This is a genomic window from Sphingomonas sp. MJ1 (PH-R8) (assembly GCF_048058635.1).
In the GTDB taxonomy this organism is placed as follows: domain Bacteria; phylum Pseudomonadota; class Alphaproteobacteria; order Sphingomonadales; family Sphingomonadaceae; genus Sphingomonas.
In genome coordinates, this window is the sequence record NZ_JBBEFX010000010.1 from 57,672 (window position 1) to 115,342 (window position 57,671).

At 66.9% G+C, this 57,671-nt stretch carries 46 protein-coding genes (2 of these 46 cut by a window edge); 15 read left to right on the forward strand and 31 right to left on the reverse strand.

Annotated features, from left to right (window positions below; genetic code table 11):
- From VPH46_RS10145 to VPH46_RS10170, 6 genes are all read right to left on the reverse strand, one after another.
- Positions 1–2,377: the 5' portion of a TonB-dependent receptor gene (locus VPH46_RS10145; RefSeq protein ID WP_416610931.1), read on the reverse strand. 254 nt of this gene lie to the left of the window's left edge; only the first 2,377 of its 2,631 coding nucleotides appear in the window; it begins with the start codon at positions 2,375–2,377; the stop codon falls past the left edge of the window.
- A gap of 236 nt (positions 2,378–2,613) precedes the next feature.
- Positions 2,614–4,050, reverse strand: a complete 1,437-nt coding sequence (locus VPH46_RS10150; RefSeq protein WP_416610933.1) for a CHAD domain-containing protein — start codon at positions 4,048–4,050, stop codon at positions 2,614–2,616.
- 239 nt (positions 4,051–4,289) lie between these two features.
- The gene (gene phoA, locus VPH46_RS10155) at positions 4,290–5,696 is read right to left on the reverse strand and encodes an alkaline phosphatase (RefSeq protein ID WP_416610935.1); all 1,407 of its coding nucleotides are present in this window, start codon (positions 5,694–5,696) and stop codon (positions 4,290–4,292) included.
- 77 nt (positions 5,697–5,773) lie between these two features.
- Positions 5,774–8,455: a TonB-dependent receptor gene (locus VPH46_RS10160; RefSeq protein WP_416610937.1), complete on the reverse strand. Its 2,682-nt coding sequence runs from the start codon at positions 8,453–8,455 to the stop codon at positions 5,774–5,776.
- A 402-nt stretch (positions 8,456–8,857) separates the two neighbouring features.
- Positions 8,858–10,036, reverse strand: coding sequence for an MFS transporter (locus VPH46_RS10165; protein WP_416610939.1), 1,179 nt, complete (start codon positions 10,034–10,036; stop codon positions 8,858–8,860).
- A gap of 11 nt (positions 10,037–10,047) precedes the next feature.
- Positions 10,048–11,082, reverse strand: coding sequence for an aldo/keto reductase (locus tag VPH46_RS10170; protein ID WP_416610941.1), 1,035 nt, complete (start codon positions 11,080–11,082; stop codon positions 10,048–10,050).
- 87 nt (positions 11,083–11,169) lie between these two features.
- Here VPH46_RS10170 and VPH46_RS10175 point away from each other — a divergent pair, with 87 nt between their 5' ends.
- Positions 11,170–12,081 (forward strand): LysR family transcriptional regulator, encoded by a 912-nt coding sequence (locus VPH46_RS10175; RefSeq protein WP_416610943.1) that lies wholly within the window; start codon positions 11,170–11,172, stop codon positions 12,079–12,081.
- Here VPH46_RS10175 and cobA read toward each other — a convergent pair.
- The 12 genes from cobA to VPH46_RS10235 form a co-directional block, all read right to left on the reverse strand.
- Complete coding sequence (gene cobA, locus VPH46_RS10180) at positions 12,078–12,935, reverse strand: uroporphyrinogen-III C-methyltransferase (protein WP_416610945.1); 858 nt, start codon at positions 12,933–12,935, stop codon at positions 12,078–12,080. The genes VPH46_RS10175 and cobA overlap by 4 nt on opposite strands.
- The gene (locus VPH46_RS10185; protein WP_416610947.1) at positions 12,928–15,522 is read right to left on the reverse strand and encodes a molybdopterin-dependent oxidoreductase; all 2,595 of its coding nucleotides are present in this window, start codon (positions 15,520–15,522) and stop codon (positions 12,928–12,930) included. Before VPH46_RS10185 ends, cobA begins: the two co-directional genes overlap by 8 nt.
- Positions 15,522–15,860, reverse strand: a complete 339-nt coding sequence (nirD, locus tag VPH46_RS10190) for a nitrite reductase small subunit NirD (RefSeq protein ID WP_206432213.1) — start codon at positions 15,858–15,860, stop codon at positions 15,522–15,524. Before nirD ends, VPH46_RS10185 begins: the two co-directional genes overlap by 1 nt.
- Entirely contained in the window at positions 15,857–18,322 is a 2,466-nt protein-coding gene (nirB, locus tag VPH46_RS10195; RefSeq protein ID WP_416610949.1) for a nitrite reductase large subunit NirB, read from the reverse strand. Before nirB ends, nirD begins: the two co-directional genes overlap by 4 nt.
- Before the next feature lie 48 nt (positions 18,323–18,370).
- Positions 18,371–19,654, reverse strand: coding sequence for a nitrate/nitrite transporter (locus tag VPH46_RS10200; protein WP_416610951.1), 1,284 nt, complete (start codon positions 19,652–19,654; stop codon positions 18,371–18,373).
- Positions 19,655–19,855: 201 nt separating this feature from the next.
- The gene (locus VPH46_RS10205) at positions 19,856–21,064 is read right to left on the reverse strand and encodes a CmpA/NrtA family ABC transporter substrate-binding protein (RefSeq protein ID WP_416610953.1); all 1,209 of its coding nucleotides are present in this window, start codon (positions 21,062–21,064) and stop codon (positions 19,856–19,858) included.
- Complete coding sequence (locus tag VPH46_RS10210) at positions 21,061–21,642, reverse strand: ANTAR domain-containing response regulator (protein ID WP_416610955.1); 582 nt, start codon at positions 21,640–21,642, stop codon at positions 21,061–21,063. Before VPH46_RS10210 ends, VPH46_RS10205 begins: the two co-directional genes overlap by 4 nt.
- Before the next feature lie 191 nt (positions 21,643–21,833).
- On the reverse strand, positions 21,834–22,301 hold the full coding sequence (locus VPH46_RS10215) for an LUD domain-containing protein (protein WP_416610957.1): 468 nt from the start codon (positions 22,299–22,301) through the stop codon (positions 21,834–21,836).
- 155 nt (positions 22,302–22,456) lie between these two features.
- The gene (locus VPH46_RS10220) at positions 22,457–23,851 is read right to left on the reverse strand and encodes a lactate utilization protein B (RefSeq protein WP_416610959.1); all 1,395 of its coding nucleotides are present in this window, start codon (positions 23,849–23,851) and stop codon (positions 22,457–22,459) included.
- On the reverse strand, positions 23,848–24,612 hold the full coding sequence (locus VPH46_RS10225; RefSeq protein WP_416610961.1) for a (Fe-S)-binding protein: 765 nt from the start codon (positions 24,610–24,612) through the stop codon (positions 23,848–23,850). The genes VPH46_RS10220 and VPH46_RS10225 overlap by 4 nt, the downstream gene beginning before the upstream one ends.
- A 57-nt stretch (positions 24,613–24,669) precedes the next feature.
- Positions 24,670–25,434, reverse strand: a complete 765-nt coding sequence (locus tag VPH46_RS10230) for an SDR family NAD(P)-dependent oxidoreductase (protein ID WP_416610963.1) — start codon at positions 25,432–25,434, stop codon at positions 24,670–24,672.
- An 18-nt stretch (positions 25,435–25,452) separates the two neighbouring features.
- A complete protein-coding gene (locus VPH46_RS10235; RefSeq protein WP_125961165.1) occupies positions 25,453–26,271 on the reverse strand; it encodes an IclR family transcriptional regulator in 819 nt (272 codons plus the stop codon).
- A 172-nt stretch (positions 26,272–26,443) separates the two neighbouring features.
- Between VPH46_RS10235 and rhmD the strand changes: the two genes are divergently transcribed.
- Genes rhmD through rhaT form a run of 5 tightly spaced genes read left to right on the forward strand, consistent with a single transcriptional unit; the run spans position 26,444 to position 31,300 of the window.
- Positions 26,444–27,637 carry an L-rhamnonate dehydratase gene (rhmD, locus tag VPH46_RS10240; protein WP_416611044.1) on the forward strand — a complete coding sequence of 398 codons (1,194 nt, stop codon included), beginning with the start codon at positions 26,444–26,446 and terminating at the stop codon, positions 27,635–27,637.
- Positions 27,638–27,680: 43 nt separating this feature from the next.
- Entirely contained in the window at positions 27,681–28,538 is an 858-nt protein-coding gene (locus VPH46_RS10245) for a fumarylacetoacetate hydrolase family protein (protein WP_416610966.1), read from the forward strand.
- Positions 28,535–29,284, forward strand: a complete 750-nt coding sequence (locus VPH46_RS10250; RefSeq protein WP_416610968.1) for an SDR family NAD(P)-dependent oxidoreductase — start codon at positions 28,535–28,537, stop codon at positions 29,282–29,284. The genes VPH46_RS10245 and VPH46_RS10250 overlap by 4 nt, the downstream gene beginning before the upstream one ends.
- Positions 29,285–29,336: 52 nt before the next feature.
- Positions 29,337–30,242 (forward strand): amidohydrolase family protein, encoded by a 906-nt coding sequence (locus tag VPH46_RS10255; RefSeq protein WP_416610970.1) that lies wholly within the window; start codon positions 29,337–29,339, stop codon positions 30,240–30,242.
- Entirely contained in the window at positions 30,242–31,300 is a 1,059-nt protein-coding gene (gene rhaT, locus VPH46_RS10260) for an L-rhamnose/proton symporter RhaT (RefSeq protein WP_416610972.1), read from the forward strand. The genes VPH46_RS10255 and rhaT overlap by 1 nt, the downstream gene beginning before the upstream one ends.
- 73 nt (positions 31,301–31,373) lie before the next feature.
- Here rhaT and VPH46_RS10265 read toward each other — a convergent pair whose 3' ends face one another.
- Entirely contained in the window at positions 31,374–32,921 is a 1,548-nt protein-coding gene (locus VPH46_RS10265; RefSeq protein ID WP_416611046.1) for a cation:proton antiporter, read from the reverse strand.
- Positions 32,922–32,981: 60 nt separating this feature from the next.
- Positions 32,982–33,473, reverse strand: a complete 492-nt coding sequence (locus VPH46_RS10270) for a cupin domain-containing protein (protein ID WP_416610974.1) — start codon at positions 33,471–33,473, stop codon at positions 32,982–32,984.
- A 254-nt stretch (positions 33,474–33,727) separates the two neighbouring features.
- On the opposite strand from VPH46_RS10270, the gene VPH46_RS10275 reads away from it, so the two are divergent.
- From VPH46_RS10275 to VPH46_RS10290, 4 genes are all read left to right on the forward strand, one after another.
- Positions 33,728–35,143: a Gfo/Idh/MocA family protein gene (locus VPH46_RS10275; RefSeq protein WP_416610976.1), complete on the forward strand. Its 1,416-nt coding sequence runs from the start codon at positions 33,728–33,730 to the stop codon at positions 35,141–35,143.
- Positions 35,140–35,922 (forward strand): 3-keto-disaccharide hydrolase, encoded by a 783-nt coding sequence (locus tag VPH46_RS10280; RefSeq protein WP_416610978.1) that lies wholly within the window; start codon positions 35,140–35,142, stop codon positions 35,920–35,922. The genes VPH46_RS10275 and VPH46_RS10280 overlap by 4 nt, the downstream gene beginning before the upstream one ends.
- Positions 35,923–36,236: 314 nt before the next feature.
- Positions 36,237–39,344, forward strand: a complete 3,108-nt coding sequence (locus VPH46_RS10285; protein ID WP_416610980.1) for a TonB-dependent receptor — start codon at positions 36,237–36,239, stop codon at positions 39,342–39,344.
- A gap of 87 nt (positions 39,345–39,431) precedes the next feature.
- Positions 39,432–40,961 carry a tryptophan halogenase family protein gene (locus tag VPH46_RS10290; protein WP_416610982.1) on the forward strand — a complete coding sequence of 510 codons (1,530 nt, stop codon included), beginning with the start codon at positions 39,432–39,434 and terminating at the stop codon, positions 40,959–40,961.
- Here VPH46_RS10290 and VPH46_RS10295 read toward each other — a convergent pair.
- The 10 genes from VPH46_RS10295 to aroQ all read right to left on the reverse strand — a co-directional run bounded on the left by VPH46_RS10295 (position 40,958) and on the right by aroQ (position 52,055).
- Positions 40,958–42,418 (reverse strand): carboxylesterase/lipase family protein, encoded by a 1,461-nt coding sequence (locus VPH46_RS10295; RefSeq protein WP_416610984.1) that lies wholly within the window; start codon positions 42,416–42,418, stop codon positions 40,958–40,960. The two genes, VPH46_RS10290 and VPH46_RS10295, sit on opposite strands and share 4 nt — an antisense overlap.
- Entirely contained in the window at positions 42,415–45,825 is a 3,411-nt protein-coding gene (locus tag VPH46_RS10300) for a glycosyl hydrolase 2 galactose-binding domain-containing protein (protein WP_416610986.1), read from the reverse strand. Before VPH46_RS10300 ends, VPH46_RS10295 begins: the two co-directional genes overlap by 4 nt.
- Positions 45,826–46,035: 210 nt before the next feature.
- Positions 46,036–46,476, reverse strand: coding sequence for a YbaN family protein (locus VPH46_RS10305; protein ID WP_416610988.1), 441 nt, complete (start codon positions 46,474–46,476; stop codon positions 46,036–46,038).
- 70 nt (positions 46,477–46,546) lie between these two features.
- The gene (locus tag VPH46_RS10310) at positions 46,547–47,245 is read right to left on the reverse strand and encodes an LrgB family protein (RefSeq protein ID WP_416610990.1); all 699 of its coding nucleotides are present in this window, start codon (positions 47,243–47,245) and stop codon (positions 46,547–46,549) included.
- Complete coding sequence (locus VPH46_RS10315; protein WP_416610992.1) at positions 47,242–47,592, reverse strand: CidA/LrgA family protein; 351 nt, start codon at positions 47,590–47,592, stop codon at positions 47,242–47,244. The genes VPH46_RS10310 and VPH46_RS10315 overlap by 4 nt, the downstream gene beginning before the upstream one ends.
- Before the next feature lie 119 nt (positions 47,593–47,711).
- Complete coding sequence (locus VPH46_RS10320; protein WP_416610994.1) at positions 47,712–49,280, reverse strand: phospholipase D-like domain-containing protein; 1,569 nt, start codon at positions 49,278–49,280, stop codon at positions 47,712–47,714.
- A 3-nt stretch (positions 49,281–49,283) separates the two neighbouring features.
- Positions 49,284–49,628: an arsenate reductase (glutaredoxin) gene (gene arsC, locus VPH46_RS10325; RefSeq protein WP_416610996.1), complete on the reverse strand. Its 345-nt coding sequence runs from the start codon at positions 49,626–49,628 to the stop codon at positions 49,284–49,286.
- Between the two features lie 86 nt (positions 49,629–49,714).
- The gene (gene accC, locus VPH46_RS10330) at positions 49,715–51,070 is read right to left on the reverse strand and encodes an acetyl-CoA carboxylase biotin carboxylase subunit (RefSeq protein WP_416610997.1); all 1,356 of its coding nucleotides are present in this window, start codon (positions 51,068–51,070) and stop codon (positions 49,715–49,717) included.
- A gap of 4 nt (positions 51,071–51,074) precedes the next feature.
- The gene (accB, locus tag VPH46_RS10335) at positions 51,075–51,578 is read right to left on the reverse strand and encodes an acetyl-CoA carboxylase biotin carboxyl carrier protein (protein ID WP_132883644.1); all 504 of its coding nucleotides are present in this window, start codon (positions 51,576–51,578) and stop codon (positions 51,075–51,077) included.
- Positions 51,579–51,608: 30 nt separating this feature from the next.
- Positions 51,609–52,055, reverse strand: coding sequence for a type II 3-dehydroquinate dehydratase (aroQ, locus tag VPH46_RS10340; protein WP_132883643.1), 447 nt, complete (start codon positions 52,053–52,055; stop codon positions 51,609–51,611).
- A 116-nt stretch (positions 52,056–52,171) separates the two neighbouring features.
- Between aroQ and thiS the strand changes: the two genes are divergently transcribed.
- Together thiS and VPH46_RS10350 are read left to right on the forward strand one after the other, a co-directional pair.
- On the forward strand, positions 52,172–53,176 hold the full coding sequence (thiS, locus tag VPH46_RS10345; protein ID WP_416611000.1) for a sulfur carrier protein ThiS: 1,005 nt from the start codon (positions 52,172–52,174) through the stop codon (positions 53,174–53,176).
- Positions 53,177–53,287: 111 nt separating this feature from the next.
- The gene (locus tag VPH46_RS10350) at positions 53,288–53,458 is read left to right on the forward strand and encodes a CsbD family protein (RefSeq protein WP_416611002.1); all 171 of its coding nucleotides are present in this window, start codon (positions 53,288–53,290) and stop codon (positions 53,456–53,458) included.
- 73 nt (positions 53,459–53,531) lie between these two features.
- On the opposite strand, the gene VPH46_RS10355 is transcribed toward VPH46_RS10350, so the two are convergent.
- Complete coding sequence (locus VPH46_RS10355; RefSeq protein ID WP_416611004.1) at positions 53,532–55,343, reverse strand: diguanylate cyclase; 1,812 nt, start codon at positions 55,341–55,343, stop codon at positions 53,532–53,534.
- A 140-nt stretch (positions 55,344–55,483) separates the two neighbouring features.
- Between VPH46_RS10355 and VPH46_RS10360 the strand changes: the two genes are divergently transcribed.
- The 3 genes from VPH46_RS10360 to VPH46_RS10370 form a co-directional block, all read left to right on the forward strand.
- The gene (locus tag VPH46_RS10360) at positions 55,484–56,191 is read left to right on the forward strand and encodes a CoA transferase subunit A (protein ID WP_416611006.1); all 708 of its coding nucleotides are present in this window, start codon (positions 55,484–55,486) and stop codon (positions 56,189–56,191) included.
- 71 nt (positions 56,192–56,262) lie between these two features.
- Complete coding sequence (locus VPH46_RS10365) at positions 56,263–57,390, forward strand: HAD family acid phosphatase (RefSeq protein WP_416611008.1); 1,128 nt, start codon at positions 56,263–56,265, stop codon at positions 57,388–57,390.
- Between the two features lie 4 nt (positions 57,391–57,394).
- Positions 57,395–57,671: the beginning of a CoA transferase subunit B gene (locus VPH46_RS10370; protein WP_416611010.1), read on the forward strand. 359 nt of this gene lie beyond the right edge of the window; the window shows 277 of its 636 coding nt (coding positions 1–277); it begins with the start codon at positions 57,395–57,397; the stop codon falls past the right edge of the window.

Genomic DNA, 57,671 nt, shown 5'->3' on the forward strand with positions numbered 1-57,671 from the left:
GCGCGGAGAAGGGACCGTAGTCATAGAAGCCGACGATGTTGAAGCTGTTCTTCGAAAGACCGATCAGCTGATCCTCGATGGGCCGGGCGCCGGCGGTGTAGTTCGCCTCGACGGAAGTGTGGGTGTACGAGGCCTGTACCCCCAGGCCGTCGAACGGCGCGGGCAGGAAGTCGAACACCTGGTTGTAGGCCGCTTCCAGTCCATAGACCTTAGCATCGCCTCCGTTGACCTGGGTGCTCAGCAGCACCGTGCCGCGTCCCGGGATCTCGACGTTGATGTTCTGGGCGGTGATGTAATCGTCCATCCCCTTGTAGAACAGCGCGCCGGTGAGCGAGCCCTTGCGACTGAAATACCATTCCAGCGACCCGTCGAACTGGGTCGCGAGGAACGGCTGCAGTTCCGGGTTGCCGCCGCTCGCAGTCGGCGCGTCGGTGGAGACGCTGATCTGCGGGGCGCTTTGGGTGACGTTCGGCCGGGTCAGCACGCGACTGGCCGCAAGGCGCCCCACCAGGGTCGGGCTGAGTTCCGCGCGCAGGTTGAAGCTCGGCAGCCAGTTGTTGAAGGTTTGCGGGAAGCTTGCCGGCGTCGGGGCGGTGCCGATGGTGAGCGTGCCGCTCGCCACTTGGTCGGTATGCACGTATCGCACGCCCAGGTTGCCGGTGACGTCGATCCCGCCCAGTACAAAGCCGTAATCGGCGCGGACATAGCCGCTCGCGGTCTCTTCGGTGACGACATAGGAGGCGCGCTGGTCGGCGGGGGTGAGGGGCGCGTTCGCCACCGCATCGGTGAAGAAGGCGTCATAGAAGGCGCTGGTGATCGGCACGACCCAATGGCGTGGGGCGTTGCCCGACACGCCGCTCAGGAAATTATCGAAGGGCATTGCCTCGTAGCCGTTCGGCAGGCTCGTCAGCGGGGTTCCGGCTGCCGGCGTCACGTTGAAGTCGCGGCGTCGATAGTCGCGCTTGCGCCAGTGATATTCACCGCCGACTGCGATCTTGGTCAGGAGGCCGCTCATCTCGCGACCCACGTCCAGGCGCGCGTAGGTGTCCCAATCCTTGCTATTCTTGGGCGCAATGTTGAACGGGTAAAGGACGTAGTTCGCAGGGTCAGTGACATCGACCGGCGTGGTGAAGGTCGGGATCACCTTGTATCCGCCCGACGCATCATAGGTGAGCGGCGCGAGGAACATCGCGCGGCTGCGCACCGTGCCTTCGGCATAGCTCGGGTGGAAGCTGTGCGCGTACGACCAGTTGACGTTGCCGGAGATGTCCCACCCCTCGGGCCGCCAGTTCTGCTTGAGGCCGACGGTGATCAGGTCGTGACGGTTGAGGCTGTACTCGCGCGAGGCCATGAAGCGTACGTTGTTGATCGTCGCCCCGACCACGGTGTTGCCATCGAGCTTGACCGAACCCGGCACGATCGAGGTGCCCGGATCGTCCGGGTAGATGTCGAGGCCATATTCGTCATAGGCGATGTCGAGCCGGGTCGCGAGCACGTCAAGCGTCGTCTCCAGTTCGGCTGTGGGCCGCCACTGAGCCGAGACGATGCCGGAGAGGCGCTTGCGCTCTTCGGTCTCCACGGTCGGACGGGTTCGGGTCGGGGTGTAATAGCCCCTGCCAAGGTCTGCGACGAACTTGTCGAGGTTCCAACCGGCCTGGTACCAGCGGTCGTTGCGGACCTCCTTGCCCCAATATTGCCCGCCGATCAGGACACCGAACGTCTCGTCGGCGGTGGTGAAGCTGGTGAGGCCGGTGGCGTTCGGCTTCACCTTCTCCGCCAGCGTCGTGTAGGTGCCCCGCAGGTTGAGCGTGGTCTTGGTCCCGATATCCAGCGGGTGGAAGGTCTTCACGTCGATGTTTCCGCCCAGGGCGCCTTCCGTCATGTCGGCGGTCGGGGTCTTCACCACGTCGATCTGAGCGACGAGTTCGGCCGGCAGCATCTCGAACCGGAACTGACGGCCGTTGGCGCCGCCATTCTCGATCAGGTCGTTGATCGCGATCGAGCGGCCGTTCAGCAGCGTGTTCTGGAATTGCGGTCCCAAGCCACGCACCGTGACGTACAGTCCTTCTCCGCGCGGGCGTGTGATGGCGACGCCGGAGACCAGTTGCAGTGCCTCCGCGACGTTCTGAGCAGGGAATTTGCCGATCTCGGTTGAGTTGATCGAGTCCACGCCAAAGGGCGCCTGCCGCTTCGTTTCCGTGGCTGCGGCCAGGCTGCGCGCATAGGAGCCGGTCACGACGATTTCCTCCGGCTCCGCTTCGGTCGCGGCCGGCTCGGTCTCCCCGGGGGTGGTCTGCGCAAGGGCGGGCTCGATCAACCCGAGCGCAAGCAGGGTAAAGGGCAGCGTGGCCCGAAGCGGGCGTTGGCGTAGCGACATCTCGTAGATCTCCCCCTCCGGCGCGGCAGCGTCGGCGAGGTGCCTGTGGGAGCGAATTGTTGCGCGGGGAGGGCGTGGTTGTTACGCCAAAGTTACGTTCGTGCGGCGTTGAAGAGGCACCTGAACGCGCAAAGCCGCTGTGACGGCCGAGAAAGGCCTCCGGTTGCGAGGTGCCGGAGGCAGTGTAATGCCGAGGACCTTCTCAGGTCACGCAAGCAACGCTCGGCTCTCCTTGCCTATAGCCAGAAGCGTTTCGCATCCACGAGCGCATCATATGCCTCTGCGGCGGCACCGATCAGCGCCTTTCTCTTCCCCTTTCCCATGAGTGCGTCGGCTTCGGGATCGTCCCCGATTCCCAGCCTTGAGATCACCTCCGGGGCGGTAGCGAGGTCGTTCAAGGCGCCAAGCTGGTCCTGCAGCTCCTCGAGCGCCCCGACGAAGTTCTGATAGCGGCGGCGCCTCGCTTCAAACAGGGCCGAGAAGAACTCGCTCGCATACCGCAGCTTCTTGGCACTCTTGCGGAGCTCATGCCGGGTTTCATCGTCCATCTTCGCGAGATGGCGGCCCTGCTTCTTCACCGCTTTCCGGAAGCGCTCCAGCGCCGTGGCCGCGAAATCCCGTACCGGTTCGTTGCGACGGTCCTGCGTGCTGGCGGCCAGCAGCCAGGGGCCATCGGTGAGCCATTGCGTCAGATCCAGCATGAGCCGGCGCACGCGCCCTGAGCAGAGCGCAGTATCCACATGGGCATAGGCGTCTTCGCGCGCCGTTCGAATCCGGTCGTGCAACGCTCCCGCGGGGGCGCGGTCGAGGAGCACGTCCAGGTCCCGTGCATGTCCCAGTTCGCCCGCCAGCCAACGCAGGTCCTCACGGAATGGGTCGGCGCTGGAGTCGACGGAAAACAGCGGCTTGAAGATCGAGAAGGCAGATCGAAGGCGGCGCAGCGCGACACGCGCCTGGTGCAGCGCTTCCGTAGTGGGGTCGGCGAGGAGGACAGCCTCGTTCAGCCGGAACTGCCGCAGGCATGCCTGGGCGATATGCTGGAAGGCCTGAGCAGCGGTCATCTCCGCATCCAGCGCGACCGGCTCGGCCTTGAAGACCGAGCGCACGGGCTCCGCCAGACGATAGCCGCGCTCCGCTTTGGTGAGGACGCCAAGCCGGACGGGAACGATGTCGTCGATCTTCCTGGCCAGGGCGAACAGCGCGGCGGGCGCGCCCTCCTTCAGCTCCAGTTCCAGTTCGCAGATCGCATCCCGGCGATCCCCCCCGAGAACCTCGCCGCGATCGAGCACGACCTCGATCTCGGCGTCCTCTTGGGTGACGACCCAGGCGCGGCGTTCGACATGGACCGCGAACTGCGGGGTGATCGCCTGGATGCGGTTTCCGAGCAACGCCTTCACCGGCGAGGTGTCGTCCAGGATCGGCGCGTCCCCGTCGACCGGCGTCTCCCATTCGGATCGTGCGAACAGGCCCGTGTTTCCCGCACCGTCCGCTTTGACGGTCTGGATGCGCTCGTCCCCTGCTGCGCGAATCCGCAAGGAGACTCCGGCTTGCGCAAGGTCCTGCTCGGGCGTGTCGTGATAGACCGCCCGCATCTGGCGGATCTTGGGGGTCTGGGGCAGGATACCGGCTGCTTCCAAAGCATCTGCGGCAGCCCCGGTCAGGTCGAGCTTCAATTCAACTTCACGCACCCGGAACTGCCCTTTTCGTTGAAGTCGGTCCTGCGACGTAGCCAGGCGCGTGCGACTGCGGCCCCGTCTGCTGCTGAAGCGACAACGACGCGCGTGCGGAATTGTGCCCAGCACAGGAGGGCAGGGGGGCAAAGGACCGTTCGGTCTGGGTGAGCCCGCGTGCCGCCGCGCGGGGGCAGCCTCCTCCGCTGCCGACCGGCGACGCGCGGGCCGGCAGAGAAGCCTTACCGCAAGCCTAGCGCGTCGCGGATGATGTAGTGGAGGTCGGTCTGATCGAGCAGGCCGCTCACGTTCACCGCACGCGGGCCATAGGCGGCGATGCGCAGCTGGGTGCCGGTATGCCCCTGGGAGCCTTCCTCGGCAGTGCCGTAATTGACCGTCATCACGCCACCTTCGCGCGTGTTGATTGCGGCGGTCAGGCCCGGCGCACGCGTGCCGTTGCCGACGATCTGGCTGGTGTGGGCATGGTCGGCGGTAACGATCACCAGCGTGTGGCGGTCGGCCTTGGCGAACTCCAGCGCGACCTGCACCGCCTCGTCCAAGTCGACGGTCTCGCCGATCTGACCGCAGGGGTTGGCGGCATGGTCTTCCTTGTCGATCGAGGCACCCTCGACCTGCAGGAAGAAGCCCTTGGGCTTGTCCTTGAGCAGCGCGATCGCCTTTTGCGTCATCGCCGCCAGCGTCGGGGTGGTTGCGGTGCGCGCGGCATTCGGCTGGCAGGTGACCGCCGGCTTGTCGAGGTTGCCGTGGAAGCTCGCCTTGGGTCCGGTCCAGCGCACCGGCATGTTGCCCGGCGCGAACAGGCCGATCAGCGGCTGCTTGTCGTCGGCGCGGGTGACCGCGTCCAGCTCGGCGGCGGTGCGCACCACGCGGAATCCGCGGGCCTGCGCCTGCTGGAACAGCGTCTTGCCCTTCCACTTGCCGGCCTTTGCCGCCTCCTCGAAGCTCTCGGCGCCGCCGCCCAGCACGAGGTCGGCGCGCGTGTCGAGCAGCTGCTCGGTAATCGAGCCCGCGCCGCCATTCTCCAGCGCGTTCTGCGGGCAGCTCTTGCTGGTTTCCGCCGGGGCGAAGCAGTTGCGCTGGAGGACGTGCGCGATCTGTGCGCCCGGCGTGGCATCCTGGATCGCTGCGGTGGAAACGTCGCCGGTGGCATAGCCTGCCGTCTTGGCGCGCTCGATCAGCGTCTGGTGGGGCTTGCCGTGGATGTCGACCCCGATCGCGCCATTGTAGCTCTTTACCCCCGATGCCCAGGCGGTGGCGGACGCGGCGCTATCGGTGACGTAGTTCGGTTTTCCCGTCTGCCGGTCGAGCGAATAATGGGTGTATTGGCCGGTGAAGGGCAGCGCATCGATGCCCTTGAAATAGCCGCCAGCTCCTTCGGCATAGTTGCGCGCGACCGTGATCTCGGAATCGCCCATGCCGTCGCCGATCAGCAGGATGACGTTGCGCACCACGCCATCGGCGCGGAGCTTCGCATAGGTCTCGCGCATGTCGCCCGGCAGCCGCCGCGCACCCCCGGGCTCACGCACGTCCCCGCGCGCCGCGCGCGACAGATCGGGTGCTGCGTCCTGGGCGACGGCGGATTGGCTGGCGAGGGCAGCGAGCGCTGCGGCGACGATGCGCGTTTTCATGATGGGGGTACTCCGGGGAAGAAACTGAGCAGGCATGGCCGCTCCCCCGCCGCCACCGCGACGAGGGAGCGTATCGATCAGAACTGCGCGCGCACGCCCAGGCTGATGCGGCTTCCCGAGAACTCGTAGGTGGTCGGGAAGGATGGATCCATGGTGTAGCCGGTGGTCTTGGCGTTGCCGATGTTAATGCCCTGCAACTCCAGGCGGAAGTTCGGGGTCAGCTGGTAGCTGGCCGACGCATCGAACTGGCCATAGGCGTCGCGGTACACCGGATACATGTTGCGCTCGATGCGCTCCACATAGGCGCCCTTGTGATTGTACGAGACGCGCAGCGACACCGGCCCGCGCTCATAGAACACGGTGGCATTGTACGTGTTATCGGCAAGGCCGATTGGCGAGGTCGCGATATCGAGATCCGACTGGCCGGTCAGCGAGCTGTCCAGGAAGGTGACGTTGGCGTTGACGCCGAACCCCTCTGCCCAGTCGACGAACATGCCGAACGGGATGACCGCGTTCAGCTCGACGCCGCTCACCTTGTACGAACCCTCGGCGTTGACCGGCTGATAGACGTCGAAGTCGTACACGCCGTCGATCGTGCCGTTGGCGTTGTACTTGGTGACGCCCTCGACCACGCCGGTCAGCTCGCTCTGGACGACGCCCTTGATCTTCTTCCAGAAATAGGACGCCGCCAAGATGCCGCCGCTGCCGAGATACTTCTCGACGCCGACTTCCCACTGGTCGGCATAGGTCGGCTGCAGATCCGGGTTGCCGTCGGTGAATCGGAAGCTGTTCCAGCTTGCGGTCCGCTTGTACGCGAGATCGGTCAGCGCCGGGCGGATCAGCGTCTGCGACGCGGCCGCGCGCAGGATCAGGCTGTCGGTCAGCTCTGCGTGCGCGTTGATCGCGGGCAGGAACTTCTCGTAGCTGCCCTCGCTCGACACCGGCGCGTCGGTGTAGCCGGTCGACCCGTCCGCGTTCTGCACCTGGTGGAAGCCTTCCGACTTCACCGTGGTCTTCAGGTAGCGCCCGCCCACATTGACGAACACCGGCACCGCCAGCTCGAACTCGAAATCGGCCATGGCATAGCCGGCGATCGTCTCTTCGCGGACCTTGTAATACTGGCCGTCGTCGAACGGCGTGACGAAGCCATCCGGCCGGAAGAACGCGCGGGCATATTCGTTGGAGACCTGCGCCCAGTCCAGGTCGCGCGCCTGATATCCCTTGCCCCCGACGATCTCCGTCACCGACTCCAGCGGGCTGTCGGCCAGCGTGCGCTTGTTCACATAGGCCGTGCTGCCGCGCGTCGGCCCCTGGATCTTCTCCTCGCCATAGTCGCGCTCGTTCGTCTTATTGGTGTAGCGGGCGCCGACGTTGAAGCGCTTCAGGAACGGGGTCTGGAACTCGCGGCTGATGTCGAGCTGGGCCGCATATTTGTCGTCCTTGATCCGCTCGCGCGTCGTCTCATACGCCTCGAACAGATAGCTCTCCGGTGCGTTGTACATGTCGATCGTGTCGGGATCGGCGCTCGGGATCGTCTCGCCGCCGGTCTCGGTATAGCGGGTGCGCGACGGCGCATAGGCGACATGCTTGAGGTTGGCATAATCGAGCGTCTTCTTGGCGCCCGAATAGCCGCCCAGCGCATTGATCTTCCAGTCGCCGGTCTGCCAGTTCATCTCGCCGCCGAACTGGCGATAGTCGGTGCTGTTTCGGTATTCCTTGCTCAGGAACTCGTGCTGGGTGTTGGTGTAGGACACGTCGCGCAGCACGATGATGCCGTCGTCGGCGAGCGTGGTCGCGTCGAACTCGTGGATCGTGTCCAGCGTCGAATTGCTGGATGCCGAATAGCCGGCGGCGTCATATTCGTCCTCGACCGTGTCGTACGAGCCCGCAAAGGCGTCGAAGACGAGGTTGAACTGATCGCTGGGCTGATACTGGATCGAACCCGATAGCCCCAGCCGGTCCTGGTCGTTCTGATAGACGCGGTCCCCGACCTTATCCAGGAACACGATCCGGTTCTTCATGTCGTCGGTGAAGGTCACGCCGGCGTCGCGCGCCAGCACGGCGATCGCCTGATCGCGATTGGCGCCGGCCTTGTCGGTCCAGCGCGAGATCGGGCGGAAGTTGATGCCGGAGTTGGAATCGGTGCGGTTGCTGCGCTGCTGCTTGGCGACCGACACCAGCACGCCGAAATCGCCAAAGGTGTTGCTCGCCAGGAACGAGAAGTTCGGATCGATCTTCTCGGAGATCGAGTTGTACGCGCCCTCGGCGCTGCCGACGAGGCGAAGGCCGGGATTGTCGAACGGCCGGGCGGTGCGGATGTAGACGGATCCGGCGATGCCGCCTTCCTCATCGGCTGCGGTCGGCGACTTCTGCACCGTCACCGACTGAATCAGTTCGGAGGCGAAAATGTCGAACTCGACGTCGCGCCCGCCGGAGCCCGACGCCGTCGCCAGCTTGTTGATCGACACGAAGGTGAACTCGGTCGGCAGGCCGCGGACGTTCACGCGAGTGCCCAGGCCCCGTTCGCGTTCGATCGTGACGCCAGGAACGCGCTGCAGCGCTTCGGACAGGTTCTGCTCCGGGAAATCGGCGATGTCGGTCGCGACGATCGAATCCGAAAAGCCGATCGTGTTGCGCTTGATGTCGATCGCTTCCTCAAGGCTGCGGCTGTAGCCGGTGACGGTGATTTCCTGACCAGCTTCCTCGTCGCCTGCATCCGCACCCGGAGCCGTCTGGGCAGAAGCTGGGACGGACAACAAGGCAGCGGCCGCTGACCCGACCAGAAGACGCGCAGTCCTTTCAAAGCGAACGTATTTCTGAAGCACCTTTGCCCCCCATTTTGCTAGTTGTCCGGGTGGAGGGCTGCCGCTGGTCCGCAGCAAACGCCTGCGTTCCCCGAAGTCCGGAGAAATCGCAGGCAATTCATGTCGATCGTCATGGTGCTCGGCGATGTTTCACCTGCCGATGCGCCGCCTCTCCCAAAATGCGGCACCAGTCTTCTTCTGCTTCGTACCAGTGCGTCGGCAGCGATCGATGAACCACCGCTGCCGGCCGCAAAGCTTTCTCCACCCGTCTCGGGAGCCCCGTTGGAGAGAAGTTGTTACGGCGCCATGACGCACCTGCTTGATCGGCCGATCAGGGGGCAGATCGGCGGCTCCGGGCTACGCCGTCCTTTCCTGCGGCAGTTTGCGTGCGCTTCCGTGGCTGCGGCCGTTGATCAGCAGCGCGATCAGCCCGATTGCGGAGGTTGCCGCTCCTGCGAGCGACACCAGCGGGTAGCCCAGCCCGGCCGCGATGACGCCGCCACCCAGCGCCGCCCCGAATGCGTTGCCGAGGTTGAACGCGCCAATGTTGACCGCGGAGGCAAGGTTCGGCGCGTCGGCAGCGGCGCGCATCACCCGCACCTGTAGCGGCGGCACCAGCGCGAAGCTCGCCACGCCCCAAAGGAAGATGAGCACCGCGGTCGGACCGGCATGGGACATCAAGGCGGCGAAGGCGACGAGTATCGCCGACAGCGCGGCGAGGGTGATGACCAGCGTCCGATCGACCGACCGGTCCGCAAAGCGACCGCCCAGCCAGTTCCCGGCTGTCAGGCCCAGTCCATAGGTCACCAACATCGCAGTGACGAAACCGACCGACACCTGCGTCGCCTCGCGCAGGATCGGCGCGATATAGGTGAAGACGGTGAACATCGCGCTCGATCCGATCACCGTCAACGCGAGCGCGCCCAGCACCGGCCCTCGCGTCAGCACGCGCAGTTCGGCCATCGCGCTGCCGGCATGCGGGGCGGGGAGGGGCGGCAGGGTCAGCCGCAGCGCCACCATGGTCGCAACACCCAGCGCGGCGATGCCCCAGAAGGAGGCGCGCCAGCCCAGATGCTCGCCCGCCCAGGTCGCAAGCGGTACGCCCACGACGTTCGCGATGGTCAATCCCATGAACATTGCCGCCACCGCACTCGCGCGGCGCTCGGGTGCCACAAGGCTTGCTGCCACGACCGACCCGACACCAAAGAACGCGCCGTGGTTGAACGAGGTGAGCACGCGGGCCGCCAGCAGCATCCAATAGGTGTCGGATACCGCAGCCAGCAGATTGCCGACCGTGAAGATGCCGGCCAGCCCGATCAGCAGCGCGCGTCGGGGGACGCGCCCTGTTGTCAGCGTCATCAGCGGTGCGCCGAGCACCACGCCCAGTGCATAGGCGCTGATGAGCAGCCCGGCGGCCGGAATGGAGGCGTTGAGGTCTTCGGCGATGACCGGGAGTAGCCCCATGGGTGCGAACTCGGTCACGCCGATGCCGAACGCCCCGATCGCCAGCGACAGGAGGCCAAGGTTGAGCTTCATGATTGCCTCCCTCAGACCAGTGCCGGGGCAAGGCGGGCAAAACCCTCCTGCTGACGATAGGGGGCATGGGGATAGGGCGGCAGTAGGTCGCTCGCGGCTTCGAGGGCGGCGACCTGCTCGAGCGTCAACGTCCAGCCGACCGCGCCGAGATTCTGGCGCAGTTGCGCCTCGTTCCGCGCGCCGATGATCACGGAGGAGACGGTGGGACGTCGCAGCAGCCAGTTGATCGCGATCTGCGGCACGGTCTTGCCGGTTTCCGCCGCGATTGCCTCAAGGGCGTCGATGACCCGGTACAGATGCTCGGTCTCGACGGGCGGCGCGAACTGCTCGGTTTCGTGCAGGCGGCTGCTCGCCGGTGCCGGACGGTTGCGGCCGATCTTTCCGGTCAGCCGGCCCCAGCCGAGGGGACTCCACACCAGTGCGCCCACACCTTGATCCGCCGCAAGCGGCATCAGGTCCGCCTCATAGGCGCGGCCGATGAGCGAGTAATAGACCTGATGGGCAACAAGGCGTGGCCAGCCGTGGCGATCGGCCAGCCCCTGCGCCTTCATCAGCTGCCAGCCCGGATAGTTGGAGACGCCCGCATAGCGTACCTTGCCCGCAGCGATCAGCGTCGCAAGGGTACCCATGACTTCTTCGGTGGGGGTCGATGCGTCGAAGGCGTGCAATTGCAGGAGGTCGATGTGGTCGGTGCCGAGGCGGCGCAGCGACTCCTCGACCGCCCGCACCAGCCGGGCCCGCGATGCGCCCCAGTCCTGCGGTCCGTCGCCCATCGGCAGGCCGGTCTTGGTAGAGATCAGCACCGCGTCGCGTTTTCCCTGGATCGCCTGCCCCAATATCTCCTCGGACGCGCCGCTCGAATACACGTCGGCGGTGTCGAACAGCGTCACACCGGCCTCCAGGCACAGGTCGATCAGCCGGCGCGCTTCAGCGGCGTCGCTTTGTCCCCAGGCGCTGAAGAGCGGGCCCTTGCCGCCGAAGGTGCCGGTGCCGAAGCTGAGCGCAGGCACGCGAAGCCCGGAAGTGCCGAGTTGCCGATATTCCATCATCGATCCTTGTGTTGCTAGTTGAACGCATAGATGGACGGGGCTGGGGTGCTGGAGTAGCGCCTCCCGACGCGGAGGATCTTTGCAGTGGACGCAAAGCTGGCGGGGACGGACAGGGCGCGTGCGCTGGCGCTGTTCGCGACGGTGGTGGAGGCAGGGAGCTTCTCGTCCGCCGCACGGACGCTGGACATGAGCCCGTCCGCCGTGGCGCGTGCCGTCGACCGGATCGAGCAGCGGCTGGGCGTGCGACTGCTGTTACGGTCGACCCGCGCCTTGTCGCTGACGGCGGAGGGGCAGGCCTATCTGCTGGCGGCCCGCCGCATCCTCGCCGACCTCGACGATGCCGAGCAGCAGATCGCCGACCAGGGGAGTCCGCGCGGCCGTCTGCGGGTCAGCGCCGCGCTCTCGCACGGGCGGCTCTGCGTGGTGCCGCTGCTCGGGAGGTTCAGCGCCCGGTACCCCGACATCCTCGTCGACATCGCGCTGACGGACACGCTGGTCGACATCGCCGGCGGTCAAGCGGATGTCGCCGTCCGCTTCGGACCTTTGCCCGACAGCACGCTCACGGCTCGCAAGCTTGGCGAGACCCGGCGGGTGATCGTCGCATCGCCGGAGTATCTGGAGCGGTGCGGCACACCTGAGGTGCCGGAGGATCTTCACCGGCACAACTGCCTCAACTTCAACTTCCGGCGCGCCGAGCCGGTTTGGCCATTCCGTCGCGCCGGCCAGGATTTCACCCTCGCCGTGAAGGGAAGGATCGAAGCAAACAACGGCGAGACGCTGGGGCAACTGGCGGCGCTTGGCGTCGGCATTGCCCGTGTAGGATCGTTCAGCGTGGCCGAGGAGATCGCGAGGGGCCAGCTCGTCCCGCTGCTGGAGGCGTTCAACCCTGGCGACGTCGAGCAGATCCACGCCGTCTTCGTCGGCGGCGCGAGCACGCCGGCGCGGATTCGCGCGTTCGTCGAGTTCCTCGCGCTCCACCTGCGCGGCGGGAGCTAGGTGGTCCCCTCGATCGAAGTGGTCGAGGGGAACTGGACGTCCTGGTCAGCGCCAGCGCCGGCAGGGTTGTGCGAACAACTCGCACTGTCCAAGACTGAAGCCGGTATCGCGGCTGCGGCGTTCCCGGCCGAAACTGCTTCCCCAATCAGGATGAGCGTGGGCTTCTCGTCGGTGATGGCACCCGCCGCGATGGGCAGCAGATCGAGGCGCGTGTGGAGCAGGCGCTCACTCGCGAGGCTGATGTCGCACGCGATCAGCACCGGGGTCGCACCGGCAAGCCCTTCCTCGATCAGGCGCCGGCTGATCTCGCCGGCAGCACCGCGCCCCATGTAGAAGGCGGTGGTGCTGCCGGGATCGGCGAGCGTGGCCCAGTCCAGGGCAAGCGGCTCGCCCGCCCGCACGTGCGCGGTCACGAACTGGACGCGACGTGCGACGCCGCGGACGGAGAGGGACACGCCGGCGGAAGCCGCGGCGGCGCTGGCGGCAGTGATGCCGGGACAGATGCGTGTGGGGACGCCGACCGCTGCGAGGGCCGCGACTTCTTCGGTCGAACGGCCGAACATCGACGGGTCGCCGCCCTTCAGTCGCACGACCCGCTCGCCGGCGAGCGCGGCCTGGACCAGCAGGGCATTGATTGCACCTTGGTCCTTCGAATGGCGTCCGGACCGCTTACCGACGGGAACCTGCCGCACGCTCCCGGGGATCAGGTCCCGTATGCCGGGCCCCACCAAGGCATCGTAGTAGACGACGCTGGCCGAGCGCAGCAGCCTTTCCGCCTTGCGCGTGAGCAGTTCGGGGTCGCCCGGGCCTGCGCCTACCAGCCAGACCTCGCCGGGAAGGATCGTATCATCCATTGGCGGCACTCCTGCTTTCCTTGACGATCCGGCAGATCGCCGGTCGGCACGATCCGCAATTGGTCCCGGCCGACAGCGCAGCGCCGACAGCCTCGACCGTGGTGAGGTTCTGGCTGGCGATCGCTGTGACGATGGTGTTGAGCGCGACATCGAAGCAGAGGCAGACGATGGGCCCCCGATCCTCCTGCACACCCGGTGCGATGCCCGCCAGTAGCGATGGTCCGGCGGCGACGGCGCCCAGCTGCTGGATCAGCCACTCGCGTCTGGGCAGTAGCCCTCGCTCCGTCAGAAACAGCGCGGCCACCAACCGTCCTTCCCGTAGCACTGCCACTCGCCGAGTGCCGCGCGCGCGATCTAGGCTCTCGATCCGGTCGCCGCGGGGCAGCACGCGCTCGATGGCCGTTGCTTCCTCGTCGCCGGCGAGCTCGTACAATAGTCCTCCCGGCACCGTAACACGGGTGGCCCAGAGGCATTCCGGCCGAGCAACCGGCTCGGCAGCGATCAGGAAGCCGCGCCAGGCAGTGGGTACCGCCGCCACCACTGCGGGCGTCGACTTGAAGCCCGGCTGGCCCGAATGCGGATCGACCAGGGGGCGTGGCAACAGCCCGGTGCGGCCGCCCGTGGAATTGCGGTCGGTCCAGTGAATCGGGGTGAAGATCTCGCCGCGACGTTGGCCCGTGGAAAGCACGACGCGGAACAGGCTTTCGCCCTGCGGCGTGGATACGCGTGCGAGGCCGCCATCGGCTAGCCCGTACGCATCGGCGTCCTCGGGGTGCACCTCGACCATCGGCTCCTCCCGATGCCGCGCCAGGCGCGGGCTGAGCCCGGTACGAGTCATCGTGTGCCACTGATCGCGATAGCGCCCGGTGTTGAGGGTGAGCGGCCACCTCGCCAGCGGCTTCGGCAAGGACATCTGCTCGAGCGGGATCAGCCGCGCCCGCCCTTCCGGCGTGGGGAAGCGGCCGTTCGCGAAGGCCTCGCCGCCCCAGCGGAACGGCTCCATCGCGTCATAGTCGGCATTGCCGATGGCAACGTGTTCCCCCAGGTCGAACAGCCGAGTGCCCTGGTTCTGATAGGTCGAGAGCCGCGCATGCTCGCGGAAAATGTCGGCGGGGCGTGCATAGGCGAACTCGCTGGCCCAGCCCATGCGGCGGCCAACCTCCTTGACGATCCACCAATCCGGCCGCGCTTCGCCCGGAGCCTCGAAGATCGGGCGTTGCCGGCTGATGCGGCGTTCCGAATTGGTGACGGTGCCGTCCTTCTCACCCCAGCCGGTGGCGGGCAGGCGGACATGGGCGAAGGCCGTGCTGTTCGTCTCGGCAATTACGTCGCTGATAACGACGAACGGGCAGCCCGCCAGCGCCTCGCGCACCGTTGCGGCGTCGGGCATCGACACCGCCGGGTTCGTCGCCATGATCCACAATGCCTTGATGCGCCCCTCGCCGACGGCGCGGAAAAGGTCGACGGCCTTGAAGCCCGGCTTGGCGGCAATGGTGGGTGCCCCCCAGAAGCGCTGGACGCGGGCGCGGTTTTCAGGCGCGAAATTCATGTGCGCGGCCAGCGTCGATGCCAGCCCGCCCACTTCGCGGCCGCCCATCGCGTTTGGCTGGCCGGTAATCGAGAAAGGCGCCGCGCCCGGCTTGCCGATGCGACCGGTGGCGAGGTGGAGATTGAGGATCGCGTTGACCTGATCGGTCCCGCGCAGCGACTGATTGATCCCCTGGCTGAAGAGCGTGACGGTGCGCGGGTTGGCCGCGAACATCTCATAGAAGCGCAAGAGGTCGGCGGCGGGCACGTCGCAGGTGCGGGCCACCGACCAGAGGTCGCTTCCCGCGCCGATCGTTTCCCAAAAGCCTTCCGGCTCCGAGACGCTTCGCGCGAGATAGGCGCGGTCGATCAGCCCTGCTTCGCGGCAGTGCATCAGCAGGCCGTTCATCAGCGCGACGTCGCTGCCGGGGCGGATGGCAAGATGCAGGTCGGCACCTTCTGCCGTTTCGGTGCGGCGGGGATCGATGACGACGAGCTTCGCACCCGCATCGCAGCGCGCCCGGATTCGTTGGTAGACGATTGGATGGCACCATGCGGTGTTGGAGCCGATCAGGACGATCAGGTCGGCGACATCGATGTCGTTGTAGCTGGCGGGCACCACGTCCTCGCCGAATGCCCGGAGGTGCCCGGTGACCGCGCTCGACATGCAAAGCCGCGAGTTGGTGTCGATGTTCGCCGAACCGATGAAGCCCTTCATCAGCTTGTTGGCGACGTAATAGTCCTCGGTCAGCAATTGTCCGGAAACGTAAAAGGCGACGCTGTCGGGCCCGTGCTCCGCGATCGTCTTGGCGAAGCGATGTGCCACCAGGTCCAGCGCCTTGTCCCAGCTGGCGCGGCGCCTGCCGATCATCGGGTGGAGAAGCCGGCCTTCGAGACCCACCGTCTCACCGAGATGCGTGCCCTTCGAACAGAGCTTGCCGTGGTTGGCCGGGTGGTCCGGGTCGCCTTGGATCGACACCGCGCGCTCACCGGTGCGCGTCGCCACGATCCCGCAGCCGACCCCGCAATAGGCGCAGGTGGTACGGACCGGCTCCGGCATCAGGCGGCGGCCTGCATCACGCCGGCACGGCAGATCAGCACGCGCCCGGCATCCACCTTCACCGGGATCGTCGGCGTGCAGCCCTTGTCCGGTCCCTCGGCCTCGCCGCTTGCCAACGCGATGTTCCAGTTGTGGAGCGGGCAGGCGACGCTGTGGCCGTGGACAATGCCCTGTGCGAGCGGTCCCCCCTTGTGCGGACAACGATTGACCAGCGCGAACACGCGGTTGTCGCCGGTGCGGAACACGGCGATCTCCTCGCCGCCCTCCACCGGCACGGTGCGCGCGCCTCGCGGCGGGATCTCGTCGAGCCAGCCGATGTCGAGCCATTCGCCGATCATGCGATTTCCTCCTCACGAACGGGGGTGAACGCCGCCATGTGCGCATGCTGCGCGCGCTCCTGCCCGGCGACGCGCTCTGCCCAAGGATCCTCCTGGCTGAAGCGCTGCGAATCCAGGAAGCGCGCGGTCAGCGCTTCGCGGCCCTGCGCATCTTCCACGATGCGTGCCTTGAGGTAATCGAGCCCGACGCGTTCCAGCCACGGGGCGGTGCGTTCCAGATACCGTGCCTCCTCGCGGTACAGCTGGATAAAGGCGGCGCAATACGCCATCGCATCCGCCTCGGTCGCGACCTTGCACAGCAGGTCGGTGGCGCGAACCTTGATCCCGCCATTGCCGCCGACATGCAGCTCATAGCCGCTATCGACACACACCACGCCAAAGTCCTTGATCGTCGCCTCGGCGCAATTGCGGGGGCATCCCGAGACCGCGATCTTGAACTTGTGCGGCATCCATGAGCCCCAGCTCATCCGCTCGAGCTTGACGCCGAGTCCGGTCGAATCCTGCGTGCCGAAGCGGCACCATTCGGAGCCGACACAGGTCTTCACCGTGCGCAGCGACTTGCCATAGGCATGACCCGAAACCATGCCGGCGGCGTTGAGATCGGCCCAGACGGCGGGCAGATCCTCTTTCTTGATCCCGAAGATGTCGAGCCGCTGACCTCCGGTCACCTTGACCATGGGTGCGTTATATTTCTCGACCACGTCCGCGATCGCGCGCAGTTCGCGTGGGTTGGTAAGCCCGCCCCACATGCGAGGCACGACCGAGTAGGTGCCGTCCTTCTGGATGTTGGCGTGCATGCGCTCGTTGACGAAGCGGCTCTGTTGGTCATCCCGATATTCGCCCGGCCACGCGCAGAGCAGATAATAGTTCAGCGCAGGCCGGCAGGAGGAACAGCCGTCTGGGGTGCTCCAATGCAGCTTCTGCATCACCTCCGGGATCGAGCGCATTCCCTGCGCGACGATCTCGCGGCGGACGTCGTCATGGCCGAAGCTGGTGCACTCGCACATCGTCTTGGCGCCGGTCTGGACGTCATCGCCGAGCGTCAGTGCCAGCAGGTTTTCGACGATACCGGTACACGACCCGCAACTCGCCGACGCCTTGCAGCCGGCGCGCACCGCGTCGATGCTCGCGGCACCGTCGGCGATGCATGCCACCACCTGGCCCTTGCTGACGCCGTTGCAGCCGCAGATCTCGGCATCGTCCGAGAGCGCCGCAACGGCCGCCTTAGGGTCCGCTTGCCCCCCTCCCTGGGCATAGATCTGGCCGAAGATCAGGAGGTCGCGCAGTTCGGAAATGTCGTCCTGCTTCTTGAGCAGGTCGAAATACCAGCTGCCATCTGCGGTATCGCCATACAGCACCGCGCCTATGATGCGGTCGTTCCGGACCACCACGCGCTTGTAGACTCCGCGGCTGGCGTCGCGCAGCACGATGTCCTCGGCACCATCGCCGCCGGAGAAGTCGCCCGCGGAGAACACGTCGATGCCCGAAACCTTAAGCTTGGTCGACGTGACCGAACCCTTGTAGCCTGTGGGTCGCTCGGTCAGCCCATCGGCGAGGGCGCGACACATATCCCACAGCGGAGCGACGAGGCCATAGACCTGCCCGTCGTGTTCGACGCACTCCCCGACCGCCAGGATGTCGGGGTCGCTGGTCACCAGATGGTCATCGACCTTGATGCCACGCGCGACCTCGAGCCCGGCGGCCCGCGCGAGCGTGGTGCTCGGCCGGATGCCGACCGCCATCACCACCAGGCTCGCCGGGATCAAGCGCCCGTCCTTGAGCCGCACGCCCCCGACGGTGTCCCCGCCGACGATCTCGGCAGTGTCCGCGCCGGTCAGGATGGTCTGTCCGCGCGCTTCGAGCGCCGACCGGAGGAGCCAGCTTGCCGCTTCGTCAAGCTGCCGCTCCATCAGCGTCGGCATCAGATGGAGTACGGTCACCTTCATGCCACGCAGGGAGAGCCCGTGCGCTGCTTCCAGACCGAGCAGGCCGCCGCCGATCACCACCGCCTCGCCGCCGCGCTGGGCCGCCGCGAGCATCGCGTCCACGTCGTTCATGTCGCGGAAGCTGACCACTCCTGGCAGGTCCCTACCAGGTACGGGGATGATAAAGGGGTCGGAGCCGGTCGCGATCAGCAGCTTGTCGTACTGCACGGTGCGGCCGCTGCGCGAGGTCACGGTCTTTGCCGCGCGATCGATCGCCGTCACCGGATCGCCCGCCACCAGCTCGATGCCGTTGTCGCGGTACCAGTCGGGTCCGTTGATCACGATGTCGTCGAACGTCTTCTCGCCCGCCAGCAGGGGCGAGAGCATGATGCGATTATAGTTCACATGCGGCTCGGCGCCGAAGATGGTGACACGGAAGCGGTCGGGATCGCGCGCAAGCAGTTCCTCGATCGCGCGGCAGCCGGCCATGCCGTTGCCGATCACGACGAGGTGCGGGCGCTTGATGTGGTGCGTCATGGATGCAGCCTCACAGCTTGGATCAAAGGTGGGGGGAGGGCGCGAGCATTAGATCCGTACGCCCGCAGCGGCGGCCCAGCGGATGCGCCACCGGCCCTTCACGAAGGTCAGCCCGGCAAGCGCCACGAGCGTCAGCAGGGCAAAGATCAGGAACCCAGGGCCAAACCCGCCGGTCACCTGCCGGGCGAACCCAAGCGAGGAGGCGAGGTAGAAACCACCAACGCCGCCTGCCATGCCCACCACTCCGGTGAGGATGCCGATCTCCTTACCGAACCGCTGCGGCACGAGCTGGAACACGGCGCCATTGCCGGTCCCGAGCGCCAGCATCGCGACGACGAACAGCCCCAGTGCGGCACCAAGATCGGCAGGAGACGTGCTGACGCCCAGCAGCCCGAGTGCCGCGACCGCATAGACCCCCGTCAGGGTGGCCACGCCCCCGATCCGGTCCGCGAGTGCACCGCCAAGCGGCCGGACGAGCGATCCCGCGAACACGCAAGCCGCCGTGCAACGGCCCGCGGTGACGGGGCTTAGCGCGAACGCGTCCGAGAAATAGATGGTGAGCGAGGAGGCGAGCCCGGAAAAGCCGCCAAAGGTCACGCCATAGAAGAGCATGAACCACCAGGCATCGGCCGTGCGCAGCGGCTCCAGATACGCGCTGAGCGGCCGGGGCGCTGGCTGGTCGGGCGCGTCTTTCGCCAGCACGATGAAGACGACGAGCACGAGCGTCAGCGGGATGCAGGCGAGACCGAGCACCGCATTCCAGCCGAACGTGATGGCTAGTGCAGGCGCGAACAAGGCGGCGAGAACGGTGCCCGAATTGCCCATCCCGGCGATGCCCATCGCCTTGCCCTGATGCACGGGTGGGTACCAGCGGCTGGCGAGCGGGAGTGCGACGGCGAAGCTTGCACCTGCGAAACCGAGGATCGTCCCCAACGCGAGCGTTCCGGCGAAACTGTGGACGCCGAACGACCACCCGGCGAACAGCCCTGCGATGACGATCAGCTGGCCAATGACGCCGGTCCGCTTGGGCCCGATCCGGTCGGCGAGCAGACCGATGACCAGCCGCAGCATCGCGCCGGCAAGCGTCGGCGTCGCAACCATCAGTCCCTTCTGCGCAGGGCTGAGTCCCAGGTCGGCCGCGATCTGGGGGGCGAGCGGCCCCAGCAACACCCAAACCATGAACGCGAGGTCGAAGTATAAAAAGGCGGCAATCAGCGTCGGCGTGTGGCCGCTACTCCAGAAGTCCGACTTCTTGCGCTTCGGACGGAAATCAATGTCCGCACCGCCTCCGATCCAGTTGAAGCCTTCGTGTAACAGTTCCGCGACCTTCATCCGCACTGCTCCCATGTGCCGCAGACACGAAAAAAGCCGCCTCCGACCTCCCGCCTCAAGCGGTGATCGGACAGCGGCTTTGCTGTCTAACAGTGGAGAACCGCACCAACGTTGGCGCAATCATCCGATGCTGGCGCCTGTTCGTTCAGGCGTCATGGGAGAAGCTGACGCGTTTGGCGCCACTTCGCAAGTGCAAAAACTTCACGACTGTCGCAGGGCTTCCAGATAGCCGGCGACATCCTCCGGATCGAAGGCGAGCCCATCGAAGAACCGGTCTGGCGCCAGTGTCAGAGTGCCTTGGTGCGAAGCGGCCGGCATCGGCTGTGCGAGCGCGCCCTCCACTTTCATGCTTGCCCCGGGCATCGCGACTCCGCTTCCGGCGAGCGCGCGGCGATAGAGGTCGGAGCGGAACACGCCGGCCGCTGCGCGCTCAGCCTCCGGGCTGGGAGCCACCATCTGCCAGCGGACGAGCTGCGAATAGATCCACAGCGCCTGACTACGCCACGGGAAGTTAGCCGCGCCGCGGTGAAACACCAGGAAGTCGGGCAGGCTTACCGGCTCGTCGCCTCGCCGGAGCGGCATGCGACCGCTCAACGCTTGGCCAATCAAGCTTGGCGCCTGGTCGACATATTCCGGTCTGGCGAGCAGCGCCGCCAGTTCCTCGTGATTCGCCGGATCGTCACACCACGCGGCGGCGCGATCGAGCGCGCGGAGGAGCCGGTCGAGGTCATCGCCATGGGCTTCGGCCCAATCCGTCCGGGTCGCCAGCACCTTTTCGACGCCGCGCTGCCAGATGTTCACGCCTGCCGCGGCGATCTCCCCGATGCCTTCGGCCACGGAGACGCTGCTCCAGGGCTCACCCGCGATGAAGCCATCGATCTCGCCCAACCGCAGCGCCTGGGTCATGAGTGACGGAGGCAGCACCCGCAGCGTCACGTCGCGATCGGGGTTGATCCCGGCATAGCCCAGCCAATAGCGCAACATCATCGCGTGGCTTGAAAAGCGGTGGACGATGCCGATGATCGGCTTGCGGCGATGCAGCCCGATCGCAGCGGCGAAATCGTGCGCGGTCGCGATCGGATCGGCAACGCGGTTGCGCGGATCGGGATCGAGCGCCGCGGCTAATTCCGACGAGAGCGTCAGAGCGTTCCCGTTGTCGTTGAGCTTGAACGGGGCGGCAATCGGGCACGGGGCTTGGCTGAGCCCCAGGGTCACGGCGACTGCGAGCGGCGCCAGCAGGTGCGCGCACTGCACCTGACCGTAGACCAGCCGATCGCGCACGGCCGCCCAGCTGGTGTCCCGCACCAGCCGAAGCGAAATCCCTTCCGCCTCCGCAAAACCGCGCTCGCGGGCTGCGACCAACGGCGCGCTGTCGGTAAGCGGGAGGAAAGCGATCGCGAGCGGCGTCATCGCCCATCTCCCAGCAAGTCGGCGGCAGTGATCAGGGCTTCGGCCACCTCGACGATGCGCCGTCCCTGCTTCATCGCGGTGGTGCGCAGCAGTGCATAGGCGCCGGGCTCGTCGAGGCCGCGGCTCTTCATCAGAATGGCCTTCGCGCGGTCGACCGTCTTGCGGTCGGCAAGTTCGGTACGAGCGGCATCAAGCTCTGCCTGCAGCTTGGAAAAGGCATTGAACCGCCGGATCGCGAGTTCGAGCACGGGTTTGATGCGCTCCTTGCGCAGCCCGTCCACGACATAGGCGGAAATTCCGGCGTCTATCGCGGCCCCGATCATCGACTCGTCCGACTGGTCCACGAACATTGCGATCGGACGCGCCAGTGCCCGGCTGACCGCGAGCATCTCCTCGAGCGAATCACGGCTGGCGTTGCCGAGGTTCATCAGCACGACGTCCGGCGCCATGCGTTCCAGCCGGGCGACGAAAGCACCCTGCGGAGGCACGACCTCGATCTCGTCAAAACCCGCGTCGCGCAGCCCTTCCTCAAGGATCGTGGCGCGCAAGCCGCTGTCGTCAATGATGGCGATACGCAACCTTGGCCCCCAGCCTTACGCACGCGAAGCTAGCCGCCGCACGTTCAACGTCAACGCCGCCGTGCATTGCCGGTAATTGCGAAACCGGTACGACTGATCCGGATGCTTCTCCAGCATGCCCGCCCGTTTCCCGCTCGGAGTGATTCTGTCCGCCCGAACCCAATGCTTCGGCAGCCGGGGAGTACTGGGCTCTAGTCAGGGGTATCCGTAACGAGCAGCACGTGGAGGAAGCGCGGGCCATGGGCGCCGCGCACATATTGCCCTTCGATGTCGGTGGTGCCGGACACGCCGGTCACCCAATAATGAGCGCGCACATCCCGCAGATGCGCAGGGATGTCTTCGAGCTGGGCCACGATCGTTCGCGCCTCGACCACCACCAGGTGATGGAGCGTCAGGAAGTTCGGCAGCATGGGCGCCGCAGGCCCGGTCTCGAAGATCAGCGAGCCCGTCTCGGCAACCGCGGACACCGCGCGCGCGATCGCCACCGGTTCGTCCGGGGCGCATGTCTCCCTGAGCGAAAAGCCGTTCCAGTCGCAGGTGCGCAGGCGCGGGTCCGGGGGCAGGTAGAGCGAGCGGGGGAGGGCGCTTGCGTCCAAATAGGCCGCTGCGGCGGCAGGAACCGCTGACCAGTCGCGCACCCGTTCGAAGGTGGCAGCCACGCTCGCAAGCCCCAGTTGCGCCAGGAACTGTGGGATAAGTGCCTCAGGGGCCACCAACGGGCGTTCCGGGCCCTTTGCTAGGATCGCCGCCTCCCGAGCGATCGCACCGCTGGGCCGCGAACGTCCCAAGCGCCCGAGGATGGCATCTCGTGCGCTCACCGGCGCCTCCCTCGTGCATATTGTTCCATGAAGGTCGTGCTTTCGGGTGCGGGAAGATCACGATGCCGGGTCCACCCTCCCGCGAGCGGAAGTCGCGAGATCCAGCCCGCCCGCGCCGCCATGCGCATGGCGCGTACCGCCAGTGCGCTGCCGAGGCGGTAGAGCCGCGGGTGGCGCACGCCCCACGCCCAGAGTCCCAGCGCCCGGCGCACCGTCTGCGGCTCCAGCCCCTCGCGCCAACTCTTCTCGCGCCAACCGCGCAACAGGGTGGGGAGGGGGATGTTGACCGGGCAGACCTCCTGGCACTTGCCGTTCATCGTGCAGGCGTGGACCAGGTCCCGGTTCGCCGACAGCCCGTCGAGGGCAGGAGTCAGCACCGCACCCATGGGCCCAGGATAGGTGCCGCCATAGGCATGGCCACCGATCTGCCGAAACACCACGCAATGGTTCATGCAGGCGCCGCACCGGATGCAGCGCAGCATCTCCGCGAGGCCGCTCTCGCGCATTTCCGTGCGGCCGTTGTCGACCAGCACGATGTGCATTTCTTCCGGGCCGTCGCGATCGCCGGCACGCCGCGGCCCAGTGTAGAAGGTGGTGTACTGAGTGAGCGCCGCGCCGGTGGCCGACCGGGCCAGCATCCGCAGCATGTGGATGGCGTGCGGCAGGGACGGCACCACCTTCTCGATGCCGGCGGTTACGATGTGGACACGCGGCGGCACGATCGAGAGCTCCGCATTTCCCTCGTTCGTCACGGTGCAGACGCTGCCGGTGTCCGCAATCAGGAAGTTCGCGCCGGAGATGCCCACGTCCGCGTCCAGCATCGCCGAGCGAAGGTGACGGCGAGCGCTTTCGGCCATCGCCGCAATCGTTTCTTCCAGATGCGGCTCGCGGTGCCGGGCACGAAAGAGCGCAGATACCTGCTCGCGCGTTTTGTGCATCGCCGGCCAGACGATGTGCGAGGGGCGCTCGCCGGACAGCTGGATGATGTGTTCGGCAAGGTCCGTTTCGACCCGCTCGATCCCGGCTTCCGCGAGTGCGTGGGGAAGACCGATCTCCTCCCCCAGCATCGACTTCGACCGCGCGACGGAGCGCGCGCCGGCACGCTTGCAGATGCCGACGACGGTCTCGCAGGCTTCCTCGGCGGTCCGCGCCCAGTGGACGGTGGCGCCGGCCGCCTCCGCGTTAGCCTCGAATTCCTGAAGATAGTGGCCGAGGTTTGCGACGACATGGTCCTTGATCGCCGCCGCACGCGTCCGTGCCGCCTCGAAATCCGGAAAGGCGGTGACGGCAATCGCGCGCTTGGCCTCGGCGGTACCAGCAGTACGCTCGACCGCGATCTTCAGGACGGGGTCGGCGAGTGCGTGCTCGACGCGCCGGGTAAAGCCGCTCACGGCGCCTCGCCGATGGCAGGGCCGTCGGCCATGCCTGCCAGCACCTCCACGGTATGAAACGCGCGGGTAGATGCACCGCGTCGGTGAAGCTTTCCCGCCATGTTCATCAGGCAGCCGAGGTCGCCCGACAGCAGCAGGTCCGCGCCGCTGGTCTCGATCGCCGCAGCTTTCTCCTCGACGATCGCGTTGGAGATGCTGGGGTATTTGACGCAAAAGGTGCCGCCGAAGCCGCAGCAGGTCTCCGCGCCGGCAAGCGGCACCTGCCGCAGCCCCTTCACCTGGGAGAGCAGCCGCCGTGGCTGCCGCTTGATCCCCAGTTCGCGCAAGCCCGAGCAACTGTCGTGATAGGCGACGCTCGCCTCCAGCGCAGCACGTGGCCGCCAATCGCAGACCTGGTCGAGATAGGTGAGAATCTCGTACGTCCGCGACGCCAGGGCTTGCGCGCGGGGTAGCCAGGCCGGGTCGTTCGCGAGCAACTCGGGATAGTGGCAGGCGATCGTCGCCGCGCAGGACCCGCTCGGCACCACCACCGCTTCATACGGCTCGAGCAGCGCGATCGTTTGCCGCGCGATGGCGGCCGCCGCTGCAGCATGCCCGGAGTTCAGCGCCGGCTGCCCGCAACAGGTCTGTGCCGCCGGCACCACCACCTCGCACCCCGCGTCCTCCAGCGCGGCGAGCGCCGCAAAGCCGATGCGCGGCCGCATGGCATCCACCAGGCAGGTGACGAAGAGCGCCACGCGGGGGCGGGGGGAAGGGGGCATGTCAGGCCGCGGTGGCAACCGGCGCCGCGGATCGGGCGGGGAAGGGGATGCCCGTCCTCATTGCAGGTTCACGTACATGCCGCCGTCCACCAGCAGCGCGGCGCCGGTGACATAGGCTGCCATGTCGGAGGCCAGGAACACGATCGGGCCGACCATGTCCTCCGGCTGTCCCAGGCGCCCCAAGGGCGTGCGCGCCTCCATGTACCGGCGCTTCTCCTCGTCCGCGAGATCGTCCTTGTTGATCTCGGTGAGGATGGTGCCCGGAAGCACCGAGTTGCAGCGGATGCCGTGTTTGCCGAGCGCGATCGCGGTCGACTGCATCAGCGAATGCACGCCAGCTTTGGTGGGAGTGTAGTGGGTTTGGAACTCGCCGCCGACCAGTGCCGAGATCGAGGACACTGCCACGATCGCGCCACCGCGGCCCTGCTCCACCATCTGGCGCGCGGCTGCCTGCACCATGTAATAGGCGCCGTGCAGGTTGACGCGGAAGGTGCGCTCCACCGTCTCCGCCGGGATGTCGAGAAACGCGTGAAAGGGGCAGATGCCCGCGTTGCTCACCATCACGTCGACCCCGCCGAAGCGGTCGACCGCGCGTGCCACGAAGTCGGTCGCCGTCGCTGCGTCGGCCACGTCGCCCTTGACCGCCAGCCCACGCCGACCGGCCGCCTCGATCGCGGTGATGCAGCTTTCCGCGTCCTCGTCGCGGCTGTGATAGTTGATGACGACGTTGGCACCATGTTGTGCGGCGCCGATCGCGGCCGCACGGCCGATGCCGGTCGAGGCGCCGGTGACAAGGACGGTCTTTCCTTCGAGCAGCTTCACGGGTCGGCAATCCTCTCGTTATCGGCGTTTGGGTGGACGGGCGGTGGGGGTCCAGCCAAGATCGCGGCTGATCTGTTCGGCGGTGCCACGGACTTCGTGACTCAGCGCCGCCATCCGGTCGTCGTCCATATATTGCGCCGCGCTCGACAGGCTGATGGCGGCGACGATCTTGCCGGACGCATCGCGCACGGGCGCCGCCACGCAGCGGATCAGATCCTCGTTCTCCTCCAGGTCGAACGCATGGCCTGCGGCCACATAGCCCCGCATCCGTTGCAGCCAGGTGGCGTAGTCGATCGAGGGCGCGCCGCCCGCCTGTTCGCGCTCGAACGCGCGCTGCCACTCGGCCTCCGGCGCATCGAGCAGCAGCGCCTTGCCCAGGCCGGTGGAGGTGAGGGGCTGGCGGTCGCCCACGCGGCTGGAGATGTCGACCCGCCGCCGCCCCGGGATCTTGTCCAGGTAGAGCGCGAGCTCGCCGTCCAGCCGGCCGAAATGCACCGTATCCTCGCTCTGCGCCGCCAGCGCCTCGATACGGGGGCGGGCGATCTGCACCACATCGGCCTGGCTCTGCGCCAGGAACCCTAGCTGCAGCAGCTTGGGTCCCAGCTGATAGCCCTCACGCGGGAGGTAGGTGACGAAGCCGCGGTCGATCAGCGCATTGGCAAGGCGATGGGTGGTCGAGCGCGTCAGCCCCATGCGCGCGGAAAGCTCGGCGAGCCGCACCGGCCCGTCGACCACCTGGTCCAGCAGGTCGAGCCCGCGCAGCAGCGTCTGACTGCCCTGCACCTTCGAAGCGGGCTTTGCCTCCGGCAATTCTTCGTTTGACGCGGTATTTTCCATCTCGTAACATCCTATCTCACAAATTGAGATTGTAAATGGGCATCGCCGGGAGATGCGGCGCGAGGGCAGACGATCCCCTCATATCATCGAAATCCGTATCACCAGATGGTATCGGTAACAGGCAGTGAGCACGATCGCCGGCAAGGCGGCGTCGAACAAGGGGATGGTGCAAATGGCATACACCGGGCTTCCCAGGATCAAGCACGTTCGAGCATTCACCGTCCGTGGCGGCGGGGCCGACTATCACGACCAGGGGGCAGGCCACTGGATCGACGATCATATCGCGACGCCGATGGCGCGCTACCCCGAGTACCGCCAGTCCCGGCAGAGCTTCGGCATCAACGTGCTGGGCACGCTGGTGGTGGAGATCGAGGCCGAGGACGGCACGATCGGCTTTGCGTTGACGACCGGCGGCGAGCCCGCCTGCTTCATCGTCGAGCGGCACCTCGCCCGCTTCCTCGAAGGTCGCAATCCGGCCGAGTACGAGAAGATCTGGGACCAGATGTACTTCTCGACCCAATATTACGGCCGCAAGGGGTTGGTGGTGAATGCCATCTCCGGTGTCGACCTTGCGCTCTGGGACCTGCTCGGCAAGCTTCGCGGGGAGCCGGTGCATGCGCTGCTCGGCGGGGCGGTGCGCGACGAACTGCAATTCTACGCGACCGGCTCTCGGCCGGACCTTGCCAAGGACATGGGCTTCATCGGTGGCAAGATGCCGCTCCACCACAGTCCTGCCGAGGGCATCGAGGGGTTCCGCAAGAACATCGCCGAACTGGCGACGATGCGGGAGCGGGTCGGCCCCGACTTCTGGCTGATGCTGGATTGCTGGATGGCGCTCGACGTCGACTATGCGACGCGCCTGGCGCTTGCGGCGCACGAGCACGGCCTGAAGTGGATCGAGGAGGCGATCAGCCCCGACGACTACTGGGGCTATGCGGAACTGAAGCGCAACGTGCCCCGGGGCATGCTGGTCACCACCGGCGAGCATGAGGCGACCCGCTGGGGCTTCCGCATGCTGCTGGAGATGGGCTGCTGCGACATCCTCCAGCCCGATGTGGGCTGGTGCGGCGGCGTGACCGAATTGCTCAAGATCTCCGCGCTCGCCGACGCGCATGGCAAGCTGGTCGTGCCGCATGGCTCATCGGTCTACAGCTACCACTTCGTCATCACGCGCCATAATTCGCCCTTCGCCGAGTTCCTGATGATGCATCCGGGGCCGAGCGAAGTGGTGCCGATGTTCCACCCGCAACTGATCGGCGAGCCCGTGCCGGTGAACGGCCGCCTGCGTGCGAGTGCACTCGACAAGCCCGGTTTCGGCGTGGAGCTCAACCGCGACCTGCCGATGCATCGCCCGTACGCACGCTGATCTCCTCCCTTTTTCCCAAGCCCCAACGAAAGAAGCCTCTCCCATGAAATTCTGCCGCTTTGGTGCCCGCGGATCCGAAAAGCCCGGCGTGGTCGACGCCCGGGGCGTGCTGCGCGACCTGTCAGGCAAGGTCGACCGGCTGACCGTCGCCGCGATCGCCTCGCTCGGCGATTTCGACGTCGAGAGCCTGCCCGTGGTCGAGGAGACCCCGCGCTATGGCGTACCCGTGGAAGGTATCGGCAAGATCGTCGCGATCGGTCTCAACTATGAGGACCATGCGATCGAATCCAACCTGCCGATCCCGACCGAGCCGGTCATGTTCATGAAGGCGCTCTCCAGCCTCACCGGACCCAATGACGAAGTGATGATTCCGAAGGATTCCACCCATACCGATTGGGAAGTCGAGTTGGGCGTCGTGATCGGCAGGACCTGCCGCTACGTCGAGGAGGACGGCGCGCTGGCGCATGTGGCGGGCTTCACCGTCGCCAACGACGTCTCCGAACGCTTCAATCAGAAGGAGCGCGGCAGCCAGTGGTCCAAGGGCAAGGGCCATGACACCTTCTGTCCCGTGGGCCCCTGGCTCGTGACCCCGGACAAGGTCGCCGACTGCCAGAACCTCGACATGTTTCTCGACGTGAACGGCGAGCGGATGCAGACCGGCAACACCCGCACCATGATCTTCGACGTCAAGCAGATCATCAGCTACGTCAGCCGCTACATGACTCTCTATCCCGGCGACCTGCTGATCACGGGTACCCCGCCGGGCGTGGGCGAGGGCAAGAAGCCTCACAAGATCTTCCTCAAGGCGGGAGACACAATGCGCCTGGGGATCGCCGGCCTCGGCGAGCAGCAGCAGAACGTCGTCGCGTGGCGCCACCTGGGTGACGAGGTGCTGGGGTGAGTGTCTTCCCCGACCGGTTCGCCGGGCAGGTTGCCGTCGTCACCGGCGGCGCCTCGGGTCTTGGGCTCGCTTCCGCCAAGCGGATCATCGCCGAAGGCGGAAAGGTCGCGCTTTGGGACGTGAATCCGCAAGCGCTTGCGACCGCGAAGGATCGGATTGGGGCGGCGCATGTCGTCGCTCTCGACGTGTCGGATCAGCAGGCGGTCGAGGCGGCTGCGGCCGCTACCTTCGAGGCGCTCGGGCGGATCGATGTGCTCGTCGCTTCCGCCGGCATCACCGGCGCGACCAAGCCGGCGCACGAGTTCCCGATCGACAGCTGGCTCCGGGTGATCGACATCAACCTGAACGGCATCTTCTACTGCGTACGCGCGGTGGTGCCGTACATGCTGCGCCACGGCTATGGCCGGATCGTCAACGTCGCCTCCGTCGCGGGCAAGGAAGGCAATCCCAATGCCTCTGCCTATTCGGCGTCCAAGGCAGGGGTCATCGGCTTCACCAAGTCGCTCGGCAAGGAGCTTGCCGGTAGCGGCATCATCGCCAACGCGCTGACCCCCGCCACGTTCGAAAGCCCGATCCTGGCGCAATTGCCGCAGAGCCAGGTGGACTACATGCGATCCAAGATCCCGATGGGGCGCCTGGGCGAGGTCGAGGAAAGCGCCGCGATGGTGTGCTTCATGGCGAGCGAGGAATGCAGTTTCACCACCGCCGCCACCTTCGACACATCCGGGGGGCGCACAACCTTCTGATCCCGCTGCGCGACCGCCCGAAAGAGGCGGCGCGTCACACGAGAGGAGACCCATGGAAGCCATTCCGTTCGTCGACGCCCATGTCCATCTTTGGGACCTCGGCCACATCCGCTATCCCTGGCTGACCCCGCCCTTCACCGAGGGGCCCGCAGGCGTCACCGAGCCGATCGCGCGCGATTATCGGATCGACGACTATTGCGCCGATGCCCGGTGCTGGAACGTCAAGGGCATCGTCCACATCGAGGCCGGTGCCGACCCTTCGCAGGCACTCGACGAAACCGAACGGCTGGAGGCGATTGCCGCCGACCGCGGCATGCCCAATGCCATCGTCGCCTTTGCGCCGCTCCATGATCCCGGCGTCGAGCCGCTGCTGGAGGCGCAGGCCGCGAACCCCCATGTCCGCGGCATCCGCCAGATCGTCAACTGGCACACCAATCCCCTGCGCACCTACACGCCGCACGACGTCACCCAGGACGACCAATGGTGGGCGGGGTTCGGGCTGCTCGCGCGCTATGGGCTGTCGTTCGACCTGCAATGCTATGCCGGGCAGATGGCAGGGTTGGCACCGTTGATCGAGCGCCACCCGGACATCCCGGTCATCATCAACCATGTCGGCATGCCGATCCCGACCGAGCGGGAGGGGCTTACCCGCTGGCGCCACGGCCTGCGTGCGCTCGCGCAATCCCCGCACGTCTCGATCAAGCTGTCGGGCGTCGGCTTCATCGACCGTAACTGGACGGTCGAAAGCATCCGGCCGTTCCTGCTGGAGGCGATCGACCTGTTCGGGACGGACCGCTGCCTGTTCGCGAGCGACAGCCCCACCGACAAGCTGTTCGCTCCCTTCGACCAGCATCTTGAAGCCTATCACGCGATCGTCGCCGATTTTTCGGAAGGCGAGCGTCGCGACCTGTTCGGGCGCACTGCCAACCGCGTCTATCGTCTGGAGCTGGATCTGTGATGGGCGCAAATCCGCTTCTGGGCGTGCTGTTCCACTGGATCGGCGGCCTCGCCTCCGCCAGTTTCTACGTCCCCTACAAGGGCGTGAAGCGCTGGAGCTGGGAGATCTACTGGCTGACCGGCGGCGTCTTCTCCTGGCTGCTCGCGCCGTGGTTCTTCGCCGCGATCCAGACCGAGGACCTGCTCGGCGTCCTTTCCCGAACGCCCACCGCCACCTTGTTGTGGCCGGTGTTTTTCGGCCTGCTGTGGGGCTTCGGCGGCCTCGGCTACGGCTTGGTGATGCGCTACCTAGGGCTGTCGCTCGGCATGGCGGTGGTGTTGGGGTTGTGTACCGTATTCGGCACGCTGATCCCGCCGATCTTCCAGGGCGACCTCCAGGAGAAGCTGCTCGACACGCCATCGGGCAACATCATCCTGTTGGGTCTGGTGATGACGCTTGCCGGCATCGTCGTCGTGGCGATGGCGGGTGCGCGCAAGGACGCCGCGCTCTCGCCAGAGCAAAAAGCAGCCGCCGTCGCCGAGTTCGATTTCCGCAAGGGTATCGTCGTCGCGATCTTCGCGGGGATCATGTCGGCCTGCTTCGCCTTCGGTCTTGCCGCCGGCGAACCGATCAAGCCGCTGTCCGCGGCGGCCGGAACGGGCCCGCTGTGGACCGGCCTGCCGGTGCTGTGCCTCGTTATGTTCGGCGGGCTCGTCACCAACGCTCTGTGGTGCGCGTTCCTGATCCTGCGCAACCGCAGCGCAGGCGAGTGGCGCGGGGGCGGGAAGGGCGGCGGGGCGCCGTTGCTGCGCAACTACCTCCTGTGCGCGATCGCGGGCACTGCCTGGTATTTCCAGTTCTTCTTCTACACCATGGGCGAAAGCCAAATGGGGCGCTTCGGCTTCTCGTCCTGGACGCTGCACATGGCGAGCATCATCATCTTCGGGACGCTGTGGGGCTTTGCGTTCCGCGAGTGGAAAGACGCACACCCGCGCGTTCGCTCGATGGTGTGGGGTGGCGTCGCCCTGCTGGTACTGGCGACCGTGGTGATCGGCTACGGCAACCTCCTGGGCGCATGAAGTGAGGCTGAGGGTGCCGGGTACACCCGCACGTTCGGTGGAAGACTATCGAGGTTAATCGCCCTGTGCCGGGTCAGGCGGAGCGCAGCACATTGTCGGAAAAGGAGCGCGCTTCGACCTCAGACCAGTCGAGTTCCTCCAGCAGGCGACGGTAGATATCCTCTGCGATGTCCCCGTTCTGCCGCATCTCGTTGAGCGCGGTGCGCTGATGCTCGACGACCTTGAGGTGCAGCGTGTCGAAGTCGGAGGGCGCTTGCGGATCCTCGGCATGCGCGGCAACTGCCCCCGCGGCGCCATAGCGGACGCGAAGCGCCCTGGCAGCATCGCTCTCGTTGCCAGCGAGCACCGCGACGCCGGCATCGATGATCCGCCGTCGTGCCGTACCGAGCTTCGTCGCTAATCCGGCGTCCTCGCCGATGTCGAGCCATCGGATCAGCGGCCCCAGCGTCAGCCCTTGGACGACGAGGGTGCCGATGACGACGGTGAACGCCGCGAGCACGATCAGGTCGCGCCCCGGCATGGCTGCCGGGAGGGCAAAGGCGGTGGCAAGGGTCACCAGTCCGCGCATTCCTGACCAGCCGAGGATCAGCGCGGCACGCCAGGGCGGCGGCTTTGGGAGCCAGGCGGGTGCATGATGGCGCGAGATCAAGCCTTCGAACGCGCGCACCAGCAACACCCAGGCGAGCCGCGCACCCAGGACGGTCGCCAGCACGATCAGGGAAAACACGATCGCGGGAAGCCGCTCGGCGCTGTCCAGCCGCAGGAGCACGTCGCGGGACTGCAGCCCCATGATCATGAAGGCAACCACGTTGAGGACCAGCACGCCCGCAGACCAGACCGCCCGGCTCTGGATCCGATCGCGGGCAGGCTGGCCGAGGGGACGCCGTTGCGCCACCAGCAGGCCGAATGCGACCACCGCCAGCACGGCGGAAAGATGGAGCCGCTCCGCGAGCAGCCAGATCGCGAAGGTGACCGCGAAATCGGCAAGGCTTGAGCCGAGCGTTCCGGAAAAGAGCGGGACGATCCGCAGGTACAGCCAGGCCGCCGCCAAGCCGAACAGGATGCCGCCGGGCGCTGCTGCGGCGAGAACGAGGGGGGTGGCGGCCGTGTCGGTGTTCGTCGCCAGTGCGACCGCCAGCCCGAACAAGAGGAGGGCAGTCGCGTCGTTGAGCAGACTTTCTCCTTGCAGCAGCAGCAGGCCGCGGCGCGGGATGCCCACTTCGGACAGCACGGCCTCTGCCGCCGCGGCATCGGGCGGTGCGACGATCGCGCCGAGGGCGAATGCTGCGGCAAGCGGAAGTCCGGCCACGGCGACGCCAACGAACGTGACGGCGGCCGTGGTCACCAGCACGGCGAAGACCGCCAGCGACAAAAGCGGGAACCAGAAGCGGCGCAGGCCCCGAAAGCTGGTGTGATAGGCGGCATGAAGCAGTGCGGGCGCGATGAACAGCGCCATCGCGAGAGCCGGATCGAGGTCGATGTCGGGGGCAAAGGGAAGCAGCGCGAAGCCGATGCCGGCTGCCGCCAGCAACGTCGGATAGGGGACGTTGAGCTTGCGTGCGACGACCAGCAGCAAAAGTGCCGCCAGGAGGATCGCGTCCAGGCCTTCGAATAAATGCACCCGGATCAACGGTGCGTGCGGCGATTGGCTCCCCGCCTTGCTGCACGGGGATCGCTGGCGTCAGCGTGCCTCCGGCCGCGGTAGCTTTGTGCCCAGCAGCACCAGCCGATCGCCGGTGATCCCGAACCAGTGCGGAACGCCGGCTGGGATCAGGATGACGTCGCCCGGCACCAGCTTGCGTGTCGTGCCGCCGGTGATGCGGCTTCCTTCGGTCAGCCCGGGTTGGGTGACCTTTGCCTCCTCGAGCGTTCCCCCGGAGATCATCGTGCCGGCGCCTGCCACGACCAGCGCGTATTCGGCTTCCTCCGGATGGACGGCGGGACGGCCGGGCGCCTTCCAATATTCGAGCGCCGCTATCGTCTTGTCGTCGCGCACCAGCGGCCGGCTGGAGAAGCCTTGCCCCGGCTTCATCGCGCGGCCCATCTCCTCCACCTGCGCGGCTACGTCCGCGGCGCTCGCAAAGCTGGTGGGATCGCCGCTCTGCGCCGTGGCCGGTGTCGCTGTGATGAGCAGCAGTGCTGCGCAGGCGCTCCGCCGCAGAAGAGAGCGCACGGACGCGTGGTGCGCTTGCGACGACGACGTTTCGAAAAGCTGCATTACGGCCCCTCCAGTTCGACTTCTTTCGTCGAAGCCTAAGCTGCTGCCGCAAGGATAGGAAGCGGCGAGAGAAACTACCCTGACATCGGCGATCCAATGAAATTCTGGACGGCTTTGCTTTCCGGAGGTGGCAGGGACGTGTTTCCCTTGTTAGCCTGCTCCTCGTGCCCACCGGCCTGACGGCCGGGAAAGAAAAAAGGGGGGAGAGGATGATCGTGGCGGAACAGGGAAATGGCCTGACGCGGCGGGACTGGCTCGGCGGCGCTGCCGCGACAGCAGGCTTGCTTGCGATACCGGGACAGGCGGCGGCGCGTCGCCTACGGCCGAGCGACCGGGTCAACGTCGCGGTGATCGGCGCCGGCGGCATGGGCGCGCAGAACATGGCCAAGCTCACCAGCCAGAACATCGTGGCGCTGGCCGATGTCGACTTCGATCATGTTGCTAAGAGCTTCGTCGACAACAAGGGCATCGCCCGGCCCGAGATGCAGCCGCTGAAGGCGGCCTATGACCGCGCCGCCCGGTTCACTGACTACCGGCGCATGTTCGATGCCCGCAAGGACATCGACGCGGTGGTGATCGCGACGCCGGACCACCACCATGCTATCGCCGCAAAGCAGGCGATGGAGCGCGGCCTTCATGTTTATGTGCAAAAGCCGCTGACCTATACGGTCCGAGAGGGGCGCACGCTGCTGGAGGTCGCCCGGCGCAATCCCAAGCTCGTGACCCAGATGGGCAACCAGGGCCATTCCGGCGACGACGGCCGCCGTGTGGTCGAGTGGATTCGTGCGGGTGTGGTCGGCCGAGTGCGCGAGGTGCATGTCTGGACCAATCGCCCGCTGTGGCCGCAGGGAGAGGCGCGTCCCGCCGCCGTTACCGCGCCCTCCAGGCTGGATTGGAACCTCTGGCTTGGGCCGGCGCCGGTGGATTGGGGCTATCACCCCGACTACGCGCATTTCAATTGGCGGGGCTGGGTGCCGTTCGGCGTCGGCTCGCTCGGCGACATGGGCGCGCACCTCGTCGATTTCCCGGTCTGGGCGCTGGAGCCGGGACTTCCTACCCGTATCGAGACGCGCCACAGCCGGTGGGGAGGCGACACGGACATCTGGGACGGCAAACCACCCGCCGATCTCGGCAGCTATCCGCTCGCCAACATCACGACCTATCAGTTCGGGCGGGCGAAGGGCGGGCCGCTCACGATGACGTGGTACGATGGCGGGCTGATGCCGCCGACGCCCACGGCCATGCCCCTTACTGCCCGCATGAACCCGGACGGCGGCGTGCTCTATGTCGGAGACCGCGGCATGCTGATGCACGAGACCTACGGGGAGAAGCCCGTGCTGATCGGCGATGGCGTGGCCGAGCGCGCGGCCGCGGTGCCGATGTCGCTGCCCCGGATCCTGGGTGGGCGCGACGGACACGAGATGAACTGGATTCGTGCGATCCGGGGCGAAGAGGCGATCTCCTCGCCATTCTCGGTGGCCGTGCCACTCACGGAAACGATGCTGCTCGGCATGGTGGCGCTGCGCGCCGACCAGCCGATCGAATATGATGGCGACCGCATCACCAACGTCGCCGAGGCTAATCAATTTCTGGATCGGGAGTATCGCAAGGGATGGGCACTATGATCGCAGCAATCGCCGCCAGTGTAACCCTGCTGGGGGCCGCGATGGGCACGGCCGCCGTGACGGGCCAGTCCGGGCCGCGCCCGGAGGATACCGAGGTCTGGCAACCCGTCCCTCCGGTCGTCACGCCCGCGCCCGCGACGCAGACGCCGGCTCCGTCCGACGCATTGGTGCTGTTCGACGGGAAGAACCTCAGCCAGTGGGTCTCCACCAAGGATAAGTCCCCCGCGCGCTGGACAGTGGCCGATGGCGTGCTGACGGTGCGCAAGGGGACCGGCAACATCGAGACGAAGCAGCGTTTCCGCAATTACCAGCTCCACCTCGAATGGCGCATCCCGGCCAACATCACGGGAGAGGGGCAGGCGCGGGGCAATAGTGGCCTGTTCCTGGCGTCGACCGGCGACGGCGATGCCGGGTACGAGCTCCAGATCATGGATAGCTTCCGCAACAAGACGTATGTCAACGGTCAGGCCGGCAGCATCTACAAGCAGTCTGCGCCGCTCGCGAACCCGGTGCGCGCGCCGGGCGAATGGCAAAGTTACGACGTGATCTGGACCGCCCCGGTGTTCGCTGCGGACGGGTCGGTGTCGAGCCCGGCTTATGTGACCGCCTTCCTGAACGGGGTTTTGGTCCAGGACCATGTCGCGCTGAAGGGGGAGACGGCCTATATCGGCGCGCCGGCGTACAAGGCGCATGGGCCCGCGCCGATCAAGCTGCAGGATCATGGCGATCCGAGCCCGCCGATCAGCTTTCGTTCGATTTGGATCCGCGAATTGAAGTGACGGCACCGCTGGCGGCGTGGAAGCGCCGCCAGCTTCTCTCGCTCGGGCCTGCTTGCGAGGCGGCTGGAGAGCGCCCTTCGCACATCCATTCCCCCGGTGCCCAAGGGCGCCTAGCGTTTCTCGCCTGCCCCCTTGGGGAGAAGTGTTGCCGCGGAGACGCACTCCGGGCGTATACTTTTTAGGTAACGGCAAGTTCTTGACACCCTCTCTACTAGATTGAACAAGTAATTTACTTATTCGAAGCCGAGGAAGACATCGGTCGACTAGGGGGTGGCATGGTTGCAGGAAGCGTTTCCGCACGTCGTCTCGTATTGTTGGCTACGTCCGCACTTGCGTTCGGCACGTTCGGTGCCGGAACCGCCCAGGCGCAGGATGTCGCCCAGATCGATCCGGAGGCGATCGAGCGCCCGCAGGACTCGGTCGCGGCACCCACGCAGTCGGACGATGACGGTTCCGAGATCGTCGTCACCGGCATTCGCGCTGCCCAGGCGCGCGCGATTGAGGTGAAGCGTGAGGCGGATAGCGTCGTCGACGCGATCAGTGCCCAGGACATCGGCAAACTTCCCGACGTCACCATCGCGGACTCGCTGCAGCGAATCCCCGGCGTCCAGATCCGGCGTGAGGCAGGCGAGGGCGGCGCCATCAACATCCGCGGCCTGCCGCAGGTGACGACCCTGATGAACGGCGAGCAGTTCCTGGGTGCCAACTCGGTCACCACGGTGCAACCGAACTTCACCGACATTCCCTCGCAGCTCTTCTCGGGCGCGACCGTCTTCAAGTCGCCGACCGCCTCGCTCCAGCAGGCGGGTCTCTCGGGCACGGTGGACCTCCTCACCCGGCGTCCGTTCGACCTCAAGAGCGGCCTGACCATCGCCGGGGCGGCGGAGGCGCAGTACGGCGACAAGACGGAGAAGTGGAACCCGTCCGCGAACGGCCTGATCTCCTATAACTCCGGCCGCTTCGGCATCCTGGTATCGGCCGCCTATAGCGACCTGGACCTCGCCAACAGCTTCCGTGGTATCCAGGACTATGGTGTCACGACCCGAACGGAATACGGCCGCGACGCGGTCGTCAATGCCGATGGCTCGGTGTCGCCCGCTGTTGCGGGAGATTTCGCAGTCGGGAACAACGGGGTGAGCCGGGGTACGCCCATTCGAAGCGCTCAAGGCGAGCTGCTTGGGTATGACGTTAATGGAGACGGCGACGCCAATGATGCGTTCATTACGCCGCAATCGCATACCGCCTGGAACCGCATCACCAGCCGCGAGCGCTTCGGCGCAAATGCGTCGCTGCAGTTCGAATTCTCCGACGCGCTGCGACTAACAGCTGACGGTTTCTACACCAAGCAAACACAATACGATCGCACCGCCGGCTTCCAGCTCCAGATGGTGGATTGGCAATCCTCGCCGTTCCTGCCGACAGCGTCGCGCGATACGGGTGCCGTCGTAAGCGGCAATGTCGACCTGGGCGGTGGCGTCACCGAGACTCGGCCGTTCAACCTCAACACCGTCCAAACCTATGCCTATGACCTCCCGAACTTCGACAGCTATGCGGAGACGTTCCGCATCCGTTCGGAGTCGCAGAACTACAACGTCCAGCTCGACTGGAAGCCGAGCGAGCAGTTCAGCGCCACGGTCCGCGGCATCTACGGAAAGGCCAGCCGCAAGCTCGACCAGTCCTACGCCCAGTTCAACCTGACGGACGGGCGCCAGTGGGCATATGACGGCGTCGGCAATTATCCGGGCGGGGACATCCGCTTCAACCCCACCGGCTATCGAGTCTACAGCCAGGATGCGACCGTCGACTATACCAGCGGCAAGCCGGTGTTCGGCTTCTCGCCGGCGTTCCTCGAACAGGCGGGGGATGTCTCGCGCTACGGGCTCAAGACCATCTCCTCGGAAAACAACGTCTACCAGGATGGCGACCTCTGGGCCCTGCGCGGTGATGCCGAGTGGAAGGCGAGCGACACCTTCAGCCTGAAATTCGGTGCGCGCTACGGTGAGCGCAGCGTCGACCAGTTTACCTTCGAGCGCATCTCGCCCTTCTATGCGGGCAACACCGACAACCCCGCGAACCCGGCGGGCGGCTGCTACGTCAAGTGGAAGGCGTTCGACGTCAACCTGGGCGACAATGCCTGTGCGGTCCGCGATGCGGCAGGCACTCCCTATACCGCCGGCTTCACCCGGCAGGGCGACGACCCGGTCTTCGCCGGGTTGATGAAGCAGTATCAACTGCCGGCCGCCGGCGCGCCGACACTGTGGGTGCTGGACCCGAAGGCGATGGACGACTCCGAGGCGTTCCAGAACAGCTTCTATCCCGGCAGCGTCAACAACGTGAATCCGGCGGATTCCTTCGGCATTAAGCTCAGCCAGATCTCCGGCTATGCCGAGGTCGCGGGCGAGGGCGAGGTGTTCGGCCTGCCGTTCAAGGCGAACGGCGGCGTCCGTATCGTCAACACCCGCTTCACCGTGCGCCAGAACATCGTCGGCGTGCCCCAGCCCTATGGGGTTTCCGGGGTCGACGCCGGAGATCTGCTCACGAAGCGCGAGTTCACCGATTTCCTGCCGGCATTCAACGTCGCGGTGGATTTGACCCAGGGACTGCGGCTTCGTGCCGCCTTCGCCAAGACGATGACGCTGCTCGACTTCCTGCAATGGGGCGGCGGCCTCAACGTCAACTATGCCATCAACACCGCCACCGGGCTGTTCGAGGCCCGCGGCGCGAATGCGCGCGGCAACCCGCAGCTGGAGCCGTGGCGCGCCGACAATGTCGAGGCGAGCCTGGAATATTACACCGGCCAGTCGAGCCTGGTCGCTCTCGGCGCCTTCTACATCAACGTCGACAGTTTCATCGAGAATACGACGGTCATCCGGAACGATATTCCCGACAACGACGGCGTGATCCGCCGGCCGGTCCCCGTCAGCACGACCCAGCAGGGCGAGGGCGGCACGCTGAAGGGCATCGAAGCGTCCGCGCGCCAGGCGCTTGCCGACTATGGCGTGGACGGATTCCTCAGCGGCTTCGGCGTGGATGCAAACTACACCCTCTCGCTTGGCGACACGGGGCGCGTGGACTTGGCGGGCCACGACCAGCCGTTCCAGGACAACTCCAAGCATCAGATCAACGCCGCCCTCTGGTATGAGAAATACGGCTTCCAGGCCCGCATCGCGTACAATTACCGCTCCAAGCGGCTGGTCTCGTCCGACTATGGCGGCATCCCGGGCCTCGCGCAGTACCAGCGGCCGACCAACTATCTGGACGCGTCGATCTCCTACGACGTGCTGCCGTATCTCACGCTCTACGGTCAAGCGGCCAACCTCACTGCAGAGACGGAGCGTTACTACCTGACCTTCAGCGACCAGGTGCTATTCGAGAACATCTACGAACGGCGCTTCATCGCCGGGGTGCGCGCGCGCTTCTAACGGCGCGCGGATGGTTCACCTTGCCGCCGCACCATCAAGTGCGGCGGCCTTCGTTTGCGGGCGTACCCTTCGCGCGGGAGGAACAGGATGGACCCGATCCGCAGCATCGTGATCGTGGGCGGCGGCACGGCCGGCTGGATGGCGGCTGCCTTTCTCGCGCGCCAGCTCGATCACCTGCGGCTCTCGATCACGGTGGTCGAAAGCTCTGCGATCGGGACGGTGGGCGTCGGCGAGGCGACGGTGCCTGCGATCCGCGACTTCTTCGCGGCTGTGGGCCTCAGCGATGGCGAAGTGCTGCGCGAGACCGAAGGCACGGTCAAATACGGCATCCGCTTCGACGGGTGGAAAGCGCCCGGCCACCGCTTCTTTCATCCCTTCGGCCTCTACGGCACGCCTGCGCGCGGCATCGCCTTCCACCATTACTGGCTGAAGCTGCGGCAGGCGGGTGACCCGACCCCGCTTGGCGCCTATTCCCTCGCGACCCAGTTGGCCGAGCAGGGTCGCTTCCTGGCACCTGCGCAAAAGCCTGCGAACGACCTCGGCGTCTTCGACTTCGCGGTGCACTTCGATGCAAGCAAGTTCGCCACCTTGCTGCGCCACCGTTCGGTCGCGGCCGGTGTCGTTCACGTCGATGGACGCATCGACCGTGTCGAGCAGGATGGCGAGACCGGCCATGTCGCCGCGGTCCTGCTGGAGGATGGGCGACGGATCGGGGGGGATCTCTGGATCGATTGCTCGGGCTTTCGCAGTCTGTTGCTGGGGGAGGCGCTGGAGGTCCCCTATGTCGACTGGCGCCGCTGGCTGCCGGTCGACCGCGCGATCGCCATTCCCTGCCGTCTGCGGGACGCCGCGCAAGAGCCATTTACCGTCGCCACCGCGCGCCGCGCCGGCTGGCAGTGGCGCATCCCGCTCCGCCACCGGATCGGCAACGGGCATGTCTATTGCTCCGAGTTCCTCGACGACGCGTCGGCGGAAACCATGCTGCTGGAGCAGCTGGAAGGCGAGCCGCTCGGCCAGCCCAACCATCTGCGCTTCACCACCGGTCATCGTGCGCGCTTCTGGGAGCGCAATGTCGTTGGGCTGGGGCTCGCCTCGGGCTTCCTTGAACCGCTGGAATCGACCAGCATTTCGCTCATCCAGACGGGCCTGGAGCGGCTGGTGCGCTTCTTTCCGGACCGCGCCTGTGATCCACGCCTGGCTGCGATCTACAACTATCAATCCGTGCTGGAGTTCGAGCGGCTCCGCGACTTCCTGCTGCTGCATTATTGGGCGAACGGTCGCCATGGCGAGCCGTTCTGGGACCAAATGCGGGCGATGCCGCCGACCGAGGGGCTGCAGCTCAAGCTCGATACCTGGCGCGCGAGTGGCGAGTTCGTCCGTCGCGAGTGGGAAACCTTTCAAGACCCCAGCTGGCTGAGCCTCTACGCCGGGTTCGAGGATCTGCCCGGGCATCCGTCGCCGCTGGCCGACCGGTTCAGCATCGCCGAACTCACCGAGACCTTCGCGCGGATGCGCGCGGCGATCGCCGCAACGGTTGCGCAGGCCGAACCTCACGCCGCCTTTCTGGCCCGGACCGTCGATGGTGATGATGGTGGGCGCCGCGCAGCCGCCCGCTAGATCTCGTTCCTCAGCGCGCAGATTTCCGTCCGCAGCTTCTCCGCAGCCTCCACGCCCTTCGGCGTGATCGCGAGATAGCGACGCGCGTCCGCGGAAAAGGCCGGCCAGCGCGGGAGAGCGCCGCCGTTCGGATCGCCGCGTAGCGCGAAATTCACCCAATAGTCCTGAAGCGATGCTCCGTCACCGATCGGCCGCGCGTCCATCACATAGGGAATTTCGATCGCATGGCTGGTGAGGCCACCATCGGGTGCAAGGTCGAACTCGTAGCTCCACACGGGCCAGCCCTGACGGACGAGCTGGGTGGCGAGCGTGATGGCGGGGCAGCGAAACACCCAATCGGTTTCGATTTCCAGCGCCGGGTGGCCGAGCCGCGGATCGCGCCCGGGCGTGCCGAAAGCATACAGCCGCTGCGCCTCTGCCGCGCGCGGACCGTAGACGCGTTGCAGCGTCTCGGTGATGTCCGTCGCGCCGTCCTTGGGCCCGAACTCGGCCCGGTTCGTCCCGATGATCACGGGTTTACGAGGCGCCTTAGCGAGCAGGCGCCGCGGGGACTCCGGCAGCACACGACCGTCGATGGTCGTCTTGAGCCACAGGAAGCCGTTCGTGTGCAGCGACGGGTCCGACAGCTTGGTGTCGATCTTGAGCAGCTGCTTCACCGGCGCCCCGCGGAGCCCGGCAAGGCCTTGTCCCCCGGCCAGCCGTTCCGCCTGGTCGGCGATCGCGAAGGCGTCGCGCAGGGGACGGAACGGCTGGCCGAAACCCGGCGTGCCGCTCTGCAGGATGGCGCGCTTGAACAGGTCCCGTGCGTCCGGCGCGGCGAGCATCAGCGACACGTCCTGCGATCCCGCCGACTCGCCGAACAGCGTCACCTGGTCCGGGTCCCCGCCGAAGCGGGCGATGTTCGCGCGCACCCAGCGCAGTGCTGCGATCTGGTCCATCAGCCCGTAGTTTCCAGCGGTGCCGTTGACCGCCGCTTGCCGCGGGGCGAGGAAGCCGAGCACACCCAGGCGATACTGGATGGCCACCAGCACGACGCCCTCTCGGGTGATGCGCGACGCCACCATGCCGCCGGCCGATCCGGCGCGATTGCTGCCGCCGTGGATCCACACCATCACCGGCCGCTTGCCCCTGAGTCCGGGCGTGCGGATGTCGAGCGTCAGGCAATCTTCGCTGTAGTGCGCGGCGTCGGTGCGGTTCCAGCCATCGTCGTTCTGCGGACAGGCAGGCGCCCGGACCTTGGCTGGGCGCACGCCCTGCCACGCGCGCACCGGCTGGGGCGCGGTCCAGCGCAGCTGGGCGAGCGGCGGCGCGGCATAGGGGATGCCCTGGAAAACCAGGGCACCATCCTCCACACTGGCGCCCTCCACCGTCCCGCCGGGAACCGTGACGCGCGGCGGAGCGGGAGCTGCACCCAGGAGCAGCAGCGCTGCGAACGGCGCAAGGACGCGGGCGCTCATCGCGCAACCTCCACTGGCTGCTGGGGCACGTTCCACCCGCGCAAGGTGAGCGACGGCGTGGTCGAGATGCTCGCCGGATAGCGGACCTCGATGCGCTTGCGCTCGCCGGGCAGCAGCGCGACGTAGTTGTCGCTGTAATAGGCCGGCAGGATGCGCTCGCCGTGCCCGTCCACCAGCGTCAGCTTGGCGTTGAGCACCGGCACCCGGCCTGGATTGGTTAGCGTCACCGCGATCATCCGGTCCTCGCCGTGCGCGACGGGTGCCGCAGCAGTGGCATCGAGCGACACCTGCGCCAAGTCGTTCAGCGCCCGGTAGGAAGCGGGGTCACGGCCGCGCCAATAGAAGTTCTCCGCGACCACCCGGTTCTGCCCGTCCAGCAGCTGGAGACTCACCAGCACCATCGGGTCCTGCGCAAAGATGCGGTCGAGCGGGACTGGCTCCAGCTTTATCGCCTGGTTCGCGGCGGCATCCACCCGATCGGTCCTCGTGAACAGCTCGCGATTGTGGAGGCTCACCACCCGCGTCCGCGCCGTGAGGCCGGGTACCGCCGCTTGCGTGGTGTTGAGCACGACCAGCTCGTTGCCGGGCAGGTTCAGCTGCACGTGCAGCGGCTCGGCCGCCTTCTTCGCCCCATAATAGGCGGCGTGGGTGTCATAGTCCCAGCTGTAGATCTGCCACGCGTTGGACGGCCACGCCGGATGCGTCATCCACAGCAAGCGACCGGAGTTCTTGGTCCACAGATGGCCTAGGAATCCCTCGTACATCGCCTTGTGCGTCTCGAGGTTCATCATCTGCGCCTTGCGCTCGAAGTCGGGGAAGCTGCTGGCCCCGCCGAACATCGTGCCCAGCGTCTGCATGAACGTCTTGGTGTCGCCGTTCCCCGCGAAGTGCCAGTCATGATAGGCGAGCGTGTCGCTGAGCGGCCACAGTTCGCTCTCCGGCACCGACGCCTTCACCGATTCCAGCGTGGAGAGCGACGGTGTACCCGTCTCGACGGAGAAGCCGGTGGCGAGATCGGTGAAATAGCCGACCGGCGGGCGATAGTTGTACGGGCCCGACCCCTGCAGGTTCACCACGTTGGAGCTGCCGGTGAACCAGCGCGTGCCGTCGTGCTCGGCGATCACGTCGTCCAGCCCCTCGTTGAGTGCAGGGTAGGGCACGCCCTCGTTGCGGCCGAACCAGAGGATGATCGACGGGTGATTGCGATAGCGCTTCACCGTGTCCACCGCGTTGGCGAGGAACAGCTGCGGATCCTGCGGCTCGACCTGGAAATTCTGGGTCGACTGCCAGAAGTCGTTGAGGATCATCATGCCGTTCTCGTCGGCGAGGTCGAAGAACTCCTCCTCGTTGTTGTTGCCCATCCAGTTGCGGATGACGTTCATGTGTGCCTCCTTCTGGAGGCGGAAATAGGGGGCGAGGCGCTCGCGGCTGACCTGCTTCATCGCATCGTCCATGCCCCAGTTGCCGCCGCGTGCGGCGATCTGCACGCCGTTGACGCGAATGGTCAGATGCGGCTCCGGCATCTGCTGCGCGACCGGGGTGACGGCGGGCGAACGCTCGCCGGCCGCGGTCAGCGACTCCGCCCAGCCGCGCGGGCTCTGCTTGATCCCCTCGTGGGTCACGTCGATCAGCTTCGTGCCGGCAAGCTTCCCGTCGGTGGTCTGCACGTTGACGCGGCGCAGGGCACCTGCGCTGTCGAACAGCGACAGGTCGTAGCTCACCTCACGAATCCCGAAGCGCTGGGTCCTGGTGTCCGAAAGCTGCCCGTCGGCGAGCGCCTCCAGCGACAGCTGATAGAGCGCCGCCTCGCCATAACCGTTCGGCCACCACAGCCGCGGGTTGCGCACGCGCAGCGCCGGGAACTCGGCCGGCGTGAAGACGACCCGGCTCTCCCCCGGCGGCGCCGACACGGTCTTTTCCACCCGCACGTCGCCAAAGGCTGCGCGCACCGTCACCTGCCGCGGGGTCGTCCCGCTGTTCTCGACCGGCACGGTCACATGGACATCGGCGACGTCGGTGCGCGGCAGCGGCAGGTCGGTGATCACCTGCGGGTCGAGGATGCGGACGTCGCCGTGCGCCACCAGTTCGACCGGACGCCACAGGCCGGTGTTGCGATCGCGGATACCCGGGATCCAGTCCCACCCCTCGGTCGCGATGAAGGTCGGACCGTCGATCGCAAGCTGGCCGCCATTCTCGCCGACGCCCGCCGTGATAGACTGTTCGTGCGGAATGCCTGGGTGCGGCGGCGGCGACACGCGGATCGCCAGCCGGTTCTCGCCCGCCACCGGCACGAGATCGAACTGGCCGCGGATGAACGCGCCTTTGGTGGTTCCGAGCCGTCGACCGTTGGCCCAGATCTCCGACGCATAGTTGATGCCGCCGAAGATCAGCGTCAGCCGCTTGCCCGCCGCCTCGGGCGGCACGGTGAAGCTGGTGCGGTACCAGTAATCCTGGCGCGCCAGCTTCTCGGGAATCGCGAGGTTGTTGAGCCCGTAATAGGGGTGCGGGTAGACGCCGCGATCGACCAGCGTGGTCAGCACGGTGCCGGGTACCGTCGCCGCATGCCAGGTGCCGCTTGCCCGCGTCGATCGCGACAGGGCGGCCCCATCCTCCTTCACCTCGGGGGCGGCTGCCAGCTGCCAACGGTGAATTGTCCATCGCCCGTCGGCATTGCGGGCGAGCGGCGCGGTCCCATCCGCGGGCCATGCCTTGGGTGCGGTGATCGCCCTGCCGCGTGCCTGGGGCAGGGTCCACGGGTCCTGCTGGCGCCAAAGCCCGGTGTTCGCCTGCTTCTGCCACTCCCAGCCAACGCCTACGCGCCAGATCTGCACCAGATCGAAGTCGGGGCGGTCGCGGACGGCAGTCGCGATCCTCTCCGAGGTGAGTGCCGTGCCGGTGAAGGCGGCGTGTACCAGCGTGCCACCGAAATGGCGCCCGTCGACGACCGGAGCGATCCCCAGCCGCGGAGCGACGACAGTGGAAGGCGCGGCCCCGCGCCCGACGCGCCGGCCGTCGACATAGAGGGTGAGGGTACGCCCGTCCGACACAGCCGCCAGATGCGTCCACTTGCCGGCGGAAAGAACAACGCGGCCCGAGACCGTCTGCCCACCATCGGCCGCTTCCGGCCTGCCCTCGCGTAATTGCAGCCTTCGGCTTGCGCCTGCCGGATCGCCGACCGACACCAGGGTGGCGTCTGCCCGGGCTTCGTCCGGCCGCACCCAGGTCGAGATCGACCAGGGTGCGCCTGCCGCCAGTGCCGCGTCGCCGCCTTGCAGCGGGCGCTCGATGCCGATCCCGCCCTTCAGGAATGCCGCATTGTACGGGCCTGTGTTACCGGGGGCCTGCGCCATGGTCGAAGTGGCCGTGCTCGCAAGCAACAGCATGGCGGCAAAGGACAGCGCACGCATTCAGATCTCCCCCCGGATAGACGCGGCTCCTGCTGTGCCGCTGTCGACAGTTGGCGTGTGCGATTTGTTACATCAATTTCTGTTTCGCGATAGCTCCAGCAAGCACGCGCCGAACAATTCGCGTGCTTCACGAAGTCGGACAACTTTGGCGCTACGTGGCGGCACGACCGGCGTCGGCACGCCCTCTCGGCACCCCGCCTACCGCCGCCGCTAGGAGGGGCGCCGCAGCACCCATGTGCCGCAAGCGACCAGCACCGCAGCGACGATTAGGGCGACGATCCAGCCCGGCTGCGCGGCCCAGCAGAACAGTCCGAAGCCGATGGCCATGGCCAGGCAGGAGGCGAGTTTGGCATGCCGGGGCACCGCGCCTCGTTCACGCCAGGCGAACAGGGCCGGGCCAAACCGCGGGTGTTGCAGCAGCCATAGCTCCAGCCGCGGTGACGAGCGCGTAAAACAAGGCAGCGCCAGGATGAGGAAATCGGTCGTCGGCAGCAGCGGCACGAACATGCCCACGAAGCCGATCCCCACCAGCAGGAGGCCGAGGCACAGCCATGCGAGCCGGGCGCTTCGCCCCCGTCGCAGGAGTGCCGCCTCAGGGGTCGGCGCTTGTTCAGCCATCGATCCTGCCGGCTCGCCGCGGGCTTGTTTCATGCGGCTGTCCTCCAGCGGCGCGTCGTGCCGGTGCTAACCGGTACCGAATGGCCGGGAAAGCGTGGTGCCTTCAAAGCAGCGCCACGACGGACAGCAGCAGGGCAGTCATCGCCGCGTTCAGTGCCATGGCCATGCCCGCGAAGGTGCCGGCGGTCTCGCTTACCTGGAACGCGCGGGCGGTGCCGAGGCCATGGGCGGTGACGCCGATCGCAAAGCCGCGCGCTCGAGGATCGGTGATCCCCAGCCGGTTGAGCAGCGGCGTCGCCACCATTGCGCCCAGGATGCCGGTCGTCAGGATCGTCACCGCGGCCAGCGCAGCTATGCCGCCGATGCTCTCGGCGATCGCCATGCCGACCGGCGTTGTCGCGGAATGAGTCGCCAGCGTCGCCAGCACCTCGGGCGAGGCGCCCAGCGCCCAGCCGATCGCGACCGCGCTCAGGATCGCCGTCAGCGATCCGGCGAGCAGGGCTGCGAGCACCGCCTTGCCCGACCGGCGTACCAGCGGCCAGTTGCGCCACAGCGGCACGGCCAGCGCCACTGTCGCCGGCCCCAACAGGAAGGTCAGCGTCGCCGTGCCTTGCGCATAGGTCCTATAGGGCGTGCCGGTTGCGAACAGGATCGCCGCCAGCACCGGGACGGACATCAGCACCGGATGCGCGAGCGGATGGCGGTTGCTCCGGCGGGAGATGGTGTCGGCACCCTCGAACACCAGCAGGGTGACGGCGACCCACAGCAGCGGCGTGTGGAGGAGCGAGGCGAGCGCGGTCATGCGGCGGTTCCGTCCCGATCGGAGACCCAGCGGAACACCAGCGCAGTTACGGCGATCGTCAGCAGCGTGGCACCCAGGCAGGCGACGAGGATGGCGATGCCGTCGCGCGCCAGCGCCGGTCCTTCGTCGATCAGGCCCATGGTCGCCGGCACGAACAGCACCGCGAAGTGGCCGATCAGCCAGGTCGCCACCGCCTTCAGTTCGACCCGCTCGGCCGGACGGAGCTTCAGCCAGACAAACAAGAGGAACATGCCGAGCACGGGACCGGGGAGCGGGATGCCTGCGCCACGGTTCAGGGCTTCGCCGACCAGTTGGCAGAACAGCAGTTGGGCGATAGCGGCGATCATCGTGCGTCCAGGTTAGAGCGGGACCGGCCGGAGGTGAAGCAGCGTGCAGGGGGGGCTTGCGCCCTCAGTTCCCGCCTGCTCGGAACCGCTCGCCGTAGGAAGCGGCCGCGGCGAAGAACTTACCCGCCGTTCCTCCGGCGTCGCCATATCGCCGCACCGATCGTGCCGCCGACTGCGGCAAGCGTCACCGCGCCCGCTGCATAGAGCGACTTGGGCACCGGCGCCGCATGTCCGGGCCGCAGGCGGCGCAGCAGGCCAGCGCGGGTCGACAGCGCCTCGAACATCTCCTCCGGCCCCTCCGGATCGAGCACCTCGTTGTCGGCGAGCCACTTTTCGACGCTGGAGAGATCGGGCTCCTCATAGGCGCGCAGACGCCGCCCGCTGGCCGGGCTCAGCGCTTCGATCGCCGCGATCAGCGAGCCGGTGTCGGCCATGTGCCGTGCGACCGTTCCAGGCTCGGTGCCGCAATGCTCGGCGATCAGCGCATGGGCGACATTGGCGATGGCTGGTGCGGCATGGGCGTTCGCGGGCCGGGTCGCGTCGATCGTCACGTCGCATTCGGTGTCGAGCCGCATGGATCGATTGTTGAAGTTGGACGATCCCACCCGCAGGATCTCGCCGTCGATCACCGTCACCTTGGCGTGGATGTAGATGGGCTCGCCCGCCTCGTTCTCGGCATGATAGACGCGGAAGCGCCCGTGGCGGTCGCGCCGGCGCAGCGCCTCGACGAGCCGGGCGCGCGCCGTGTCCATCGCAATCGGCTCGAGCCAGCCTTGCGCGCTCACCGGGTTGACGATCACGACCTCAGGGCCGTCCGGCTCGTCCAGTCGTCGGGCGATGGCCTCGGCGATCTTACGCGACGCGAAATACTGGCTCTCGGCATAGATCCAGCGTTCGGCGCGCGCGATCAGGTCCAGGTACAGCGCTTCGATCTCGCGAACCGGCGGCTGTTCCGGCATCTCGGGCGAGGAGCGCGAGATCGCGACCTCGACGTCGGTAAAGGTCGCGTCCAGTCCCTCGGGCCAGGGCGTGGTCGCATCCTCGCTCGGCACCGGCAGAGGCTGCCCGCCCGCCAATTGCCAGCGCGTCCGGCAGAGTTCGCCCAGTGCCTTCGCGACCGGTCCGGCGAGTGCGGTGGTGGCGTCATGCCAGGGACCATAAGGGGTGCCGTTCGGCTCTACACGCGCCGGCTCGTCGGTGCGGTGCTCGCGCGTGTCCCAACGGTCGGCGGTCATGTCGATACCGCCGCAAAAGGCGAGGCAGTCGTCGATCACCACGATCTTCTGGTGGTGGGACGCGGCGGGCGGATGGAAGGCGTCGAGCTTGGCGGTGATGCGCGGGTGCGCCTTCCAGCGCAGCAGCGTCAGGATGGTGGTGCCGCGAAACATCGACTTCACCGCGCCCGTGTCCCAGCGCAGGATGTGGACGTGCAGCCGCTTGCGTGCGCCCACCAGCCATTCGAGGAACGCGCCGACGCGCGCGGGCGCGTCGTCCTCGTCGTTCTGCACCAGCTTGATGCGGCCGTCGAAGTCCCAGCCGATCAGTAGCAGCTGCTGCTCCGCCCTCCGCATCGCGGCGCGGGCGAGCCGGAAATAGGCGTCGGCATCGATGATGACGGCGGCGCGACTGGCCGGTTCGATCCGCCAGCAGTTGCGGCCGGGCTCCAGCGGGGGCGTGGTCCTGGCCATGATTCAGAGGATTTCGCGGATCGTCTCGGGCGGACGGCCGAGGCGCACGCCTTTGTCGGTCTCGACCAGCGGTCGCTCGATCAGGATCGGGTGCGCGGCCATGGCGTCAAGGATCGCGTCGTCAGAGGCGGAGCCCAGTCCCTGCTCCTTGGCGATCGTCTCGCTCCGACGAAGGCCCTGGGCGGGCGTCATGCCGGCACGCGCGTACAGCGCCGCCAACTCCGCGCGGGAAGGCGGCAGCTTCTGATAGTCGCGAACCGTCACCTCCACGCCGGGTGTCGCCTCCAGGATGGCCAGCGCTTCACGGGACTTCGAACAGCGGGGATTGTGCCAGATGGTCGCCTTCAACGCGTTCTTCCCTGCTGTTTGGTGGAGGATGGGGAGGAAAGCGGGAGCGGCGCGCGAAGTGTCGCATGCGCCGATCCCGCCTGCACTCAGGCCGCCGGCTGCTTTGCCAGCCACTCCTCCAGCCACTTGATCGTGTACGCTCCCTCGCGGAACTCGGGGTCGTCGAGCAGCGCCTGATGAAGCGGGATGGTGGTCTTCATCCCCTCGATCACGAACTCGTCGAGCGCGCGCTGCAGGCGCAGGAGGCAGCCCTCGCGCGTGCGGCCATAGACGATCAGCTTGGCGATCATGCTGTCGTAATAGGGCGGCACCTTGTAGCCAGCATAGAGGCCGCTATCGACGCGGACGTGCATGCCGCCCGGCACGTGATAGGCCGCGACCTTCCCCGGCGAGGGCGTGAAGGTGCGCGGATCCTCCGCATTGATGCGGCACTCGATCGCGTGGCCACGGAATTCGATCTCGTCCTGCTGGACCGACAGCGGGTGCCCTTCGGCAACGCGGATCTGCTCGCGCACCAGGTCGACGCCGGTGATCATCTCCGTCACCGGATGCTCCACCTGCAGGCGGGTGTTCATCTCGATGAAATAGAACTCGCCGTCTTCCCACAGGAACTCGATCGTGCCCGCACCGCGATAGCCCATGTCGGCCATCGCCTTGGCGACGATGCCGCCCATGCGATCGCGTTCCGCCGTCGACAGGATCGGGGAGGGAGCTTCCTCCAGCACCTTCTGGTGGCGCCGCTGGAGCGAGCAGTCGCGCTCGCCCAGATGAATCGCGTTGCCGTTGCCGTCGCCGAACACCTGGAACTCGATGTGGCGCGGGTTGCCCAGGTATTTTTCCATGTAGACCGTGGCGTCGCCGAACGCGGCCTTGGCCTCGGTACCCGCCTGCTGCATCAGCGTCTCGAGCTGGTCGGGGCTGGTGCAGACCTTCATGCCGCGACCGCCGCCGCCGGACGCCGCCTTGATGATCACCGGATAGCCGATCCGCTCGGCCAGCGCCTTAGCTTCGGCCAGGTCGCTGATCGCGCCGTCGGAGCCCGGTACCAGCGGCAGCCCCAGCGCGCCGGCGGTACGCTTCGCCTCGACCTTGTCGCCCATCGTGCGGATGTGCTCGGGCTTGGGCCCGACAAAGATGAGGTTATGCGATTCGACGATCTCGGCGAACTTGGCGTTTTCCGACAGGAAGCCGTAGCCGGGATGGATCGCGTCCGCGCCCGTCACCTCGGCGGCCGAGATGATGTTGGGGATGTTGAGGTAGCTCTCGGTCGCCGCCGGCGGCCCGATGCACACCGCCTCGTCCGCCAGCCGCACGTGCATCGCATCGGCATCGGCGGTCGAATGGACCGCCACTGTTTTGATGCCCATCTCGTGGCAGGCGCGATGGATGCGGAGCGCGATTTCGCCGCGGTTCGCGATCAGGAGCTTCTTGATTTCGGGCACGGGCTTACTCGACGACGACGAGCGGCTGGTCGAACTCGACCGGCTGGCCGTTGGAGACGAGCACCGCGGTGACGGTGCCGGCCGCAGTCGCCTGGATCGGGTTCATCACCTTCATCGCCTCGATGATGACCAGCGTGTCGCCGGCCGCGACCTTCTGGCCGACCGAGACGAACGGCTTGGCGCCCGGCTCTGCAGCCAGATAGACGGTGCCGACCATCGGCGACTTGACCGCGTCCGCGGTCGCCGTGGGAGCCGAACCGCCGGCTTCGGCCGGAGCTGCTGCGGGCGAGGCCGGTGCACCGGCCATCGGTGCCGGCTGCGGCGCATAGGCCTGCGGCATCGCCATCGGCACCTGCGCGACCGGCGCTGCCTTGCGCGCCACGCGAACCTTGCGGCTGCCGTCCTCGACCTCGATCTCGGTCAGCTGCGTCTGATCCAGGACTTCCGCCAGCTGGCGTACCAGCTCGATGTCGATCGCCATGGTGGCGGGTTGCGTATCTTCTGCCATGAGACCCCCAGGGGAAAAACCGCGCTCCTGTCAGATGCGCGCGGCGGCTTCAAGCGCCAGCAGGTAGGAAAGCGCGCCGAATCCGGCGATGGTTCCCTTGGCCGCCTGTCCGATCAGGCTGGTATGGCGGAAAGCCTCGCGCCGGTGCGGGTTGGACAGATGCACCTCGATCACCGGCGTCTTCACCGATTTGATCGCGTCGTGGAGCGCCACCGACGTATGGGTGAAGCCGCCTGCGTTCAGCAGCACGGCGCGCGCGCGCTGCGCCTGCGCCTCGTGCAGCCAGTCGATCAGATGGCCTTCGTGGTTCGATTGGCGCAGGTCGATCTCCAGGTCGAGTTCGCGGGCGCGGTCCTCCAGCATGCCGGCGATGTCGTCCAGCGTGTCGGAGCCGTAGATCTCGGGCTCACGCAGTCCCAGCAGGTTCAGGTTGGGGCCGTTGAGGACGTAGACGGTTGCTGGGACGGTGTCCGCCATGCGCTGCCTTTCGGTTGCGGGCCGGGTCGCCGGCACCCTATATGCGCCGGCCATAGCCCCGAGCGTCGGACGAAGTCGAGACGCGCCGCGGACGACGACAGGCAAGGCGAACCCGAATGCACAACGACGGCACCATCACGATCATCGTCAACGGCGAGCACAAGCGCGTCCGCGCCGGCCAGACCATCGCCGAACTCGCGGCGGAGATCGGGCTGGTGCCGGAGAAGGTCGCGGTCGAGCGCAACCTGGAGGTGGTGCCCCGCTCGACGCTGCACGAAGCGAAACTCCATGACGGCGATGAGCTGGAGATCGTGCATTTCGTTGGCGGCGGCGACCATGCGGTGGCGGTGGACGAGGATCGCTGGGAGGTCGCCGGCAAGCGCTTTCGTTCGCGCCTGATCGTCGGCACCGGCAAGTACAAGGACATGGCGCAGAACGCCGCTGCGGTCGAAGCCTCGGGCGCGGAGATCGTCACCGTCGCCGTGCGCCGGGTGAACGTCACCGATCCGAACGCGCCGATGCTCACGGATTTCATCGACCCCAAGAAGATCACCTATCTTCCCAACACCGCAGGCTGCTTCACGGCCGAAGACGCGATCCGCACGCTGCGGCTTGCGCGCGAGGCCGGCGGCTGGGAGCTGGTGAAGCTGGAGGTGCTGGGCGAGGCGCGCACCCTCTATCCCGATATGGTCGAGACGCTGCGCGCGACCGAGATCCTGGCCAAGGAAGGTTTCCAGCCGATGGTCTATTGCGTCGACGATCCCATCGCCGCCAAGCGGCTGGAGGATGTCGGCGCGGTCGCGATCATGCCACTGGGAGCGCCGATCGGCTCCGGCCTTGGCATTCAGAACAAGGTGACGATCCGCCTGATCGTGGAGGGCGCCAAGGTACCGGTGCTGGTCGACGCGGGCGTCGGCACCGCTTCGGACGCGGCCGCTGCGATGGAGCTCGGCTGCGATGGCGTGCTGATGAACACCGCGATCGCCGAGGCCAAGGACCCGATCCTGATGGCGCAGGCCATGCGCGCGGCGGTGGAGGCGGGGCGGCTCGCCTATCGCGCCGGTCGCATGGGCAAGCGCCGCTATGCGGACCCGTCGAGCCCGCTCGCCGGACTGATCTAAAGCAAGTCGGGATACCGGATCGTGGAACCGCGATCCGTGCCACCCGTTCTTCTTCCGATGGCTGAACGGCGCGCTTCCCGCTGCTGCCGCGGCCACCGAGAGGAGACGATCATGGGTGAACTCACCGACAAGATCAAAGGCAACGTCAACGAAGCGCTCGGCAAGGCGAAGCAGCAGAGCAACAACCCTGCCACCCGCGACGAAGGCGCGGCGCAAGAAGGCAAGGGCAAGGTGCAGCAGTTCGCCGGCAAGGTGAAGGGCGCCCTCGGCGACGACATTTGAGCCGACACGAGTTCCGCGAGAGCGGAGGCATGGGGCCGCTCCGGGAAACCGGGGCGGCCTTTTGCATGACCAGCTAGTCTGCGACCTGGACGCAGTTCCGGCCTGACGCCTTGGCGCGGTACAGCGCTTCGTCGGCGCGGTTGAGAATGGTGGCCGGATCGCTCGCCGGATCCACCGCGGTCAGGCCGATGCTGGCGGTGATCCTCGGGCTCTCGATCTCGAGCATCCCGCTGGGTAGTTCCACCTTCAACTGCTCGACCGCCTCGCGCAGCCGCTCGCATGTCGCCTCCGCCTCCTTCGGACTGATTCCCACGAGCAGGATGGCGAATTCCTCTCCGCCGATGCGCGCGAGACAGTGCCTCCGGTCGATCGTCGCGGCGGCGATGCGCGCGAACGCCTGCAGCGCCAGATCGCCGACCGCATGGCCGAACCGGTCGTTGACCGACTTGAAGTGATCGAGATCGACAAGCGCGACGCTGCCTTGGCTGCTTCCGACCCGGCAATGCTCGATCTGATTGCGCAACCGCTGGAGGAAGCTCCGCCGATTGACGAGACCGGTCAGCGGGTCGGTACTCGCCGCGATCTCGAGCGCCAGTTCGGTCGCCTTGCGCGCGGAAATGTCGCGCAGGATCACGATCAGCCCCTGCCCGGCGGTGCCCCCCAGGCCACGTAGCGCGGCCTCGAACCAGGTCGGCTCCGCGGTTTCGCGTGGGCTACGGAACTGGGCGGTGTGCGCAATGTCGGGGTTGGCGAGCGCCTGGCGATGGGCGCGCCACAGAACATGCTGGTCCTCGGGATGTACCAGGGTGAAGCCGTGCTGCCCCAGATAATAGGCCGGCGGCTGTCCCGCGACCTGCGCGACGGACGGGGAGGCGTGCAGGATCGTCCCGTCGGGCGCCACCTCCAAGATCACATCCGCCGAGCGGTCCGACAGCAGGCGGAACCGCGCTTCGCTTTGGGAGAGGTCGCGGATCGCCTGGCGGTGCTGCTTGATCAGTGCCGCCACGGGCAGCACCAGCAGCGCCGCGCACCCGACGTAGAATTGGAAGAAGAGGATGCGGTTCAGCGGCGGGGTCGGCAATGCGTGAACCGGCCCGTGGCCGCTCAGCGAAAGCAGGCCGCCGATCGCCACCAGCAGGAGGATCGAGCCCGCGGCACCGATGCGCACGTACAGCATCGTGGCTGCCAGCATCGGCAACATGGGGAGGAACAGCAGCGGGACGCCGTCCTGGAGAAATACCCCGGTTACCACTGCCGCCACCAGTCCCAGCACGGCGAACGGACCCATCTGCACACGCAGTGGCGCCTGGAACCAGCGCCCGACGTCGCCCCGCAAGAGCAGCATGATCAGCGGCGTGAAGGTGATGGTGCCGAGGCCGTGGCTCGTGAACCACCGGATGGCCGTTCGTTGCCAGTTCGCGTCGGTGAGCAGGGAAATCGCGCTCGCGGCGATCACCGCGCCGATGAGAGGCCCAATGATCCCCGCGATCAGCAGGAACATGACGACCCCGGTTACTCGGTCGAAAAACCGGCCTTCCCAGCGACGCAGCAGCCAGGCCGGAAGCGTTGCTTCCGTCATGGTCGCGGCCAGGAGCGGGGCGGCCGCAGCCAGGCCCATGCCGAAGCAGGCGGTAGCGGCGAACATGGCGACGCCGAACGCCGGCAGCAGCCATCGCCACTGGTCCCGCGGCCGCAGCGACAAGGCGGCAATCACCAGCCCCGTGTTCCCCCAGATGAAGGCAATGTTCCCGTCGAATCGGGTCAGCAACAGGCTTGCCGCCGAAAGCACCAGCGACGCCAGCCCGAGGCGGGCGACGCTGCCGATCATGCTGGGGGCGGGAAGAGCAGCGATCACGGCGTTGGGATGGCGTCCGAAGGTTAACAACGCCTTAGGTTCGCGCGGCAAAGCGTTTCGCGCAAGCCGTCGCGTGTTGCTCAGGCGCAATGCCACTGGTGCACCTCCGCGGGGTGCGCTTGACCGTGCCGCCCGGCTCGACCTATCGACCGCACGGAAGAGAGGTGCCGATGAACAAGCTCTACCCCGATGCTGCCTCGGCGCTCGACGGACTGCTGCGCGACGACATGCTGATCTGTGCGGGCGGCTTCGGCCTGTGCGGGATTCCGGAACGGCTGATCGACGCGATCGAGGCTTCGGGCGTCTCCGGCCTGACGATCGCCAGCAACAATGCCGGCATCGATGGCGTGGGGCTGGGCAAGCTGTTGCGCTCGCGCCAGGTGAAGAAGATGGTCTCCTCCTATGTGGGCGAGAACAAGGAGTTCGAGCGCCAGTATCTGTCCGGCGAGCTTGAGGTCGAGTTCTGCCCCCAGGGTACGCTTGCCGAGCGCTGCCGCGCGGGCGGGGCGGGCATCCCCGGCTTCTACACCAAGACGGGCGTCGGCACGCAGGTGGCAGAGGGCAAGGAAGTGAAGGTCTTCGACGGGGAGGAATATATCCTCGAGCGCGGCATCCGCGCCGACCTGTCGATCATCAAGGGGTGGAAGGCCGACCAGGCCGGCAACCTCGTGTTTCGCAAGACGGCGCGTAACTTCAACCAGCCGATGGCGACAGCGGGTCGCATCTGCGTGGCCGAGGTCGAGGAAGTGGTGCCGGTCGGCAGCCTCGATCCCGACGGCATCCACCTGCCCGGCATCTATGTGAAGCGCATGATCGTGGGCGCCCCCTACGACAAGAAGATCGAATTCCGCACCGTCCGGGAGCGTCCCGCCGCATGATGACGTTGCGGACTGGGCAGCGGCTCGCCTTTGCGGGCATTTCGGCGACCGCGCTGCTGCTGCCAGGCTGCGTGGCGGCCGTGCCGGTCGGTGCTGCCGCCGTGATCGGCAAGAACGTCGTCTTTCCCGGCGGCGGCGAGGACGAGAAGGCGGAGGACGCCGAAAAGGCTGCCCGCAAGCAGGCACGCGAGCAGCGCCGCCAGGCGAAGCGCGAAGTTAAGCGCCGCGCTACGGGCAGGCCCGCGCAGCATCCGGGGGTCACAATCGTCTCGGGCCCGCTGCCGCCGCCGACCGCCGCCGACTTGCGCGCGCCAATGCGGACCGTGGATCAGGTGATGAACGCGGGCCGGCTGGTGACCGCCGGTAGCCGCCTGTTGGAACCGGCGCCGCCGGGTATGCAATATCTCTACGGCTCGGGCGAGGCAGCGGCGTTGTCAGCCCAAGCTTACCGCGCGCTGACGCAGCACGTGCGAATCAACTTCGACTATCGCCAGTCAGGCAGTTCCGCGATCTCGGTCGCGCTCGCACCGGGCTCAACGCTCAAGGCGCCGCGTTTTGCCGAGTGCGGCGCCAAGCCGCTCGCGATCGTGCTCGATATCGATGAGACCGTACTCCTCAACCTCGGCTATGAAGCCGATGAGGCGGAGCGGGGCTTATCCTACGATGACGCTCGGTGGCGCCGTTGGGAAGCGACCGGTGCTGGTCAGGTAGAAGCCGTGCCCGGCGCGGCCGATGCGATAGCCTCAGCCCGTCAGCTCGGAGTCGCGGTGATCTTTCTCTCCAATCGCAGCGCCGCCAACGCCGCTGCCACCGCGCGCGCGCTGGAGGGCGCCGGCTTAGGTCGGGCGGTTGCCGGCGAGACGCTGTTCCTCCGGCAGGAAGGTGCCAGCACCAGCAAGGATTCGCGCCGCGCGCAGGTCGCCGAAAAATACTGCATCATCGGCCTAGTTGGCGATCAACTGGGCGACTTCAGTGATTTGTTCTCCGATCCCGCGCTCACTCCCGCCCAGCGCCGCGGCGCGGCCGCCGGCGTTCAGGTTGCGCCGCTATGGGGTGCAGGCTGGTTCATGCTCCCCAATCCCGTGTACGGCACGGGGCTGAAGGGCGGGATCGCCGACGTGTTTCCCGCCAATCGCCGCTGGACCGACCCCGGTGCCGCTGCAGCGGCCGGCCCCCCCGCCGCCACCCCCAAGGAGTAGCCCCATGCCCTGGACCCGCGACGAGATGGCCGCCCGCGCCGCCCGCGAGCTGCAAGACGGCTTCTACGTGAACCTCGGCATCGGCATCCCGACGCTGGTGGCCAATCACATCCCCGAAGGGGTGGAGGTCACCCTCCAGTCTGAAAACGGCATGCTCGGCATCGGTCCGTTTCCCTATGCGGGGGAGGAGGATCCCGACCTGATCAACGCCGGCAAGCAGACCATCTCCGAACTGCCGCAGTCGGCTTATTTCGGTTCGGACCAGAGCTTCGCGATGATCC

What these genes read in the sequence shown, in the direction of transcription:
- VPH46_RS10300 (WP_416610986.1), bottom strand. Translation starts at nt 45,825, where the DNA reads ATGCGTGCGCTGTCCTTTGCCGCCATGCTGTTGCTTGCGAGCACGGCC.
- phoA (WP_416610935.1), bottom strand. Translation starts at nt 5,696, where the DNA reads ATGAAAACGCGCATCGTCGCCGCAGCGCTCGCTGCCCTCGCCAGCCAA.
- accB (WP_132883644.1), bottom strand. Translation starts at nt 51,578, where the DNA reads ATGGCAGAAGATACGCAACCCGCCACCATGGCGATCGACATCGAGCTG.
- rhaT (WP_416610972.1), top strand. Translation starts at nt 30,242, where the DNA reads ATGGGCGCAAATCCGCTTCTGGGCGTGCTGTTCCACTGGATCGGCGGC.
- VPH46_RS10350 (WP_416611002.1), top strand. Translation starts at nt 53,288, where the DNA reads ATGGGTGAACTCACCGACAAGATCAAAGGCAACGTCAACGAAGCGCTC.
- cobA (WP_416610945.1), bottom strand. Translation starts at nt 12,935, where the DNA reads ATGGATGATACGATCCTTCCCGGCGAGGTCTGGCTGGTAGGCGCAGGC.
- thiS (WP_416611000.1), top strand. Translation starts at nt 52,172, where the DNA reads ATGCACAACGACGGCACCATCACGATCATCGTCAACGGCGAGCACAAG.
- VPH46_RS10360 (WP_416611006.1), top strand. Translation starts at nt 55,484, where the DNA reads ATGAACAAGCTCTACCCCGATGCTGCCTCGGCGCTCGACGGACTGCTG.
- VPH46_RS10205 (WP_416610953.1), bottom strand. Translation starts at nt 21,064, where the DNA reads ATGACGCCGCTCGCGATCGCTTTCCTCCCGCTTACCGACAGCGCGCCG.
- nirD (WP_206432213.1), bottom strand. Translation starts at nt 15,860, where the DNA reads ATGATCGGCGAATGGCTCGACATCGGCTGGCTCGACGAGATCCCGCCG.
- rhmD (WP_416611044.1), top strand. Translation starts at nt 26,444, where the DNA reads ATGGCATACACCGGGCTTCCCAGGATCAAGCACGTTCGAGCATTCACC.
- VPH46_RS10200 (WP_416610951.1), bottom strand. Translation starts at nt 19,654, where the DNA reads ATGAAGGTCGCGGAACTGTTACACGAAGGCTTCAACTGGATCGGAGGC.
- VPH46_RS10290 (WP_416610982.1), top strand. Translation starts at nt 39,432, where the DNA reads ATGGACCCGATCCGCAGCATCGTGATCGTGGGCGGCGGCACGGCCGGC.
- VPH46_RS10320 (WP_416610994.1), bottom strand. Translation starts at nt 49,280, where the DNA reads ATGGCCAGGACCACGCCCCCGCTGGAGCCCGGCCGCAACTGCTGGCGG.
- VPH46_RS10255 (WP_416610970.1), top strand. Translation starts at nt 29,337, where the DNA reads ATGGAAGCCATTCCGTTCGTCGACGCCCATGTCCATCTTTGGGACCTC.
- VPH46_RS10235 (WP_125961165.1), bottom strand. Translation starts at nt 26,271, where the DNA reads ATGGAAAATACCGCGTCAAACGAAGAATTGCCGGAGGCAAAGCCCGCT.
- VPH46_RS10295 (WP_416610984.1), bottom strand. Translation starts at nt 42,418, where the DNA reads ATGAGCGCCCGCGTCCTTGCGCCGTTCGCAGCGCTGCTGCTCCTGGGT.
- VPH46_RS10280 (WP_416610978.1), top strand. Translation starts at nt 35,140, where the DNA reads ATGATCGCAGCAATCGCCGCCAGTGTAACCCTGCTGGGGGCCGCGATG.
- VPH46_RS10165 (WP_416610939.1), bottom strand. Translation starts at nt 10,036, where the DNA reads ATGAAGCTCAACCTTGGCCTCCTGTCGCTGGCGATCGGGGCGTTCGGC.
- VPH46_RS10170 (WP_416610941.1), bottom strand. Translation starts at nt 11,082, where the DNA reads ATGGAATATCGGCAACTCGGCACTTCCGGGCTTCGCGTGCCTGCGCTC.
- aroQ (WP_132883643.1), bottom strand. Translation starts at nt 52,055, where the DNA reads ATGGCGGACACCGTCCCAGCAACCGTCTACGTCCTCAACGGCCCCAAC.
- VPH46_RS10310 (WP_416610990.1), bottom strand. Translation starts at nt 47,245, where the DNA reads ATGACCGCGCTCGCCTCGCTCCTCCACACGCCGCTGCTGTGGGTCGCC.
- VPH46_RS10305 (WP_416610988.1), bottom strand. Translation starts at nt 46,476, where the DNA reads ATGAAACAAGCCCGCGGCGAGCCGGCAGGATCGATGGCTGAACAAGCG.
- VPH46_RS10245 (WP_416610966.1), top strand. Translation starts at nt 27,681, where the DNA reads ATGAAATTCTGCCGCTTTGGTGCCCGCGGATCCGAAAAGCCCGGCGTG.
- nirB (WP_416610949.1), bottom strand. Translation starts at nt 18,322, where the DNA reads ATGACGCACCACATCAAGCGCCCGCACCTCGTCGTGATCGGCAACGGC.
- VPH46_RS10275 (WP_416610976.1), top strand. Translation starts at nt 33,728, where the DNA reads ATGATCGTGGCGGAACAGGGAAATGGCCTGACGCGGCGGGACTGGCTC.
- VPH46_RS10185 (WP_416610947.1), bottom strand. Translation starts at nt 15,522, where the DNA reads ATGCCGGAGCCGGTCCGTACCACCTGCGCCTATTGCGGGGTCGGCTGC.
- VPH46_RS10225 (WP_416610961.1), bottom strand. Translation starts at nt 24,612, where the DNA reads ATGCCCCCTTCCCCCCGCCCCCGCGTGGCGCTCTTCGTCACCTGCCTG.
- VPH46_RS10315 (WP_416610992.1), bottom strand. Translation starts at nt 47,592, where the DNA reads ATGATCGCCGCTATCGCCCAACTGCTGTTCTGCCAACTGGTCGGCGAA.